The organism is Gelidibacter salicanalis, assembly GCF_016469035.1.
GTDB lineage: Bacteria > Bacteroidota > Bacteroidia > Flavobacteriales > Flavobacteriaceae > Gelidibacter > Gelidibacter salicanalis_A.
The window spans coordinates 1-57671 of record NZ_JAEHJZ010000028.1; the positions used below are offsets into that span (position 1 = coordinate 1).

Below are 57671 nucleotides of genomic sequence, written 5' to 3' on the forward strand. Positions count from 1 at the left end.
CTTTTTATTTCGACGCAGAGCGTCGGGGAATAAAACCAAAGGATCCCGCTAAAAAGCGGGATTAGTTCAACTAACAATTTTTAATTCATTGCTTCGCAACTTTTAAAAATTGAGTTTCACTAATTTAACCGCTCAACATTAAACATTGACATTTTAAATAAAAAACAAATCGCTACAATGCATCTTTACGACAAACAGCACATAAAAATCTATAACTCCTTATCAGGAGAAAAAGAACTATTTACACCTATTAGTGAGGGTTACGTTGGCATGTATGTCTGCGGACCAACAGTCTATAGCAATGTGCATTTAGGAAATGTGCGCACATTTTTATCTTTTGATGTCATTTTTAGATATCTCAAACATTTAGGATATAAAGTGCGGTTTGTAAGAAACATAACAGATGCAGGACATCTTGAAAATGATGCTGACGAAGGTGAAGACCGTATTGCAAAAAAAGCGCGTTTAGAGGAAATTGAACCCATGGAAGTTGTTCAGCGCTATACGGTGGACTTTCACAACATCCTAAATAAATTCAATTTTTTACCGCCCAGTATTGAGCCTACAGCCACAGGACATATTATAGAACAGATTGAAATAATCAAAAACATTCTAAATAAAGGATTGGCTTATGAGGTGAATGGTTCTGTATATTTTGATGTTTTAAAATATAATGAAACCAAGCCTTACGGAATTTTGAGCAAGCGTAATGTTGAAGATTTGATGCATAATTCTCGTGAGCTTGATGGTCAATCAGACAAAAAAAACCCACAGGATTTTGCACTTTGGAAGAAAGCTGAACCACGGCATATTATGCGCTGGCCTTCACCTTGGAGTGACGGTTTTCCTGGTTGGCATTTGGAATGTACAGCCATGAGCACCAAATATCTGGGTGAACAATTTGACATCCATGGTGGTGGCATGGATTTAAAATTCCCACATCATGAGTGCGAAATCGCACAGGCGGAAGCTAGTAATGGTAAACCACCCGTAAACTATTGGATGCACGCCAATATGCTGATCATGAACGGTAAAAAAATGGCAAAATCTACGGGAAATTTCATTTTACCTACTGAGATTTTTTCTGGAGACAATCCACACATTACCAAATCATTTTCGCCAAGTGTAGCTCGTTTTTTTATGCTCCAAGCGCATTACAGAAGTATTTTAGATTTCACCAACAACGGTCTTCTAGCCAGTGAGAAAGGATTTTTCAGATTGATGGACGCTATTACTGCTCTAGAGGATTTAAAGCCCGCTACTACCTCAACGTTTGACATCAAAGCTTGGCAACAGAAATGTTATGACGCCATGAATGACGACTTTAATTCGCCAATACTCATCGCTAATTTATTTGAGGCCGTAAAATATATCAATCAAATAAAAGAAGGAACGGCTACCATTACACAAGATGATTTGGACCTCCTAAAATCCACAGTGCATACGTTCACTTTTGACATTTTAGGGCTGGTTAATGTGAATGAGTCTGAAAATGGAGCAGAAAAACTTTCTGGCGCCGTCGAATTATTGATTCAATTGAGACAGCAAGCAAGAGCCAATAAAGACTTTGCCATGTCTGATAAAATTCGTGATGAATTGGCTGCAGCAGGCATTCAGTTAAATGACGGTAAAGAAGGCACCACATTTATGACCAACTAAAACGTGGCGATAATATAAGTAGGATACATAACTCAGTTTAGAGTTTTAACTTTTCTGCAGATCACAGGAAAATTCAATATAAAAACATTGAAGAAGATTTTAACATACCCGTTTTTATTGCTGATTAAGGTCTATCAAACTTTTATCTCACCCTTAACCCCATCAAGTTGTAGGTATCAGCCAACCTGTTCGCAATATTCGAAAGTGGCTTTAGAAAAACACGGACTTTTTAAAGGCGGCTGGTTGGCTACGAAGCGTATTTTTAGTTGCAATCCTTGGGGCGGAAGTGGTTATGATCCTGTACCAGAAAAGCACAAACATTAAGTTTCGAATTATTTCGTAGCTGTTATAATCTCTACCTATCAATATAAGCTTTGAAGTTAGATTCTTCATCGCATCAAAAACACTACCCTCTTTACTAAAGCTTTTGTAAATTTTAAGAGCATTCATGCTTATTACTTTTCAAAATATTATATTTACCCTTCTAATTAAATTATACAGCATGCACGCACTTAAAATTGTCTGGGACCCGACCAAAGGCATCGATATTCTTGGTTTTACATTGCACTTTTATAGTATGATGTGGATTGTAGCTTTTATATTAGGTTTCTTTATAATGAAACGTATTTACAAGCAGGAAAACCAATCTGAAGAATCTTTAGACTCTTTATTTATATATTCCGTTATCGGGATTATGTTAGGTGCACGATTGGGGCATGTTATCTTCTACCAACGCGAATTGTTTAGTGAAGATTTTTTCAGCATATTTTTGCCTGTCAAGTTTAAAGGTGGTTTCGAATTTACCGGCTTTCAAGGTTTAGCGAGTCATGGCGCCGCAATTGGGATGATCATCTCCATGTACCTCTATAACAAAAAAGTATTGCACAAATCAGTTCTCTGGATCTTAGACCGCGTAGTGGTTCCTGTAGCTGCAGGTGCTGTTTTTGTCAGGTTGGGTAACTTTATCAATTCTGAAATTGTTGGTAAACCAACAGGCACAGATTTTGGGGTAGTTTTTGCCCAAAATGGAGAAGCCTTCCCGAGACATCCAGCACAACTTTATGAAGCCTTCTGCTATATTTTTGTATTTATAGCGCTATGGTACTTCTACTGGAAAACGAAAAAAAGCGAGCAACAGGGCTTCCTATTCGGACTGTTTCTAGTGCTACTTTGGGCCATTAGATTTTTTGTGGAATTCGTTAAAGAACCACAAAGTGAACATGAATATATTGCGACCTCGGCACTCAACACCGGTCAGATGTTAAGTATCCCTTTTATACTGATTGGTTTGTATTTTATGTTTATATATAAATCCAAAAAACCGCTCGCCTAATGACATTACGTGCATTTAAAACGGTAGCAATGCTTACTTTAGGTGCTTGCTGCGTTCAGTTTCAGAGTTGTAAAGAAGAGCAAAAAACGATTGAACCAGTCGTTATAGAATTCAAAAAAGAAGGCGAACTAGTGCTTAAAAAAGCTAACGATAGCATTGTTAAACACTTAGATATTGAAATTGCGGATGATGATTACCAAACCCAAACAGGTTTGATGTATCGCGATCAAATGGATCAAAACCACGGAATGCTCTTTGTGTTCCCTGAAGCAGATTACCACTCTTTCTATATGAAGAATACCAAAATTGCTTTAGACATTATCTATATCGATGCTGATAAGAACATCGTAAGTTTTCAAAAAAATGCACAACCTTTCAGTGAAGCTTCCTTACCGTCTAACGTTCCTGCCAAATATGTTCTCGAAATCAATGCTGGCCTAGCAGATGAATGGCAATTGGAGATTGGCGATAAAATAGAGTACCAAAGGGTGAATTGAAGTTGAAGGTGAAGTTAAAAATAAGAGTCATTCCTTTAATGTATAATGTAGAGCGTAAATAACTTTTCCAAAACAAGGATACTTTCCCTTAGAGGCTTGTGTTAGAATGCGTGACCTTCTTTACATATGCTTAGGCTCTATTCCACAGAAACATTCACTTCTTTTTATAACCAGACTTGCCAATAAAGCTCAAGGTCATTGCATGAATGTGGCCATCTCAAATTGTCCGTTATAGCAGTATAGTTTCATAGAAAATTACCCAAATGACCTACATATCTGATTCAGTATAATCGCACAAAAAAAAGCCACTCTAAAAGTGGCTTTTTCTATAACTAACATACTACATGTTATATTTTTGAATGTTCATCAATGCTTTCTCCTTTATCTTTTAAAGTGTCATACATTAATGGGGTTGCTACAAAGATTGAAGAATAGGTACCTACTACGATACCAACAATAATTGCGAACAACAATCCTCTTAATGAATCAGCACCCAACAAGAACATTGCCAACAATACAACCAAAGTTGTTAAAGACGTATTCAAGGTTCTACTGATGGTACTGTTGATTGCAAAGTTGATATTCTTACCACCTTTAAAACCGCCACGTTCTAAAATGGTTTCTCTAATTCTATCAAAGATAATCACCGTATCATTCAAAGAGTAACCAATTACCGTTAAGATGGCTGCAATGAATGCTTGGTCAATCTCCATGGAGAACGGCATAAAGGAATAGGTAAATGAGAAGATGCCCAATACAATAATCACATCATGGAATACCGCCGCAACTGCACCCAATGAGAACTGCCATCTCTTGAAACGTAATAAAATATACAGGAAAACTACTACTAACGATCCTAAAACAGCCCATAAAGACTCTCTTTTAATATCATCTGCAATGGTTGGACTCACTTTACTTGAGAACATCTTACCAATTTTCTTCTCGTCAGAACCTACTTTAAATTCGTCGTAAGTAATTCCTTTTGGAAGGTATGGTCTTAAGGTTTCAAAAAGTTCTGCTTGTACACGTTCATCAGCTTCAGCAGTATTTTCATCTACCAAATATTTTGTAGAAATTTTTAGTTGATGGGAGCTACCAATTGTTTTCACCTCCGCACTACCAAAGGCTTCTAAAACATCTGCTTTAACTTCTTCTGGATTTACGTCTTGTGCAAAACGTACTTGATAGGTTCTTCCTCCAACAAAATCAATACCCTGATCTAATCCATTAGTAAATAAAGAGAACAAACTTAAGATAATAGCTACCGTAGAAATGATATACGCTACTTTTCTTTTGTTGATGAAATCAATCTTCATATTTTGGAAAAGCCCTTTAGTAGCCGACGTTGTAAACGTCAAACCTTTTCCTTTAGCAACGTACCAGTCTACCAGCAATCTTGTGATGAATATTGCGGTAAATAATGAGGTCACAATACCAATGATTAAGGTTGTTGCGAATCCTTTAATAGGACCTGTACCAAACACAAATAAGATGATTGCCGTTAATAAGGTGGTAATGTTCGCATCTAAGATTGAAGACAAGGCATTACTAAATCCATCTTTAATAGCTTCTGCTTGACCTTTTCCTTTGGCCAACTCTTCCTTAATACGTTCAAAAATAAGCACGTTCGCATCTACTGACATACCAATGGTCAATACGATACCCGCTAAACCAGGAAGCGTTAATACAGCTCCCAATCCGGAAAGCACCCCAAAGATCAATAAGATGTTCAACAATAAGGCAATATCAGCAAATAAGCCTCCTTTACCATAATACATGATCATCCAAACCAATACTAATGACAATGCAATCAAGAATGAGGTAGTACCACTTTCAATAGCTTCTTGACCTAAAGAGGCACCAACTTCATCTGCCTGAACAATGGCTGCTTTTGCAGGAAGTTTACCAGCTCTTAGCACGTTGGCCAAGTCAATAGCTTCATTCAATGTAAAAGATCCAGAAATCTCTGAATTTCCACCTGAAATTGCACCTGTCGTAACTCCAGGAGCAGAATATACAATATCATCAAGTAAAATAGCAATTTGACTTTGTTGCGCATAGGCTCTTCCAGTCATTTCTTCCCAAATCTTCGCCCCTTTACTGTTCATTTGCATGCTTACAGAAGGTTGATTTCTTTGGGTATATTGTTGACTCGCGTCGGTAATAACCGCTCCACTTAATTCAGGTGTGTTTTCTCTATTGCCTTTTACTGCATATAAATCAACAAACTCACTGTTTTTAGCTTGAATGCCCCACGCAAATTTTACGTAGCGTTGTTCTGCCGGTAATAGAGAACGCACTTCTGGCATGTTTAAGTAAGACATGATTTTGTCTTTGTCATTCGCTTCAAATGTTGCCACAACCGGGCCACCAGAACCGTACCCTCTTAATAAATCTAAGATTGGGTTTTCTCCAACTTCCGTAGAGTCTGTTGACGTGACACCTGTTAATTCTGCAATTTTACTATCAGCATCGTCAATTGTATCTGTTACAATTTCAGAAGCAGCTACTTCGCTTTGAGCATTTTTATTAACTAATGGCTTTAAAGTTTCGTTGGCCTGTGCCAAGAACGGAAGAAATTCTTCACCTTTATACACATCCCAAAACTCTAATTGCGCTGTACTTTGTAATAAGTTTTTAATACGCTCGATATCTTTAGCTCCTGGAAGCTCTACAAGAATACGTCCCGTATTGCCCAATCGTTGAATGTTTGGAGATGTTACCCCAAATTTGTCTATACGCTTACGCAGTACTTCAAATGCAGAAATGATAGACTCATCAACTTTTTGCTCAATGATTGGCTGAACGTCCTGATCAGACATATCAAAAGTGATCTCTTCACTCAACGTTCTGTTGGCAAAAATATCAGGAGAAGCCAATTTTTGATTGCCTTTTATTTTATCAAAAGCGATAAAAAAGTCCTCAACATATGAGTTTTGACTATTTTTCTGAAGTTCAGAAGCGTCATCTAAAGCCTTGTTGAAGACAGGATCTTTACTGTTGTTGGAAAGGCCCTTTAAAATATCTTTTACAGAAATTTCAAGAATAACGTTAATACCACCTTTAAGGTCAAGACCCAAATTCATGGCTTTATCCTTTACCTCATTGTAGGTAAAACTAGCAATTCCAATATCAAACACTTTCTGATTTGACAAGGAGTCTAAATATCTCGTTTCATCTTCAGCCCTTTTTGTTGGGTCGTCAGATTTGAGCGCTGCGATTTGTTCAGCACGATCTTCAATTTGGTTAGCTTTGAATGTAAATGATAATTGGTAAATACTCACCAACCCAAATAACACAGCAAACAGCTTTACTAATCCTTTGTTTTGCATTACTTTATTTTTTTTAAGTCAAATTTTTTGAACGCGCAAATATAGAATTTACGGCCGATTTGACAATTGTTTTTTATGAATATGTACGATTTGTGCAGTGTTTACAAAGCCCTACTAAACGCTGACTTTTTGTATGATGGAAACACTGTTGAAGAAACTATAGAATAGAAGTAGAATATCGTACGAGATAACTTCTAGCCCTTACGACATGGGGCCTGCCCTGACTTCAGGGATTTTATGTAAGTTATTATCTTTCTTTATAGCGATGTAACATTGAATGGCAGCCTTAATTCTTAGAATTGGTGCATTTTCATCGCTATAGCTATCCTCAGAAGGAATATAAAAATTAGGATTTAAAAATCGGTATTGTCCTGACTTAAGCTCAACAGCACTCTTACCTCCCAGATTAGATACAGCATGTTGACCATCCTGAATTTCATATACATCTAGATTATACGCTATGGATTGATTATTGGAAGGCAACTTTAGAGGTTGTTTGCTCTTTTCGTCTGAGACAAGACCTAAAGCCAGATCCTTTTGTTTAGAAAGAATTTCTTTAATATGCGCCACATTGGCGCTACTGTAATAACTGATGACCATTTTACCATCTTCCTGGTCACTCACATGAATATTGGCCACACCAATGCGCTGCAATTGCTCTTCAACAATAGCAATAGTTTGCTGCACATCTATTGAAGAAATATCGGCATTGCTAAACTGCAATACAATTTCTTGATTTGCAACTGTTGCGTGCTGTTGTCCTACTATGCTCCCTAACACAGCTAGAAAAATCACTGCTGCACTAAGGTACCATTTGGAATGTATCTGTATATTTTGAATAGGTTTCAACAGTTATATTTTGTGTCCATTTGAAGATTTCATTGTGGAATTTTGCAGTGGACTTTCAAGCGGCAAATATATAAAAAAAAATCCCGATAGCTACCGGGAGTATTTCTACAATTTATAAGTTTTATTGTTTTATTTACAAAGGTTTACATTCCGATAAGGTTATCAGTTTTTGTATACCCTTCAGGTGGGGTCATATTGAATTTTTCATCCGCTACATTTTCTGCTTTCACCTCGGTAACTTCAGTAACCAAATCCATTTTAAAGCCTTGCTGTTCTAAAGCCAAAGACATGTACATAGGAAACCCTTTAAAATCATCTCCAAACGCCGTTGTTTGTTGTGAAATGGCGTGTAATTTATCAGTTGCATAGATGGCTCCCTTAACATCAGCACCGTCTTTTTTCATGGTCACATTGTATTTTACACACTCGTAACCAAGAATCGTTTTAGTTTCGTTGGTTTTCTCAATGCTCACATTTTCAAGATCTGCTTCAGAAGGTGTCATATCAGTCTCCATAAATTTCTTGCCAATCATAGCGTTGTCCATCAACATCAATGATTTTTTGGTAGCATTATCACCAATAAAAACGGTTGTCCCCGTCATTGGGTTACTTGTTTCAGAACGGGTTTTATCATTCTTAAAATATGTGGTGGTCATCATATCACCCAACATGGCCAACTGCGCATTCATTTGCTCATTGTCGCTGGACATGGTTTGTTTTGAAATGACAATTCCCTCATTAATTTGTTCCTGAGCAAACATCGTTAGACTGAAGCTTAAGGTTAATATAAATAGTAATTTTTTCATAGTTTATTTATTTTTGATTTGATGCGGCAATATATTAATTTCTTCAACATCTTTATGAGATGTGTTTTAAAACCTTAAATGCCTAAGCAACTTTACTGATGGTTCTCGCAGAAACGAAATCCTTCAGCGCATCACTTAGGCACTTATACCCTTAAGTATGTTGATTACTTATAATAAATCATTGGTTTTACGAACACCTTCAGCACTTTCTTGCATGTGCGCTTTTTCAGCATCATTCAACTCAATTTCTACAATTTTTTCTATTCCGTTACGACCTAAAATTACTGGCGCACCAATACAGATGTCATTCAATCCATATTCTCCTTCCAATAATACAGAACAAGGGAACATTTTCTTTTGATCGCAAGCAATGGCCTGCACCAATCCGCTTACCGCTGCACCTGGAGCATACCATGCTGAAGTACCTAATAATTTGGTAAGTGTAGCACCACCAACTTTGGTATCTTCCATAACTTGGCTTAATCTGTCTTCAGTTAAAAATTCAGTTACAGGAACACTGTTGCGGGTTGCCAATCGCGTTAAAGGCACCATTCCGGTGTCACTATGTCCGCCAATAACCATACCGTCAACATCACTAATTGGAGCTTCTAAAGCTTCTGCCAGTCTGTATTTGAAACGTGCCGAATCTAGAGCACCTCCCATACCGATAATTCTGTGTTTTGGAAGACCTGTTGATTTATGAACCAAATACGTCATGGTATCCATAGGATTACTCACAACAATAATGATGGTATCTGGAGAATTCTTGATCAAATTGGAAGATACATCCTTAACAATACCCGCATTGATACCAATCAATTCTTCACGAGTCATTCCTGGTTTACGAGGAATCCCAGAAGTTATCACACAAATATCACTATCTGCAGTTTTAGAATAATCGCTAGTCACTCCTGTTATTTTGGTATCAAAACCGTTTAAAGAAGCAGTTTGCATTAAGTCCATTGCTTTACCTTCGGCAAAACCTTCTTTAATGTCCAATAAAACAACTTCGCTTGCAAAATTTTTAATTGCGATATATTCCGCGCAGCTTGCCCCAACGGCTCCTGCTCCAACTACTGTAACTTTCATGTGTTTAGGTTTAAAATATTAAAATTAAATGTTTCACAAATTTAACATTTTTAAACTATAATATATTTAAGATTGTCTTAAAAGAGAAAAATAATTGCTTTTGTTTTATTATATGAGATCCTTAAAAAACATCGATAAATCGGAGATTTTTTTCCCGCCTTCCGTATAATTTTACAGACGGTTAACCAGTGAATTTTATAACCACCGGTACTCTAACAATTTAAGGAAAGTCTTTTGGTCGTTTACAAAAAATTTAAATCAAATGCGATTTAAATTCTTGGTTAAACAGCTGATCCTATGATGTAATGTTAAAATGAAAAATTAAGACCCAAGGATGCACTGTCAAATTCTGCAAGAGTATAATCTGCGTTTAGACCAAAGAACCCCAACTTGAGATTGGCACCCACAGTTGTCCTGATTCCTGAAACATTTTGTTTTATACTAAATGGATCAATGATTTCTTCAGAAAACAAAATACCGTTTGATACTCTATAGGTTCCTAATAAGCTGGTGGTGGATTCCCCGTTCAGATACCCCAACCCTCCGTAAAAATTGATGATGTTTAATTTCGTTGACACAATAAGTTCTGCCAGAAAAGTATTGACTTCTGTTTTTACTGATTGATTTTCACCCTCAACTATTCCTTCCTTAGTAAAGTCATATTTGCCATTTAAATGGGTATATGCAACCAAGCCAGAAATGGCTATTGGCAAAATTTTTTCCGTTGGCAACCAAGATGTAAATTCCTGTTGAAGTCCTACCCCATACAGGCCTATCTCTGCCTCATCAGTTTTTGTTTTTGGAAAAAAACGAGCTTTTATCTGTGTGCCCTCAAATGGTGAGAAACTACCTTGTAAAAATGCCGTTGGAATTAAATTAATATTTGTAGAACCTACACCCGTTGGCAGGGTTAGCTCTGCTTCTTGATTTCCAAAAATAGGATCATCATATCTTACTATTACAGTGATATCGGGATTATTATGCCCTAAGGCTGTAGCTACATTTTTGGACGAGCTATTATCCTCAAATCGAATATTTTCGTAATCCCCAATATCCATTGCAAAGGTTTTATGTTTGTCTTTTATAAAAGACACATTGGCAATTAATGAGAGTTCAAATCCATACCGTCTTGGCGATTTCCCATTGTTAAACCAACCGTTATTGATACCATAAGCTAGTCCACCAGAAGCTGGCGCAATATAACTTGAAGTGAATTTTTTAGCATCGCTGATCCCTGCAGCCAATAAGTCGTCAATATTCTCTTGTGCGTAATTACTATTATAAATACTGATAGTCAAAAGGATAAAAAGAATTTTTTTCATTATTTAAGTTTTATGAATATATATAAACGAAAAAACATCCTTAAAAATTTTAAGGATGTTCTTTTTTTTACGACATGTCGTTTTTTGATACGCACTCATATGCAAGCAAGGCAAGCCTATTATTCATAGAATGAATTTTATTTAAGCATCAATGTTCGCATATATGGCGTTCTTCTCGATAAATTCTCTACGTGGTGGCACTTCATCACCCATCAACATTGAGAACACACGGTCAGCTTCTGCGCCATTGTCAATTTGAATTTGACGCAAAGTGCGGAAATCAGGATTCATGGTGGTATCCCAAAGTTGCTCTGCATTCATCTCTCCAAGACCTTTGTAACGTTGAATTCCAACACTACCGCCAAACTGTTCAGCTATGCTATCACGTTCTTTATCACTCCAAGCGTATTCTTTTTTCTGTCCTTTTTTGACCAAATATAATGGTGGAGTGGCAATATAAATATGACCATTTTCAATCAATTCTTTCATATATCTGAAGAAGAACGTCAAAATTAAGGTCGCAATATGACTACCATCAATATCCGCATCACACATAATCACTACTTTATGGTAACGTAATTTTGAAAGGTTTAAGGCTTTACTATCTTCTTCTGTTCCAATAGTAACCCCTAAAGCTGTATAGATATTTTTAATCTCTTCGTTTTCAAAAACACGATGCGACATTGCTTTTTCAACATTCAGAATTTTACCACGTAGGGGTAAAATAGCTTGAAATGCTCTATCACGACCTTGTTTGGCAGTTCCACCTGCAGAATCGCCCTCAACTAAAAACACTTCACATTTTGCAGGATCCTGTTCTGAACAATCACTCAATTTTCCAGGTAAGCCTCCAATACTCATGACGGTTTTACGCTGCACCATTTCACGAGCTTTTTGGGCCGCATGGCGCGCTTGAGCGGCTAGAATAACTTTCTGAACTATTATTTTAGCGTCTTCTGGATGTTCCTCCAAGTAATCCGTAAGCATTTCAGACACCGCTTGACTTACAGATGCCGAAACCTCTCGATTTCCTAATTTCGTTTTAGTCTGACCTTCAAATTGTGGTTCTTGAACCTTTACTGAAATAATTGCCGTTAATCCTTCACGGAAGTCATCACCAGCAATTTCGAATTTTAATTTATCCAACATTCCTGATTCATCAGCATACTTTTTAAGGGTATGTGTTAAACCACGTCTAAATCCGGACAAATGCGTTCCACCTTCATGTGTATTAATGTTGTTCACATAAGAATGCAGGTTTTCAGCATAACTCGTATTGTAAATCATTGCTACTTCAACAGGAACACCATTTTTTTCGCCTTCAAAATTAATGACTTCTTTTATTAACGGTTCGCGGTTACTATCTAAAAATTTGATAAACTCTTTAAGGCCTTCTTCTGAATGAAAGGTTTCGCCCTCAAAGGAACCGTCCTCTTTATTAGAACGCTTATCAATTAAGTGGATTGTTATGCCTTTATTGAGGTAAGCCAACTCACGCATTCTGCTGGCCAAGGTATCATAACTGTACTCTAAGGTGTGGGTAAAGATGGTTGGATCTGGTTTAAAAGTTACAACCGTTCCTCTTTTATCAGTCTCACCAACCTTCTTAACAGGATACATGGGTTTCCCTTTCTCGTATTCTTGTTCCCAGACTTCTCCTTTTCTGTAGACGGTTGCTGTTAAATGCTCAGATAATGCGTTCACACAACTGACCCCCACACCATGCAGTCCACCGGAAACTTTGTAAGAATCCTTATCGAATTTTCCACCAGCTCCAATTTTGGTCATTACGACCTCTAGTGCTGAAACACCTTCTTTTTTATGTAAATCAATTGGAATACCTCGACCATCATCTTCAGTGGTAATTGAATTATCTTCATTGATTGTAACACTGATATTATTACAATGTCCTGCCAAAGCTTCGTCAATAGAGTTATCGACCACCTCATACACCAAATGGTGCAAACCTCTGGTACCAGTATCTCCAATATACATGGACGGACGCATACGCACGTGCTCCATACCCTCAAGGGCCTGAATACTGTCTGCAGAATAATTATCCTTATTAAACTCTTCTTTCATATATAATTGTCTATTATTTATATTTAATTTTTACGATGTCATCCAATTTATTGCGAATGGTCACGATCAAAAAACGTACCTTTGAGTAAGTTTTTGTTGACTTCATTTCATAAAAAAAATGATACTCGCGCATCATTTTTGGATACTCACAAAGATAGCAAAAAGTGACGCCATTTGAAAGTATTTTATGCATTAACTCTTGAAATTATCAACATTTGTTAATTACTCAAAAGTGTCTTAAATAACCTCAAAAATGGCTGTAAATAGATTCTAAGATATTTTAACATCTTCTGAAAATTAGAAAAACCTCTAAATCTCGCAGAAGCTCGATTTAGAGGTTTTCAAATTTGAGAAATTTCTTTATTTAGGCTTTCACATAAGCATCAGAATGCACTTTGGCAACTGCCCTTCCACTTGGGTCATTCATGTTTTTAAAACTCTCATCCCACTCTAAGGCAATTTTGGTGCTACAGGCTACCGAAGCTTCTTGCGGCACACACAAGGCAGCTGCATCACTTGGGAAGTGTTCAGCAAAAATGGATCTGTAGAAAAACTCTTCTTTACTTGTTGGAGTTTGCAACGGAAACTTATATTTAGCGTTTGCCAATTGCTCATCCGTCACCTCATTGTCCACCATTAGTTTTAGCGTATCAATCCAGCTATAGCCTACACCATCACTAAACTGCTCCTTTTGCCTCCAGGCAACGCTCGCCGGGAGCATGTCTTCAAAAGCTTTACGTACCACCCATTTTTCCATACGTTCACCATTAATCATCTTATCTTGTGGGTTGATACGCATGGCAACATCCATAAATTCTTTGTCTAAAAACGGTACGCGACCTTCAATACCCCAAGCTGCAAGACTTTTATTGGCACGTAAACAATCGTACATATGAAGTTTGCTTAATTTTCTAACGGTCTCCTCATGGAATTCCTTGGCGTTTGGCGCTTTGTGGAAATAGAGATATCCTCCAAATAATTCGTCGGCGCCTTCTCCAGACAACACCATTTTAATTCCCATAGATTTGATGACACGCGCCATCAGATACATTGGCGTGCTAGCGCGGATAGTGGTAACGTCATAGGTTTCCAGATTGTAAATGACATCTTTCAGAGCATCCAACCCTTCTTGAATGGTAAATTTAATTTCATGGTGCACGGTCCCAATATGGTCTGCAACTTTTCGGGCAGCAGCCAAATCTGGAGAACCTTCCAATCCTACAGAAAAACTATGCAATTGCGGATACCAGGCCGCCTGAGTATCACCAGATTCAATGCGCTTCTCAGCATACTTCTTTGCGATGGCTGACGTTACTGACGAATCCAATCCGCCAGAAAGTAATACACCGTATGGCACATCACTCATTAGTTGACGGTGCACGGCGGCTTCTAAAGCTTCTTTAATTGCTCTAATGCTCGTTGCATTTTCTTTTACAGCATCATATTCAGTCCATTCACGTTTGTACCATTGCACGAACTTTCCGTCCTTACTGCTCAAATAATGTCCTGGAGGGAATAATTCAATGGTTGTACAATAACCTTCCAAAGCTTTTAATTCTGAAGCCACATAGAACGTTCCGTTTTGGTCCCATCCTATATAAAGGGGAATGATTCCCATATGGTCACGAGCAATGAAGTACTCATCTTTTTCTACGTCATAGATGGCAAAGCCAAAAATTCCGTTCATTTCATCTATAAAATCGACGCCTTTTTCTTGATATAAAGCCAAAATAACCTCACAATCGCTTTCAGTTTTAAAGGTATAGTCCGGAAACTGTTTTCTCAATTCTCTGTGGTTATATATTTCGCCATTGGCTGCCAGAATAAAACGCTGATCTTCACTCACCAAAGGTTGTTTACCAGAAGCTGGATCTACAATAGCCAAACGCTCATGCGCCATAATAGCTTTATCATTATTATAGATGCCACTCCAATCTGGTCCGCGGTGACGGATAATTTTTGACATTTCCAACAATTGAGGTCTTAAATCCTCAGCTTTCTCTTTTAAATCAAAGGCACATACAATTCCACACATGATTTTATCTTTTGTTAAATGTTTAATTTGTTATAATAGTTAGGCAAATATGCGTTTATCATTCTAATAATAAAACAAACAAGATAATAATGGTTACAAATTAAAACCATAAAACCATAATAGAAGCTAATATAAAAGTATAAGCTTTAAAAACTGTATTGCTGTTAATAATCATGAAGTTTAAACATACATCTCAGAATTATATTCATTTTTAATCATGAGTGTCCGGTAAAACAAGTAAAAAGTTTACAAAGCCTATTAAAGTAGGACCTGGTAAGAGATATTAAAAATGGTCCCTTGCTTTTTGAAACCAATTTCACTTAGAGTGATTGGGCAAATTTAATTTAGAATAACGATTGTTCATCAGTTAGTTATAATCAAATCTCTGTTCCCCGCCTGACGGCAAGGGCAGGTTTATTCTATAAGCGCAGCGATCTTAATTCTTTATCGGACAATAATGATTTTTAATATTATTAATCTTAAATTTAACCGTTACAAAAAAATAAACTTCTATGAAAACAATTATCAAAACAGTAGTATTGACCTTGGCATTAGTATTCTCATATAATGCCCATGCACAAAAATTCCCTGACTTAGACAAGAGTCCAATGGACGCGGCAACCTATCCTGGCAGCTATAAAATTTCTGAAAAAGATGTAAAGGTTGTGTATAGTCGGCCTCAGTTAAACGGACGCGACGTGGCTAAATTAGTACCTCACAATGAAGTCTGGAGAACGGGCGCCAATGAGGCTACAGAAATTACCTTTTATAAGCCTGTAACATTTGGAGACACCAAAGTAAAACCAGGCACGTATACCTTATTCACCATTCCTGGTGAAAAAGAGTGGACTGTTATCTTAAGTTCTGACATCAACGTTTGGGGAGCATACACTTACAAACAAGACCATGATGTGGCGCGTATGAAAGCGACTGCATCTCAAAGTAAAGATATTTTAGAAGCGTTCTCTATTGTTTTTGATGAATCAGAATCTGGCGCTGTTATGCATATGGGCTGGGGCACCACAAGAGTGAAGGTTCCAATCTCTTTTTAAGTCTAGCAATGATCATAACAAAAAAAAGAGTCTAGAAAAAAATCTAGACTCTTTTTTTATGGAATATTTAAATATTTATGGGTTTGTAAGGAGACTTTCCATTTAGGGTTAGCCATCACATAATCCACAATCTCAGGAACCACTTTATCACGTTTGCTCCATTCTGGTTGCAGATATAAGATACAATCCTTATTCACTTTAGCCGCCTGTTCTTCAGCAAATCTAAAATCGTCCTTATTATATACAATCACCTTTAATTCATTGGCTTTTTCATAAACCAATTCTGTAGGTAATTTCATTTTTTTAGGAGACAAACAAATCCAATCCCAAGTACCGGTAAGCTCGTAAGCTCCTGACGTTTCAATATGGACTTGCAAACCTTTCTCCTTTAATTTGGAAGTTAACGGATCCATATTCCACATTAATGGTTCACCACCAGTAATTACAATCGTGTTACTATATTTTACAGCATTTTCAACAATAGCATCTGCCATGGTTGGCGGATGCAATTCTGCCACCCAACTTTCTTTCACATCACACCAATGACATCCTACATCACAACCACCAATTCTTATAAAATAAGCAGCGGTGCCTTTATGGAATCCCTCCCCTTGAATGGTGTAAAACTCCTCCATCAATGGTAGCAAGAGACCTTGGGCAATCAATTCTTGTTTTTCACTTTTCGTCATAGCGTGCAAAGATACTTCATAATCTTAGAAATTGAAAGCCAGGGAATAGAAGTTTTTATTTAGCAGCAATTACCTCAATTTCTATACTGGCATTGAGCGCCAGTCCGCTAGCGGCAAAGGTAGTTCGCGCAGGTTTGTTAGGAAAATAGGTTTTATAAATCTCATTAAATGCCGCAAAATCGTCAATATCCCGTAATATAACAGTACATTTAATAACCTTATCTAATGACGAATTGTGGTGTCCTAGAACAGCCTTAATATTTTCAATACATTGTTTGGTTTCTTCTGTAATACCACCTTCAACCAACATGCGAGTGCTGTGGTCAATTCCCACTTGACCACTTAAAAACAAAAGACCATTATACGCAACCACATCACTAAACGGTGCCTCTAATTTTTTGGGTTCATGTGAGGTATAAAACACAACTTTATTTACAGCCTGGGTGCAACTCAATGTAAACATCGTGATAAAAACAACGGTGCTAAGACATTTAAGTTTCATTTCTTATGTTTTATACTTGAATAAAATTACACTATTTTTATACAAAATTTCAAATTAATGAGTAAAAAGGACGACTTTCTAAAACATATTCAAGAGGGAAATACCACTAAAGGGGATTTTATCACGTTAGGTTCTGCTATGTTAGATGGGGAAACCATTACCAATGCATTTGTAAATGTGCCTTTAAAAACATTAAACAGACACGGACTTATTGCAGGTGCTACTGGAACCGGAAAAACAAAAACATTACAAGTTCTGGCCGAAAACCTCTCTGACAAAGGAATTCCTGTGTTATTAATGGACATCAAAGGCGATTTGAGCGGATTGGCACAACCGAGTCCTGGGCACGCTAAAATAGATGAACGTCACGCCAAGATCGGACTGCCATTTGAGCCAAAGGCGTTTCCTGTTGAAATTTTAACCTTGTCTGAACAGGATGGGGTGCGTTTAAGGGCCACGGTAAGCGAATTTGGCCCCGTACTATTGTCTCGTATTCTCGATTTATCTGAAACACAGTCCGGTATTGTTGCGGTAATTTTCAAATACTGCGATGACCATAAAATGCCGCTTTTAGATCTTAAGGATTTTAAAAAAATTTTACAATACGCTACCCAAGAAGGCAAGGAAGAATTTGAATCCTCTTATGGACGCATTTCAACTGCTTCCACGGGAGCCATACTCAGGAAAATAATTGAACTGGAACAACAAGGTGCCGATTTATTTTTTGGAGAAACCTCTTTTGAAGTTGACGATTTATTAAGGATTGACGAAAACGGCAGAGGCTATATCAATATCATCCGTTTGACAGACATACAGGACCGCCCTAAATTATTCTCGACCTTTATGTTAAGCCTTTTGGCGGAAATATATTCGACCTTTCCAGAACAAGGCGATACGGGAAGACCCGAACTTGTTTTATTTATTGACGAAGCCCATTTGATTTTCAACGAAGCTTCAAAAGCCCTTCTCAACCAAATTGAGAGTATTGTTAAGTTGATCAGAAGTAAAGGGGTCGGTATTTATTTTGTTACCCAGAATCCTACCGATGTACCGGAGGCCGTACTAAGTCAATTAGGTTTGAAAGTACAACACGCCTTAAGAGCATTTACTGCAAAAGACAGAAAAGCCATTAAGCTGACCGCTCAAAATTATCCTGACACCGATTATTACGACACGGCGAGTATTTTAACCTCATTAGGAACCGGTGAGGCTCTGGTGAGCGCCTTAGATGAAAAAGGTCGTCCTACGCCTTTAGCCGCCACTATGATGCGAGCGCCGATGAGTCAAATGGATATTTTAGACACTAACGAATTGTCTTCCCTATTATCTAAGTCGAAATTGGTTAAAAAATACAATGAAACTATTGATCGAGACAGCGCCTATGAAATGCTGAACCGCAAAATTGAAATGGCAGAAGCTGATGATGCGAAGGAGAAAGCGAAACAGGAGTTGGAAGATTTAAAGAAAGCACAATCCAAACAAAGAACCACAACTACACGCCGCAGTACCGCAATGAATCCGATTGTAAAAGTACTGACCAGTGCCACATTTATCAGAAGTGTTTTTGGCATCCTATCCAAAGTCATGAAAAATAAACGTTAACCCAATTAATTTTCTATTTAAAATTCTGCCCATGCAGACCCCTAAAACATTAAAAAATGCACAAATCCATTATTTGTATTGCTCTATTGTCAATTTTATTAACCAGTTGTGGACAAGATCAAGATCCATTTTCAATCCAAAAACAAAACATCGGCAGTTTGACTGATTCAACCCAAATTAAAGATTTAAAACGCATCTTTGAAAATGACTCCATTGTAAACTACATTGGTAGCGATGAATTTACAAGAGGCATCAATACCATAGATATTTATGACAGCAAAGGTAGTGCCCTACTGAGTATGTCTCCGAATAAAAGAGCTGATTCTACTGCTATTTTCAGCAGTGTGCGCATCTTAGACCCACGCTTTAAAACTGAAGAAGGGATTTCAACGGCCAGCACATTCAAAGACATTCAAGATGCCTATGAAATTTCGAAAATAGATAATCTTATCAACTCTATTGTAGTCAGTGTTGACGACATTAATGCCGCCTTTACGATAGATAAACAAGAATTGCCGTCTAATCTACGTTTCGATAGAAATTTAAACATAGAAGCTTCTCAAATACCGGACAACGCTAAAATAAAATATTTTTTCATCCACTGGAATTAAACCACTAACACGACCTGATGAGTTCATTTTTCTCTAAATTACTAATTACGATTGCTCGAAGAAAACTTGAGTCAAAAAATTCATCCACCACAATAAGCAACAAACAAGTCCTTCCTTTAGCGCGTCGGATCAAAATTGAAATCGCCCACGGCATTAAGGATTATATCTATGTTCTCATTGGCGTATTTTCAGCAGGTTTTGGTCTGAAAGGATTTTTATTGCCAAATCGGTTTATCGATGGAGGCGCTACAGGGATTTCCCTACTTTTGGAAAATATCACCCAAATTGATTTGAGTTATTTGTTAATCTTGGTCAATCTGCCTTTCTTAATTCTTGCAGCAAAAACATTCAACGTTAAGTTCGCACTAAGAAGCATTATATCCATTGCCATATTGGCACTGGTAGTACATTACGTAGAATATCCCACCATTACCGAAGACCCTTTATTAATTGCAGTTTTTGGAGGTTTCTTTTTAGGATTGGGAATAGGATTGGCAATGCGAGGCGGCAGTGTTATTGATGGCACCGAAGTTTTGGCAATTTGGCTGAGCAAAAAACTCTCCATCACCATTGGAGACGTTCTTCTATTAATCAATATCATTATCTTTTCATTTGGAGCGTATGTGTTATCCATTGAAATTGCTCTTTACGCGATTCTAACCTATCTTTCTGCAGCAAAAACGGTTGACTTTGTGGTAGACGGAGTTGAAGAATATGTTGGCGTAACCATCATCTCAAACAAACATGAGGAGCTTCGAAAAATGATTGTTGAAGAATTAAGACGTGCATGTACCATTTATGTTGGCAAGGGCGGATACGGTGGTCAGGAAGAAGCCTACAACAAAGACATTATTTATACAGTAGTCACCAGGCTCGAACTAGCGAAACTTCACACTGAAATAGATAAAATTGATGCGAATGCGTTTATCATCATGGGGCTTGTAAAAGATATCAAAGGCGGGATGATTAAAAGGAAACCTATGAAATAATTCAGCTGACGGAAGATGGAGGATTGGTGATTGATGAAAAACATGCAAATTGAAGACGGAAGACCGATGACCGAAGACGGAAGAACGATGTACGTCAAGTGTAAACTGAAGACTGAAGACTGAGGACTGAAAACTGCCAACTAAAAATGCGAACCTTATAAAATTGAAAATGTATGTCAAATAAACCTTATACCATTCAAACGGCACCTTTTGTGGTTCCTACTACAGATGGAAAGATTATAAAAGAGCATTTTGGAAGAGCTTCAGATGGTAACTCGCAACTGAGTATTGCCCATATGATTGCACCAGCGGGTTGGAGTGAGCCTTTTCAAACACCAGAGTTTGATGAGTATACTTTCATTATAAGAGGTAAAAAACAATTTATTATTGACAGCGAGATGGTAATTTTATCTGCCGGCGAATCCATAAAAATACAAAAAAACACTCGCGTTCAATATTCCAACCCATATACTGAACCTTGCCATTATCTTGCAATTTGCCTTCCTGCATTTTCAATGGACCTCGTCAATAGAGAAGACTAATTCATATGGCAATGCTTAAGAAGGAAATTCTCATCAAATTAATCGGAAACTATTACAATGCGCTGAGCTATGTATCAAAACCTTATGCAGCAGATAAAGCGTTGTATTTATTCATGAAACCACGCGCTGGAAAACTAAATGAGGAACAGTCTGATTTTTTAAATACTGCATTTCAAGAAGAACTGAAGTACCAAGATGACCACATTATGACCTACCGATGGCCAGGGCCAGGACAAACCATTTTACTGACCCATGGCTGGGAAAGCAATTCGGCGCGTTGGAAAAGGTTAAGTATAGAGTTGAAGAAAAAAGGATACAATGTCATTGCCCTTGACGCTCCCGGGCATGGAAAATCAGGAAGCAAAATATTTAACGCCATTTTATATGCTGAATTTATTAATATTGTAGCAAAGCGTTTTTCTCCAGATATCATTATTGGCCATTCTGTGGGCGGCATGGCGTCAGCGCTTTTTCAACATAAGTACCAATTTGTCAACTTGAAAAAAATAATTCTATTGGGAGCACCATCTGAATTTCAGGATGTCATGAAGCGTTATACAGACATGTTAGGCTATAACCACCGCATTGTTTCCCAATTGCAGCACACCATTCATCAACGTTTTGGGAGTCCGGCAGACAGCTTTTCAACGTCCCGATTTCTCGAAACTATTGAATCTGAAGGATTGATCATTCACGATCAAGATGATCATATCATTCCTTACAATGATGCCTTACTTCTCAAAAACAGTTTTAAGAACAGCCAGCTCATTACTACAAAAGGTTTGGGACATTCTTTAAACGACGCAACGGTTGCGGATTATATTTACGCTTTTATTGGTGCTTAAAACCATTATATTTGTGGCATGGAAGAAAATCTAAAACGTATCAATAAATTTTTAAGTGAAGTTGGGTATTGCTCACGTCGTGAAGCGGACAGACTCATTGAGGCAGGACGTGTTACCATTAACGGGAAAGTTCCTGAAATGGGTACGAAAATTTCAGAAAATGACGTTGTTCATGTTGATGGCAAACCTATAAAAGACACCAAAGAAGGATTTGTCTATTTAGCCTTTAACAAGCCTATAGGCATTGTGTGTACTACTGACACTCGAGTAGAGAAGGACAATATTATTGATTACATAAAATATCCAAAACGCATCTTCCCTATTGGCCGTTTAGACAAACCAAGTGAGGGCTTAATTTTAATGACTGATGATGGCGATATTGTCAATAAAATTTTAAGAGCCAGCAATAACCACGAAAAGGAATATATTGTAACGGTTGATAAACCAATCTCCCAAACGTTTATTGAGCGCATGTCTAATGGGGTACCTATTTTGGATACGGTGAGCAAAAAGTGTAAAGTTGAGAAATTGAGTACTTATGAATTCAGAATTATTTTGACTCAAGGATTGAACAGACAAATTCGAAGAATGTGTGAATATTTGGATTATGAAGTTGAAGCTTTACAGCGCATTCGGATCATGAATATAAAGTTAGATATGCCCGTTGGTACGTATCGCGAATTGACTGAAAATGAGTTTAAAAATTTAAACTTGCTTTTAGAGGACTCTTCAAAAAGCATTCAGGAACCATATTCTCCAACCCATAGAAAAAGAAAATAAACCACCATGGATTGGAAATCCATAGTTTTAAACAAAAGAATGAAATTCTTTTCTGAAAATAGTTTGTCATTCCGAATGAGGTACGAAGAGAAATCATATTATTATAAGATTTCTCGTCACTCGTTCCTCGCTCTGTCGAAATGACAACATTCTCTTAAATGTTTATATAAACTAAAGTAACTGCACTGAATCCCGATAGCTATCGGGAGCAGGGTTTTAACCTTTAACTAGATAATAAATATTTTTTGTAGTTTTACGTTCTTTATTTTCTTTAAGTTTAACAAAATCGACAATTAATTAGTATTAAAATTAAACCAAACAAACCTTAAAAAATAACTTTTATGATTAAAATCTTAGCATTAATCTTGACCATTGGCGGCATGATCGCCTTAATTTTAGGCGTATTGGGAATCTTCGGAAATAACTTTACGCAATTGAACGCTTGGGCACTCGCCATACTTGGAGGCGTATTCTTTATAGCAGGAGTCTCCATGTTGAAATATAGAAAAGACGAACCCGCAGCATAAATAATGACTTCAAAACTATCACCATTTCATATTGCTATTCCTGTTCACAATCTTGAGGAATGCAGAATGTTTTACCGAGACACTTTAAATTGTGAAGAAGGCAGAAGTTCAGACCATTGGGTAGACTTTAATTTTTTTGGTCACCAATTGGTTATCCATTATAAAGCACAATCTGCTGAAGATACCCACACCAACACTGTTGATGGTAAAAGCGTACCGGTGCCACACTATGGCGTAGTCTTGCCCTGGAACGCATTTCACGATTTTGCAAAAAGTTTATCAAACAAAGGTGTAAGCTTCTTTATTGAACCCTATATCCGTTTTGAAGGTCAGGTAGGAGAACAAGCGACGATGTTTTTCAAAGATCCAGCAGGAAACGCTTTAGAATTTAAAGCGTTTAAGGATATGACGCAATTATTTGCCAAATAATCTTCAGTAACTGAAAGCATCAGAATAGACCTAAAACTTTTTTTTGGGTCTATTTTTTTGTTTTAGAACGTCTTTGTACTAGATAAAATGGTAAGTAGATGATTAAGAAATACGGAATTAGAATAAGCTGCACGACAATGATATACAGCGGCCATTCTCCAAAATAATCTAATAAAGATGCAGACTTCGGTTTTTCATTCAAATAAAAGTAATTGGCGTTCAAAAGATAATTAGTCACAACCATCAGCACTACATAAACCTGAAGCGCAAAAATAGATTTAAAGATACTTTTGAAATTAGGTGCCATCTTGAACACCAACGTGGCGTAGAATATAATTGTCAAAAGTCCTAAATGCACTGCCCAATATCTGAAGTAATTGAAGGTCGGAAAACCAGTAGCTATATCTGGTGTAATAATGGCCTGAACTGTGCCTGCAATAATCCAAAACACCAAAATTTCATACATCCAGTACTTTCGGAAATGCGTAAATACAGGCATTAAAATTGCCAAAAGACTGCACAAATACAAGGGCAAATCGTTCTGGATATTATAAGTTCCCAAACTATATTGATGCAGGTGAAAACTAATAACCGTCAAAGACATCCCAACGGCCAAAACATGGATTAAGAACTCCTGCTGTTGTTTGTTCAGCTTCTGTCTGGCATAAACTATCAAACCGCTTCCAAGTAGGAGCCCAATAAGCACCGGCATCCAGTGCTCGACGCTTCCAATAACAACCCTTTCAAGAACCAAGGGCACCATAGAAAGCATTAAAGTGATCATAAGCTGAGAGACTTATTTCATTTGACGTTCTCTCGCCAATAGTGTATTTTTAAGTAACATGGCAATGGTCATTGGTCCTACACCACCAGGAACAGGCGTAATAAAACTCGCCTTTTTACTGACGTTTTCAAAATCGACATCGCCCGTTATGCGGTATCCTTTTTCTGTAGAATCATCTGGTACTCTCGTGATCCCCACATCAATAATCACCACATCATCTTTAACCATTTCAGCCTTTAAAAAATTCGGAACGCCCAATGCAGAAATAATAATATCTGCTTGGGAAGTGATTTGGGTGATGTTTTTAGTGTGACTATGCGTTAAGGTTACAGTTGAGTTTCCCGGAAAGCCTTTTCTACCCATCAAAATACTCATCGGGCGTCCAACAATATGACTACGGCCAATAACAACCGTATGTTTTCCTTGCGTATCTACACCGTATCTATCCAACAATTCCAAGATCCCAAAAGGTGTTGCTGGAATAAAAGTGGACATATCTAATGCCATCCTTCCAAAATTCATCGGATGAAAACCGTCTACATCTTTATCAGGATTGACTGCCAAGAGGACTTTTTGAGTGTCAATTTGTTTTGGCAATGGCAATTGTATGATAAAACCATCGATATCAGGGTTGTTATTCAATTCGTGAATTTTATCCAACAATTCTACTTCACTTGTAGTGTTGGATAAACGGACCATAGTAGAGTCAAATCCAACCCGTTCACAAGCACGGACTTTACTGGCTACATAAGTCAAACTGGCGCCATCATTTCCTACTATAATGGCAGCAAGATGAGGCACTTTTTCGCCATTGGCCTTCATTTTCTTTACTTCTTCAGCAATTTCATTTTTAATGTCGTTGCTTACTTTTTTCCCGTCTAGTAGAACCATTCTTGTATTTTATTATTATCCACGGCTACACGAACTAACTATCCGCAGAGACGCACATTTCTATTTATTATTATTTCTATTATGACAGACGCTTTACTGAAGACCGCCACCTGAGAACTGCCAACTGAGAACTGCCAACTGATAACTATTTCATATTTTTCATAGCCTGCATCATGGCCTTTCCTTTGCCACCTTGCATCATCTTCATCATCTTGCTCATTTGGTCAAATTGTTTTAAAAGCTGATTCACTTCTTGTACGGAAGTCCCTGAACCTTTTCCAATACGTTTTTTTCTAGTGGCATTAATAACCGATGGATTGGTTCTTTCCAATGGCGTCATCGAATGGATAATTGCTTCAATGCCTTTAAAGGCATCATCATCAATATCAATATCTTTCATCATTTTTCCAGCACCAGGAATCATACCCATAAGGTCTTTCATGTTCCCCATCTTTTTGATCTGCTGAATTTGGGTCAGGAAATCGTCAAAACCAAATTGATTTTTAGCGATTTTCTTCTGAAGTTTACGGGCTTCCTCTTCATCAAACTGCTCTTGAGCACGTTCAACAAGAGACACCACATCTCCCATCCCCAAAATACGATCAGCCATACGGGATGGATAGAACACGTCTATAGCTTCCATTTTCTCACCTGTACCAATAAACTTGATCGGTTTATTGACTACAGATTTAATTGAAATAGCGGCACCACCACGAGTATCACCATCTAATTTGGTAAGAATAACACCGTCAAAATTTAAGATGTCATTAAAGGCTTTTGCAGTGTTAACCGCATCCTGCCCCGTCATGGCATCAACAACAAATAATGTTTCTTGTGGCTGAATGGCTTCATGAATATTAGCAATCTCTTTCATCATGGCCTCATCAATAGCCAAACGACCCGCGGTATCAATAATTACCACATTGTGTCCATTGGCTTTAGCGTGGGCAATACCGGCTTTTGCAATAGCTACAGGATCATTATTTCCTTTATCACTATATACCTCAACGTTAATCTGATCTCCTACAACATGTAATTGATCAACCGCAGCAGGACGGTACACATCACAGGCTACCAATAAAGGTTTTTTGGTTTTTTTATTTTTAAGGTAGTTCGCCAGTTTTCCAGAAAAGGTTGTTTTACCCGACCCTTGTAAACCAGACATCAAAATTACACTTGGGTTACCTGAAAGGTTAAGACCTTCAGCGTCACCACCCATAAGCTCCGTCAGTTCATCCTTGACCAACTTTACCATCAATTGTCCTGGCTGTAATGATGTCAATACATCTTGACCCAACGCTTTCTCCTTTACCGTGTTGGTAAATTCCTTGGCAATTTTAAAGTTAACATCGGCATCCAGCAATGCTCTACGCACCTCTTTTAAGGTTTCAGCAACATTGACTTCAGTAATGCTTCCATGTCCTTTTAAGACGTGTAAGGCTTTATCTAACTTTTCACTTAAATTATTAAACATAGGGTTTCAGTGTTCAGTTTGCAGTTATAAAAACCGCAAAAATTAAATTTTGAGTTGCAAATTTACAATTTTGATGTCTATTTATAAAACCTAAGGGCTGAATAAATTACATACGTTCAGGAACGTCAATACCTAATAAACCAAAGGCCTTTTTAATTGTCACGGCAACTTTACGAGACAACGCTACTCTGAAGGCTTTTTCGTTTTCATTTTCAGCACCTAAAATAGAGACATTTTGATAAAAAGAGTTGAATTCCTTTACCAAATCATACGTATAGTTTGCCACTAACGCTGGGCTATGATTTTCTGCCGCATTTTGTATCACTTCTGGGAATAACAAGAGTTGTTTGATCAATTCCTTTTCCTTTTGATGAAGCTCAATTGATTTTAAATCTAAAGATGCGTTAGCATCGGCTTTTCTTAGGATGGATTGAATTCTGGCGTAGGTATATTGAATAAACGGACCCGTATTTCCTTGAAAATCGATGGATTCTTTTGGATCAAAAAGAATGCGTTTTTTAGGATCGACTTTTAAAATGTAATATTTTAAAGCCCCAAGTCCGATAGCTTTGTAAAGTTCTGACTTTTCTTCAGAAGAATAGCCTTCCAATTTACCCAACTCTACTGAAATTTCTGCAGCCGTTTGTGCCATTTCAACAATCAAATCGTCAGCATCAACAACAGTCCCTTCCCTACTCTTCATTTTGCCTGAAGGCAAATCGACCATTCCATAACTTAAATGGAATAAGTTTTTAGCCCATTCAAAACCGAGTTTCTTGATGATTAAAAACAACACCTGAAAGTGGTATTCCTGTTCGTTACCAACAGTATAAACCATTCCGCCAACATCCGGAAAATCCTTCACACGTTGGATAGCGGTTCCAATATCTTGGGTCATATACACCGCAGTGCCATCAGAACGTAGGACAATTTTCTCATCCAAACCATCTTCTGTTAAATCACACCACACTGAACCATCTTCTTTTTTAAAAAACACACCTGATTTCAACCCTTCTGCCACAAATTCCTTTCCTAAAAGATAGGTTTGACTTTCGTAATACAAATTATCAAAATCGACGCCTAAGTTTTTATATGTTTCTTCAAAACCTTTGTAAACCCAAGCATTCATTGTTTCCCAGAGCGCCACCGTTTCTGCATCGCCAGCTTCCCATTTTTGGAGCATTTCTTGGGCTTCAATTAAAATAGGCGCTTCTTTTTTAGCTTCGTCTTCAGTTTTACCTTGAGCGATTAAGTCTTGAATTTCTTTCTTATATTCCTTATCAAATTTAACGTAATAATTGCCTACTAACTTATCCCCTTTTAACCCAAAGGACTCTGGGGTTTCTTCATTTCCAAAGCGTTTCCACGCCAACATACTTTTACAAATATGGATACCACGATCATTAATGATCTGGGTTTTATAGACTTTTTTGCCAGAAGCTTTCAGTATTTCGGCAACACTGTAACCTAATAAGTTGTTTCTGATGTGCCCTAAATGCAAAGGTTTATTGGTGTTTGGCGAAGAGTACTCTACCATAACGGCTTTATCTTCTGGCTGAGCGGCTACACATCCAAAGTTGTCATTATCTTTAATTGTTTCAAAAATCTCAAGATAATGCACAGGATCAATTTCTATATTTAGAAATCCTTTAACCACGTTAAAAGACTTGACTATTTCAAGTTTTCTCAAGAGATATTGACCAATTTGCTCGCCAATTTGTACAGGATTCCCTTTTACTACGCGCAACATTGGAAAAATAACCACCGTCACATCGCCCACAAATTCTTTTCGGGTAGATTGTAATTCTACCGACTCTAAATTGGCGTCAAAAATATCATTTACTACTTTCTTTACCTGATGTATTATGGTTTCCTGAAGGTTCATCTCATGTTAAATTTAAGTGTGCAAAGATAGGATTTTAATTAAAATTTTTAGGAGGTAAAACGGTATAATTGTGAATGGCTATAAGATGATAAATGTAACCAGACACCCCTAAACTTCCGTTCAATAGGAATTGAACGTTCTTATCAATAAAAGTGAATTTTTATAGGAAACCAAAAGTGGATCCAACTCTAATCCGTTCTATTGATTTTAAACACGCTAATCAACCATCTCAACACAACTTATGAGTCTTGCTCATTTATGGATGAAAGTGTCGTTTTTCTAGGATATTTACCATTCATCGGAGAACTTGTTTTCTCCTTAAAAGCTTGTAGTCACTTTAACTAATAAATTGGCAGTAAGACCTAAAAATTAGCTTTTTGAAACCCTTTTATCCATTTTTGGTGAAGCTATTAATCAAGGTCCCAAAAAACGTTGATAAATCTAAAAAGAATCCTTAACAGCATTGTTATTGTATTTTGTGAACGTGCCTCACCTCTCCCTCAAGGCAAGCTCAACTCACATCAACATTACAATTTATAACTAATTGCAAAAAAATGAAACGGTTAATCGCGTTGGCTGCCTTTTTTGCTGTCTTTTATGGTCATTCCCAAACCAGAGAGATTGATAGTCTCGCTATACAATTAGCTTATCAAAAGCAAAATTCTTCCAAAGTAGATACGTCCATCCACCTCATCAAAGCGCTATACAAAGCTGAAGAGTATCAAAAGGCACTCCTGTATATTTCTGAGACCGAGCAGCTGTCTCTATCTACAAACTATCCTAAAGGTGTGGCAGAGGCCAATTACTTTAAGGCGCTTATCTATGCCAAAAAAAATGATTACTTCAACGCCATTGACCATTTTAATAAATCAAAAAAAATATATCAACAACTTAAAGATACGCTAGGTATTGCCAAAGTAAGCAATAGTATTGGACTTGTAGAAATCAAAAGAGGGAATTACAGTACCGGATTGGTAAATTCACTATCGGCCATTCGGATATTTGAAGAGCGCAATCTTTATGAAGACCTTAGCTTGGCTTATAATAATTTGGCAGAAGCCTATTACAATACCAATCAAGTTGATAAGGCACTTGAATTTAATTTGAAGGCACTTCGCGTAAGCGAGCGACTGCAGGATAGTACTGGCATTAAAATGTCGACAAAAAATATCGCGGAATTATATTCTAAGCGCAAAGAACACCGAAAGGCGATTGATTATTATGAAGATGTGTTAGCTATGATCAATCTGCAAACCGATCAGTCCCTAAAAGGAGAAGTTTTACCACGCATTGGAGAAGAATATTTAAACATTAAGGCGTATGACAAGGCTTCGGAATATTTGGCAGAAGGCTTAAAGTACAATAGGGCCATTAATGATTCCGAAGGAATTTTACGAGCCTTAAACTCTATCGGGTCTTTGAATCTTAAACAAAACAAAACCCGACTTGCAGAACGCCAAATATATGAAGCGCATGAATTGGCAAAAAGTGCAAAAAACCAAGAGGAGCTTTTAAAAAACTACAAACTCTTAATGACTTTGGACTCTTCAAAAGGGAGATTTCAAAACGCTTTCCGTTGGCAAAGAGAGTATTTTAACCTTAAACAATATTTGGAACTCGAGAACCAACCCCAAATTCCTATAAATACAGATTCAATTGAAGAATCTTTGAGTACTGAAGCTGAAAATGAAGCGCTTTATATGCCATCGGGCGATAAGGGTTCGAACAATACAAAACAGGTAAAAAATTTACAACTCCTTTCTTATGCTTTGATTGTTGGTTTTTTGGGGGTGTTGACCTTTTTACTATTGATTTACTTAAAAAGAAAAAATACAATTAAATACACCCGAGAACTTGAAGAAAAAAATGCGCAAATTCAGCTTCAAAACGATGCTATTTTAGAACAGACACATCATCTAGAAGAAATAAACAAAGTTAAAGACCGACTATTTTCTATCGTTTCCCATGACTTAAAAGACTCCATTTCCTCCATCAAAGGATTTCTAGACTTATTAAATGAAGACAGTATCAGTAGAGAAGAATTTAATGAATTGATTCCTGAATTGAGTGAAAATGCCAATAATGCATCCTTATTACTCTTCAACCTATTAAATTGGTCTAAATCTCAAATGCAAAGCTTACAACCCAAACCTGAGCTTTTTAATATTCAAGATATCTTTCACAGCAAGCTCAATTTGGTAGATCAAAAAGTGGAGCAAAAACGCATTGTGGTTATAGATGAATCTCAAGAAGATTTTATTTATGCGGATAAGAGTATGGTAGAAATTATCATACAAAACCTCCTTACCAACGCTGTAAAATTCAGTCGTGTGGGCGACATTATTACAGTTTCCAATAGAGATGTTGGCGGGAAATCCCTGATTTGTGTGGAAGATACCGGTGTGGGCATTTCAAAAGAGAACCTCTCTAAACTGTTTCAGAATAATAATTTCACCACCGTAGGGACTCAAAATGAAAAAGGCACTGGCTTAGGTTTGACCATCTGCAAAGAATTGGTTGAACTTAATAATGGGCGTATTTGGGTAGAAAGCACTCCCAATGTAGGCACGAAATTTTATGTAGAACTCCCTAAGGTTAAAGTGGAGAACTAAGCCAAAAAAGGTAGAAGTGGGCCACTACAGACTTTAAAACTTGTTATGCTTTTGGCAAAAAGACTTCCGCCATCATACAGCGTGCACTTCCACCTCCACAGGTCTCTATAGTTTCCAAATCGCTTGACAGGATATCGCAATACGAGGACAGCTTTTCAAGTTGTGCTGTTGATAAACTATCGTGCGCCGCTTTACTCATGACTAAATAACATTTTCCTTCCGCCCCACTTACTTGCAACATATTGCCTGCAAAATGGTGCATTTGTTTCTCTGTTATCGCAATAATCTCTTTGCCATCCTCTTTAAGATGCTTCAACACACTTTTGCGTTCCTTCTTATCGTCAATACTATCTGAACATATCACTGCAAAAGTCTCACCAAGACACATCATCACATTGGTATGGTAAATTGGCAAACGTTGGTCGTCCACAGTTTGATAGGCCGTAAAGATGATTGGGTGGTAATCAAAATCCTCACAAAACTCTATAAACAGGTCTTCATCTGCTCTGGCTGATAACGCGCAATACGCTTTTCGGTTAACACGGTCCAAGACAATACTTCCGGTGCCTTCTAGAAAAAGCTGATCTTCTTCGGCACTTGTATAATCAATGATATTTTTAATTTCGAAACCTTCTTTTTCCAACCGTAAAAACAAATCTTCGCGACGTTCTTTTCTACGGTTTTCCGCAAACATTGGATACAACCCCAAATCTCCGTTTTCATGAAAACTAACCCAGTTATTTGGGAAAATTGAATCTGGAGTGTCATTCAATTTATCATCCTCTTCCACAATTACATTAACACCTACAGCCCTCAGATTATCAACAAACGCATCAAATTCGGCTTGTGCTTTTTTGTTGATTTCAGAATTTTTTATATCTAAATCTTCCTGAAAATAATTATTGACCGCCGTTTGTTCGTTCATCCTAAAATTTACGGGACGAATCATTAAGATTGTATTTGTGGTTTGTTGCATATTGAAGTTGATTTTATGCTTCCAAAATTAGTTTAAATTGACTAATTTTGGAAGCATATGTGCTTTTAATTCAGGACAAATATAGTAGACATTTTCAATCATTAATTCCTAAAAAATTGCCTCGTTATTTTGGCCTAAACAGTATTTAAAACGGATGCGACCTGTATAGTGGTAAACCGTATAGAACTTAATGTCAAAACTTGATTGATGGTTTCTAATGTGATTGTTCTAGCATTAATTGACAATTAATTGTAATTGAAACCAATTCTTAATGAAAACCACTTTTTTTTCCTTTTAATAGGACTCTTTGTAGTTGCCCAAACCAAAAATCCATCACAAGATTTTCTGACGGTTTTTGAAAAAAGTAACGGACTTGAAACAGGCACCTATCAACAAGTCATTACGTATTACAAATTACTGGCAAACACCAATCCAGAAATTCAATTGGACAGTTTGGGCATGACAGATTCTGGTAAACCTTTGCACATGGTCACCTATAATCCAGATGGGATCTTCGACTTTGAAATGATCAGGAACACAAAACAAATCATGCTGATCAATAACGGGATCCACCCCGGAGAACCGGATGGTATTGACGCAACCATGCTATTATTCAGAGATTTGGCACAAGGAAAAATGGACAGTCCAAAGCATACGGTGCTGGTAACAATTCCCATATATAACGTGGGTGGAAGTTTAAACAGGAATACCACCACGCGCACCAATCAAGATGGGCCAAAAGAATATGGTTTTAGAGGCAACGCTAGAAATTACGATTTGAATAGAGATTTTATTAAAGCCGACACTAAAAATGCACGTGCTTTTACGCAAATCTATCACTTGGTGCAACCGGCGGTTTTTATTGATAATCACGTGAGTAATGGCGCCGACTATCAATACACCATAACCCATCTATTTACACAACACAATAAATTGGGTGGCGCGTTGGGACGCTATCTTCATACCGAAATGATGCCGACTCTAGAGCAAAACCTAGCGGACAAAAATTGGGACATTACCCCGTATGTCAATCTCTTTAATGAAGTGCCTGAAGCAGGCTTTAGTCAGTTTAATGATTCGCCGCGCTATTCTACAGGCTATACGGCCTTGTTCAATACCTTAGGGATGATGGTAGAAACCCATATGCTCAAAGCCTACAAGCCCCGGGTTGAAGGCACTTACGAATTGATGAAAAGCATGATGGACATTATAGAGAGAGACCATCAAAAAATTAATGATTTGCGCGCGCATGCCATCAAAGAATTACAAGCCATCAAAACCTATCCATTAGCGTGGGCTGTAGACACAACCAAAGCTTCTACGCTGCAATTTAAGGGCTATGAAGGCAAGATGATCCCTAGTGCTATTACCGGAAGTAACCGACTACACTATGATCGGAATAAACCATTTACCAAAGAAGTAGCGTATCAAAATTATTTTAAGCCAACTATTCAAGTCACCATACCAAAAGCTTATATCATTCCTCAAGGCTGGTGGTCTGTTATTGACCTTTTAAAATTAAACCAAGTTGAGATGAGAGTTCTTGAAAAGGACAGCATGATTAGAGTTGAAAGCTATAAAATAAACAGCTACCAAACTCGGAGTGAAGCTTATGAAGGACATTATCAACATTACGATACAAAAATTGTTGCCGTCAATCGTGATATAAGGTTTAAAAAGGGCGATTATTATATTTTAACCAATCAAAAAGCCTTTAGATATTTGATGGAAACTTTAGAACCGGAGGCGCCCGATTCGTTTTTTAATTGGAATTTCTTTGACACGATTCTGCAGCAAAAAGAAGGTTTTTCACCTTATGTCTGGGAAGATATGGCTGCCGAATTATTAATGAATAATGCAGATTTAAAAGGGACTTTTGAAGCCAAAAAGAAAGCAGAACCAGATTTCTCAAAAAATTGGTATGCCCAATTGGATTGGCTACATAAGCAGAGTTCCAATTATGAAACGGCGCATTTGCAGTATCCTGTTTATCGGATTAAGTGAGGTTGTGTTTTGAGCACATTTCAATTTTCATATTTTTCAATATAGAGTAGGGATCCTTGCTCCTTTCCTATTGGTCATATTATTGCAGGAGATATAAGGATCAGCTTGAGACTCCAGCAAAAATAAGCGTCTAATTAAGGTCTTTCAAAGATATTACTTTTAAGATGTGGTTTTTTGGTTGAGTTACGTGCCAAGATAAAATAACCAATCAATGCTGAAGACAAGGACCCGATGAGAATACCTATTTTGGCAGAGTCGAGATATTCAGGCCTAGTAGCAAAAGCGAGACTTGCAATAAAAATGGACATTGTAAAGCCTACACCAGCAATAAAGGAAACTCCTATTATATGACGCCCATTTATTCCTGTAGGAATTGCAATCCAGCGCATTCTTTTTGCTAAAAATATTAAAGAGGTAATTCCAACGCTCTTTCCTACAACTAAACAGATGATTATTGTAATAATAAGCGATTGCTCTAACGAAATTTCTGTATTCAATACTACTCCAGCGTTGGCTAGAGCGAAAAGAGGAATTATAAAATAGGCTACCCAATTGTGCAAGCGGTGTTCCAAATGCTGTAATGGCGATTGGTATTTTGCTGTCCAATCTTCAAGGTTGTCGATTTCCTGAATTTGTATTTCAGAAAGCACGGGACTTAATTTTTCTGGATTGCTTTTGATATTATCTGAAATAGCATTTAGTGAGGTCACAAAAGTTGTCGTATTTATGTTTTGTCTTAACGGAACTGAAAATGCCAATAAGACTCCTGCAATTGTAGGATGTAGTCCGCTCTTCAAAAATAAAAACCACACCATAGCACCTACTACAATTAATACAAACTTTGAATAAACACCCTTATAGGCAAGAAAATAAAGCATAGCCAAAAGCCCTAGAGCGAGGACAAGCATTAGTATTTGTATGCTACCACTGTAAAAAACGGCAATGATAAGGACAGCGGCCATATCATCAATAATAGCGAAGGCCGTTAGAAAAATTTTGAGGGCCATCGGGACTTTATCGCCAAGTAATTTTAGAATTGCCAATGCAAAGGCTATATCTGTAGCCATCGCTATGCCCCAGCCCTTGGCAGTTTCAGGATTTTGGTTAATGATTATAAACAATACGACTGGCAAAATCATACCACCTAAAGCACCAACGAGTGGGAAAACCAGTTTTTTGGTGGTGTTCAGCTCGCCAATCAAAAACTCACGCTTTATTTCCAAACCAATCACAAAAAAGAAGATGGCCATGAGTAAGTCATTAATCCATAACAGCAAAGGTTTGTAAAGTTCAAACCCTGTAAAGCTAAATCCTACTTTACTATTCCAAAGCGAAACATAGCTGTCAGAAAATGGTGAATTTGCCCAAATTAGCGCAATAATAGTAGCAACAATTAATAATATGCCGCTAAAACTTTCAATTTTAGTGAATTTCTGAAAAGGTGTTAGGATTTTTTTGACTAACATGGCTTGAGTTTAAAAAATTAAAAAAGGTACTGTGATGTTTGAAAATGTTTTTTTTGAGATGAGAAAGACTCATATTTCTGTTAAATTCAAGCTTAAAATCTTAATAAGGAATAGAAATAAATCAAAGAAGTAAAAGTTTTCAATGTATTTTGTTTGATGTCTTTACATTTTAAGAATTGAAAAATAAACCACTATGGATTTGAAACCCATAGTTTTAAACAAAAGAATGAAATTCTTTTCTGAAAATAGTTTGTCATTCCGAATGAGGCACGAAGAGGAATCTCAATATTATAAGATTTCTCGTCACTCGTTCCTCGCTCTGTCGAAATGACAAAATATCCTTAAAAATTTATAGAAACTAAAGTAACTGCAATGGATCCCGATAGCTATCGGGAGCAGGGTTTTTACCTTTAACTAGATAATAAAAGAGCGGTCAACTTGATTCAAAACTGATATGGAAGATGCACTGATCGTTTTGACCGCTCAATAATCTATTCATTCAAAAAGACAACCTTTCCAGTTGAAAGATCATAGTTGGCACCTACAATTTTTATTTCTCCATTTTCAACCATTTCTGCCAACACAGGACTTTGGACAAGGGTTTCTTCTAAGTTTAGCAGTATATTTTTCTCTATTACCGCATCTACAAAAACTGCGTTTTTAGAAGTTCTCTGAGAAGCTTCAGTTGGCTCCTCAACCGCCGCTACGGCAGGTTGAATTTTTTGTAACAAAGAGGTTAGGTTACCAAGTTCAGCTTTATCAATAGCGCCCTTAACGGCACCACAGTTTTCGTGGCCCATAATAACCACCAGCTTAGCTCCTGCAATTTTCGTTGCAAATTCCATACTTCCCAATTGGTCAGTATTTACAAAATTTCCGGCAACACGACCAACAAATATATCGCCAATGCCTTGATCAAACACATCTTCCACAGGCACGCGGCTATCCACACAACTAAGAATAATGGCTTTAGGGTATTGCCCTGTTTTTGTTTTTCTTACCTGCTCACTGTGATCTCGATTTGTAGCGCGCTGGTTAATAAAACGCTCGTTGCCCGCTTTTAAATCGTCTATGACCATTTGTGGGGTGAGTTTTTCTTGATCTTCCTTAGTCATGACATGGGTCACTACTTCTTGTTCTTCCAAGGAGTTCTGAACGGTCGTCGATTCTTCAATTGTATTGGGATCTTCCTTGCATGAGAAGAGCATGGTGGTGCCACCTAAAATTAGTACTGCAAGCGATAATGTAATTTTATTTGTTTTCATGTTGTGTTTTTTTAAATATATGTTCAATATTTTGCTACAAATATATAAATACTTTTTTAAATANNTATTTAAAAAAGTATTTATATCAGATAACTATGTCAACCTTTCATTTATAATTGTTTAGCTTTGTACCTTTAAGATTCAATTATGTCAGTAGAAATTAAAATATCCTTAAACGATGGCATCTATTTAAAAGATCCACAAGACTCTCCATTGGGGCGAAATATCTTAAAGCATAGTATTCTACTTATTGATAAAGTAGGTTTTGAGGCTTTCAATTTCAAAAAATTGGCACTTGAAATGGGCTCCACCGAAGCTTCAGTTTATCGTTATTTTGAAAACAAGCACGCATTGCTCCTCTATCTGGTTGCTTGGTACTGGGGATGGGTATCCTATCTTATCAAAATAAATACAATGAATATTGACAATCCACAAAAGAAACTTGAAATTATCATACATTCTTTTGTTTCTGCATCTGTAGACAACCCGAGTACGGAATATATTGATGAGAACAAACTACACAATATTATCATTGCCGAGGGCACCAAGGCGTACAGAACCAAAGAAGTAGATAGGGAAAATGGAAAAGGTTTTTTTAAGAATTACCAGCAGCTCATTACAACTGTAGCCGACGTGATTTTGGAAATCAATCCAAAATTTGAATATCCCTACGCACTAGCTAGTAGTTTATTTGAAATGTCAAATGATCATCTCTACTTTGCCAAACATTTACCAAAGCTTACAGATATTAAAGAAGAACAAAATAAATACTCTGGTGTGGAACACATGCTCTATTATTTCTCGAATAAATTATTAAGTTAAACAGTGTAGTTCAGCAACTCTGATTGACACACTTACAATAAACTTTAAATTTTAAGTTATACCAATATCTTAATATTGGCATAAGAATTGTCCATCGCATTTTTAATTTGCTTCGGATTGAGCCATTCTACTTTTGTAATACCTTCATCTTCCTGAGGCTCCATACACCCGTTGTAAGCAGTTTTCATTTCAAACCAATAAGTGATTTTTAATTGATGTCTGCCATTGCGCTTAAAAATATGATAGGTGGTTTCTAAAGGGGCGATAATTTTTAATCCGTTGACTTTTGTCTCTTCTTCCACCTCACGTAATGCGGTTTCTTCAATACTCTCGTTCCCTTCTATTTTACCTTTTGGTAAATCCCACTTATCATTTCTGTAAATAAAGAGCACTTCGCCTTTATCATTAAAAACTTTCCCACCACCCGCAATTACATTGGGCAATAATTTAAGAAATGATTTCAAAAGTTTATCCTCACTTTTACCAATCAATCGAACACCTTCTATATCAGAAATATTGAGTTCTTTGATGACTTTTCCAATATTTACGGTACTCAAAAGATAGTTTTTGAAATCTTTCTCTTTTCTGACTTTTGTCGTGAGAATAATAGGCTTGTCATTAACAAAAACTTTATACATGTTTTCCTTCGTCAAAATATTGAATTTGTAAAAATATAATTTTTTGAATGACAGCAGCAATTTTGAAAATAATTTTTTCAGTAATTTTTTCAGTAATTTTTTGAATTTAAAATCTATAAATTTGTTTAATTTTGCATCATGATTTTCAATAAACAAACCGCTAAAAAAACCGCAGAGCTGCTATTGCAGATTCACGCGATAAAACTTCAGCCAAGTCAACCGTTTACCTGGGCTTCTGGCTGGAAATCTCCAATATATTGTGACAATCGTATTGTCCTTTCCTATCCGCCCATTCGCAATTACGTGCGCGAAACTATGGCAAAACATATTGAGCAACACTATGGCAAACCAGATGTTATAGCAGGTGTGGCCACAGGCGCCATAGGTATAGGTGTTTTGGTAGCGGAATATTTAGGACTGCCGTTTGTGTACGTGAGACCAGAAGCTAAAGGCCATGGGCGCCAAAACCAAATTGAGGGCTATATCGAAAAAGGACAGAACGTAGTGGTGGTCGAAGATTTGATCAGCACAGGAAACAGCAGCCTTAATGCCGTTAAAGCTCTTCAAGAAGCTGGCGTTAATGTTAAAGGTATGATTGCGATCTTCTCTTACGGATTTGGAGTGGCGATTAACAACTTTAAGGAAGCGAACGTTACTTTGCACACACTGAGCAACTACGAATGTCTTTTAGATCAAGCATTAGACACTAAGTACATTACTACTAAAGAACAAGAAGTTTTAGCAGCATGGAACGCTAGTCCTAGTGAATGGAATGCTCTTTGAGATATAACCATTTCAAATTAGTGTATATTCTTTTTTTGATGTCCACTAAAATTTAATCATTAAAAAAAACAACATACTATAATGAATTTACAATCACCTAAAGTAACCGTTGAGAAAAACCCACAGGAAGTTTTCGATTTCTTGTCAGACGTAAAAAATTTTGAACAATTAATGCCTGAGAACATCAGTAAATTTGAAGTTTTGGGTGAGGATAAGTTTTTATTTGCCCTTAAGGGAATGCCGGAAATTGTATTGAAGAAAAAAGATGCTGTGGCACCTCATAAGATTGTATTGGGAGCCGCTGGTGGAAAATTAGATTTCTCTTTAACTGGCGATATTCGAGAAACTGGGGATGATCAAAGTGAAGTGAAGCTGACTTTTGAAGGCGATTTTAACGCTATGATGGGCATGATGATTAAAGGCCCTATATCTAAATTTATTGAAACTTTAGTGGGCAATATGCCAAAAGCAATTAACTAATACATCAGCACGACTTCTTTAAAATCAAAACTTTTAATGATATTGCCCTCTACTCGTACTAAGAGTTGACCATTATCTGATATTCCAATAATGTATCCAGAAAACACTGAACCTTCAGCATTTTTAAATGTTGAAGGTTTATTTTTTCTAAACAACTGCGATTCGTATTTGGCTTTTAAGACCTTGAATTGTTTAGTCTTCAAATAATTAAAGTGAATTTCAATCTGTTTTAAAACAGCATCCAACACTTCATCCAAATTATAAACTTGACCTGAAAGCAATAATAAGGATGTTGCTGACGGTAATCCCGTAAAATCCGTCTGGTTCACATTTAATCCAATCCCAATTACAGACCCCGTAATGACATTCAATTTAATGACATTTTCAATTAAAATACCGGCAATCTTTTTATTGTCTGACAAAATGTCGTTAGGCCATTTCACTTTTATATCCTTCATTCCTAAGCTGTTTAAGCCATCATAAACGGCTAATGACACGGCCATACTGATATAAAAATGTTGGGTAAGCTGTAAAAACGATACATCCTTAAACACACTAAAGGTAAGGTTCTTAGCCTCCTGAGAGTCCCAAACCGTCCCCATTTGACCTCTACCCTGGGTTTGTAATTTAGCCACTACTGCTAAGCCGTCTTCAGCACCCCCTGCCACACTTAGCTTTTTTAAGTAAGTGTTGGTCGAATCAATGGCATCAAGTTTGATAATACGCATGTGCAAGCTTTGGATAAATTATAATTTTCTTATGAGATTTTAAGGCTTAAAACAACTAAAATTATAATAACTTTGCACAAATTTAATTCAAATTAATGGCGAAAGAAAATAATAACTCAGATGAACTGATTACCACCATCATAGCTGGTATAGAAGACATCAAAGGAAACGATATAAAAATTCTCGATCTACGGGAGATTGAAAATACAGTTTGTGACTACTTCATTATTTGTGATGGAAACTCAAACACACAAGTTAACGCCATTGTTAATGCCGTCCAAAAGAAAGTCAGTAAGGCACTTAAAGATCATCCTTGGCATGTTGAAGGAAGTGAAAATGCGGAATGGGTTTTAATGGATTACGTCAATGTAGTAGTGCATGTATTTCAGAAGCATATTAGACAATACTATGATATTGAAAGCCTCTGGGGGGACGCTAAAACAACCGTTATAGAAACTAGTTACTAAAAAAAGATTAATGTCAAAAGAAAATAAAAATTTAAACAAAAAACCAAAGTTAAGTCCTTACTGGATTTATGGTTTGGTGATTGCTGCTTTTTTTGCGGTACAAGTATTCTCAGGAGGTTTTGGCGGACAGGATGCAAAAAGCACCACCCCTTCTCAGTTTTTTGATTATTTGCAAAGAGGCGATGTTGCCAAAGTTGAAATAGTCAATAACAGAGAAGCCAAGGTTTATTTGACGGAAGAAGCATTAAACACTGATACCCATAAGGGTACCAAACCAAACAATATACTTCCCACGGTAACACCTGGCCCTAACTATAGGTTTGAATTTGGTGATTTGGCACTTTTTCAAGAAGAAGTCAGAACTATTATTAGTGAAAACAACCTGAGCAACACAGAAGTTACTTTTGAGACCGAACAAAATGTTTGGGGAGATTTCCTATTAGGTCTGTTACCATTTGTACTGATTATTGGTGTTTGGATTTTTATAATGAAACGTATGTCATCAGGCGGCGGCGGCGGTGCTGGCGGACAGATTTTCAATATTGGAAAGTCAAAAGCAAAGTTGTTTGATGAAAACACTGATGTAAAGACGTCTTTTAAAGATGTTGCCGGATTGGAAGGTGCGAAAGAAGAAGTACAAGAAATTGTAGACTTTTTAAAAACTCCTGAAAAATATACATCTTTAGGTGGTAAGATCCCTAAAGGAGCACTTTTAGTAGGACCTCCAGGCACTGGTAAAACATTATTGGCGAAAGCAGTAGCAGGAGAAGCGAAAGTACCGTTCTTCTCATTGTCTGGTTCTGATTTTGTGGAAATGTTTGTAGGGGTAGGAGCTTCTAGAGTTAGAGATTTATTTAAGCAAGCCAAAGAGAAATCGCCTTCTATCATTTTTATTGATGAGATTGACGCTATTGGTCGTGCTAGAGGTAAAAATGCGATGTCAGGTTCTAATGATGAACGTGAAAACACTTTGAATCAGTTATTAACTGAGATGGATGGCTTTGGAACCAACACTAACGTGATTGTTATTGCGGCAACCAATAGAGCTGATATATTAGATAAAGCACTTATGCGTGCGGGCCGTTTTGACAGACAGATTTTTGTTGACCTTCCGGATATTGTAGAACGTAAAGAAATTTTTGAGGTCCATTTAAGACCGATTAAGAAAGCTGAAGATCTAGACATTGATTTTCTTGCCAGACAAACACCTGGATTCTCTGGGGCAGATATTGCCAACGTTTGTAACGAAGCGGCTTTAATTGCGGCTCGTAAAGGTAAAAAAGCTGTAAATAAGCAAGATTTCTTAGATGCCGTAGATAGAATTATAGGCGGTCTTGAGAAGAAAAATAAAATCATTACTGTTGACGAAAAACGCGCAGTGGCTTTTCATGAAGCTGGACACGCAACCATTAGTTGGATGCTGGAACATGCAGCACCTTTGGTAAAAGTGACTATCGTACCTCGAGGACGCTCTTTAGGTGCCGCTTGGTACTTACCAGAAGAACGCCTTATTGTAAGAACAGAGCAAATGCTTGACGAAATGTGCGCCGCTCTTGGTGGTCGTGCTGCCGAGAAGGTGATCTTTGATAAAATTTCTACCGGTGCTTTGAGCGATTTGGAAAAAGTTACAAAACAAGCTCGTGCCATGGTTACGGTTTACGGATTGAGTGAAAAAGTGGGGAATTTAACCTACTACGATTCTTCAGGACAATCTGAATATGGTTTCACTAAACCTTATAGTGAGCAAACTGCTGAATTGATTGATAAGGAGATTTCTGCGATCATTGAAGAACAATATGCACGTGCCATCAAAATCCTTGAAGAGAATAAGGATAAATTGACAGAATTAGCTGAAGAGTTACTTGAAAAAGAAGTTATTTTTAAAGATAATTTAGAACGCATTTTTGGAACGCGACCTTTTGAAAAGGATGTGTTAGAACGTAAAAGAATCCAAAATGAATCAACGGTTATCTCTGAAGAAATCAAGGTTCCCGTTGAGGACATCAAAAATGATAAGCCTATAAATTAAATCCAGTATTTCAAATACATATAAAAAACTTAAATTAATCAAATGTTAATTTAAGTTTTTTTATATTTGAGGTAATCATTATTAAAACTAGGGAAAAACCTAGGTTTATAGCACCTACTACATGAGTCTATTTCGTAAAATTTTCGGCTTGAAAAACACGCCAGAAGATAGCATAAAAAGCGAAGAGAGAGGCAGATATATGCCTGAAATCAAGCTACCTATAGACGAAAAATTTACCATAAATTTTAAGGCTAATGGTGGGAAATTTCTGTATTGTGAAAATATGGAAGAAATCTACAAGACCTTAAAACAGATTATTCAAGAAAATAATTGGGAAGACAAGAACGTTTTTTTACTCGATTCAAGACTAAAAGAACTTTTTAAGGATTTTGGGCTTCAGGATTCTAAAAAACCATCAGAAAGCGAGTATTTTCTGTCTACTTGCGAATATCTCATCGCAGAAGATGGCTCTCTATTGATCTCATCCAACCAGATTGCCGAAAAGAGGCTAAGAGATTTACCTGCCAACTTTGTCATCTACGCTACTACAAGTCAATTTGTTGAAAATATCGGAGAAGGCTTAAGAGGTATCAAGAATAACAACAAAGACAGAATTCCTACCAACATCACTACTATCAAACATTTCAAGACTTTAGAAGATAAAGACTTTCTTACTTATGGAAGTAGCTCAAAAAACCTATATTTGTTGCTACTCGAAGATCTATAATGAAACCTTTTACTTTATTCTATGTTCAGAAGTCTATTACAATTCTGCCATCTGTTATTAAACCAACTTAAGATTCACAGATGAAAGAACTTAGCACAAGAGCCATTTCTGGCGCTATCTATATCTCATTGCTTATACTATCCATCTACTGGCAATATGCCCTGGTGGTTCTCTTTTTTCTTTTTGGCCTTATTTGTATGGCTGAGTTTAAAAAATTAATCCAGCTAGAAAGCAAAGCCCCGTACATTGTTTTTACAATAATGTACCTTGGTTTTAGTATTTGGGCGCTGATTCCTGAAACAGATACTGGTTTTAATGAAGCCATCCAAATTTTACAAACCATTACCATATTTGTGCAGCTATTTTTAATCAAGGATTTGTTTTCAGAAAAAACAATCCCTCTGTTTGAATCAAAACGCTTTATTCTCACAACATTCTATCTAACAAGTGCGTTTATATTTTTGATCATGATTGCCAACAATGGCAAAGAATTTACGCCTATGTTATTATTAGGCTGTTTTGTCCTGATTTGGGTTAATGATACCGGAGCCTATATTGTAGGAAAGAATTTTGGCAAACAAAAGCTGTTTCCTAGTGTGTCTCCAAAGAAAACATTTGAAGGCTTCTTAGGGGGTCTATTTTTTGCCTGTTTAGCCAGTTATTTTATTTCCAGGCTTACGGGAGAATTAGATTTTACACACTGGCTTATATTGGCTATCATTGCCAGTGTTTTTGGCACTTTAGGCGACTTGATTGAATCAAAGTTCAAAAGGCAAGCTGGTGTAAAAGACAGCGGTGTCATCATGCCTGGGCATGGCGGCTTGTTAGATCGATTAGATAGTATTATTTTTGCAGCACCATTTTTATATTTATTTTTAAGATTGTTCCCCTATGTTTCATAAAGAAGGCCATAAAATAGTCATGATCTCTATTGCACTAGTTGTTATAGCCATTATGGGCATTGATTATTTTGTCTTGTTACCTTGGCTCAGAACCACTTTAATGCTTGTCGTTTTAGCATTTTTTATCATCATCCTTCAGTTTTTTAGAAACCCGAAGCGTATTGGCTCACTCCATGACCATCATGTCTTATCTCCGGTAGACGGAAAGGTTGTGGTAATTGAAGAAGTTTTTGAAAATGAATTTTTTAAAGACCAACGCATTCAGGTGTCTGTATTCATGTCTCCAATAAATGTCCATGTAACACGCTACCCTATCGGCGGGAAAGTGTTGTATAGCAAATACCATCCTGGAAAATATTTAGTAGCATGGCATCCTAAAGCCAGTGAAGAAAACGAACGTACCACCGTAGTTGTAGAAAATGAATTTTTTGGTCAAGTCTTATACCGTCAAATTGCTGGCGCCTTGGCAAAACGCATTGTCAATTATGCCAAAGTAGATACTGAAGTAGCTCAAGGAACAGATTCAGGTTTTATAAAATTTGGGTCTCGAGTAGATTTGTTTTTACCGCTAGATGCCGATATAAAAGTAGCACTTAATCAAAAAGTGAAAGGTGGAATGACTGTGATTGCCGAAACAAAATGACTCCCGACAACTTAGATATTGAATTCCATGAGGCTGTAGACCGCATCAATAGCTATACAGGAGCTTTCCCTGCTGATTTGTTGCTACGTCTTTATGCCTATTACAAAAAGGCTACCAATGACTACTCTGGCCCTAGGGGCAAGAAGCCCATCATCAATGCGTTTAAGACTAACGCTCTCTTTCAGATAAAAAGCGTGTCTCAAGATGAGGCCAAACGCATCTATATTGATTTGGTGAATAATTATTTCTTATACGGGAAATAAAAATCAATTTTTACTACAAGATTTTTGCATTCCACTATCTTCTTTATTTTATATCTTAGATGCTCGGAGCGACTAATTTCAACTTTGCTTGACACCTAAATTTGTAAAATAACTTTATGGATTATAAAACCCTCATCAGGAAGGATTACCTTTTAAAATTATTCATAAGTGTACTCTATTTTTTAACAGCTAAGAACGTCATGCCTGTGACGGTATATTTAGCGATCGCTATTATTATAAGTATTTATTCTTTTCCTGTTAAATTGTTTTTAGGCGATGCGTTCTTCAAAGATTGAAAAAAGAAAAACATTCTGACTTCCCCCTCCTATTTCATCACGAGTAACATCATTGCACTTACCGCACTTGTGTTTTTTCAAGATGATACTGGATTTATCCATACTACCCTTAGCATATACGTTTGATAGATTTCGGGCTTTTGATTTACTTTTATATGTCGGAAAATATCAGCTACAACTTTATGCTGTACTGCTGTGTACTTCTTTTAACGTCCGCTAAATTTGTTGTGTAACTAGAGACATCAGCAAACAAAAAAACTGAAACAAAAAAAATTTCCTTTCTATCCCAGCTTTTTCTAATTAGAAATCATCAGTGTTCGGTAAAACAGGTAAAAAGTTTGCAAACCCCCTTAAAGCATGATCTGGTTCGAGAACTTAAAAATGACACCTTGTTTTTGAAACTAATTTCACTTAGAGTGATCGGGCAAATTTAATTTAGAATAACGACTGTTTAGCAGTCAGTTACAATCAAGTCTTTGTTCTTTTCCCGATAGTTATCGGGACTATAAGCGCAGCGATCTTAATTCTTTATCGGACAATAATGATTAGAAATAATCACCCTAATCTCTTATCAAGGGCATTGTACTGCATCGCAATAAGCCCTCTTGTTTAGCTATTTCAGCATAAGGCACTTCTTCTACTGTAAAACCCTGATCACGAAGCCAAGTATTTAGACGTGTAAAATTCCGTTCCGAAATAACGATATCTTCTGATATAGAGAATATATTACTGTTCATATGATACATTTCCTCACGGGTAATGTGGAATAGATTTTCGTTTCCAAACAAATTAACCAAATACAAATAATCGCTTTCTTCCCTAAACCCACTCTTATAAATTATGCCCTTGTCTTTCCCTACGGGTTGGAAGCAACAATCTAAATGCAGGGCATTATCTCTTGGTTCAATTCTTGATTTCACCAAATCAAATTCCTTCACAATTTTATGGGGAAATAATTCCTTTAAATAATTTACCCCTTCAATATTAGTACGAGCCGTAATATAATCTTTATAATCACTGCCTTTGTAAGTACCAATAAAGATATGGTCATTCCAGAGCATGACGTCACCACCTTCCACATGAACTTCTTCTGGAGGCCGAATAATTTTATCAGGATCAATTTGATCAATTACATATTGGATGGCATCTAACTCTTGCTCTCTGTCCGGTAGAATATTGGCCTTGATAAAAAGGTCATCGATCACAAAAGCAATATCTCTGGCAAAAATTTGGTTGTAGTCATTAATCTGATCTGGGCGGTACACTTCAACGCCATGTTTTTTGAAAATTTCAGCCACAGCCTCCATTTCTTTTATCATATCTGCTTCTATGGGGTACGTCCCTGCTTTGATATGTTCTAAAGATTTTGGATCATAAGCTTCTCCTATTTCTGGGGTTGGGCCATTACTAACGGCTGTCCCTAAAACAACGGCCCTTAATCGGGAGGTTTCGTTTTTAATATTTAGTTTTAGCATCATCTATCGTATAAAAAAAGCTCCATCGTTACAATGAAGCTTTATGCATTAATAAACTTATTTTAACGCTTTTCAATCGTTTTAAAAGACCGTAATGTTTCACCAATATAAACTTGTCTCGGCCTTCCAATTGGCTCCTTATTTAATCTCATTTCACGCCATTGTGCAATCCAACCTGGTAAACGTCCTAACGCAAACATAACCGTAAACATATCTGTTGGGATGCCCATTGCTCTGTAGATGATTCCTGAATAGAAATCGACGTTAGGATATAACTTACGATCAACAAAGTAAGGATCTTGCAACGCTTCCTTTTCTAAGGCTTTAGCTATTTCTAGGATTTTATCCTCCACACCCAAATCGTTTAATACTTCATCAGCAGCTTTTTTGATAATTTTAGCTCTAGGGTCAAAATTTTTGTACACCCGGTGCCCAAAGCCCATCAAACGGAATGGATCTTCTTTATCTTTAGCTTTTGACATGTATTTATCAGTATCTCCACCATCGGCATTAATACCTTCCAACATTTCCAACACAGCTTGATTGGCACCACCGTGAAGTGGCCCCCAAAGTGCAGAAATACCTGTTGAAAGCGATGCAAATAATCCAACATGTGATGAACCTGCAATTCTTACTGTAGATGTAGAGCAGTTTTGCTCATGATCAGCATGTAAAATCAATAATTTATCCAAAGCATTTAATACAATTGGATTCATTTTATAATCTTCATTAGGCTGTTTGAACATCATTTTTAAAATATTCTCTACATAACCTAAATTCTTATCACCATAATCTAATGGCAAACCATTTTTCTTTCGGAATGTCCATGCTACTAATACTGGAAATTTACCTAATATTTTACAAATAGCTTTGTACATATCCTCTTCAGAATCTACATTAACTGAAGATGGATTGAACGCTGTTAAGGCACTGGTAAGTGATGCAATAACACCCATTGGATGTGCTGATTTAGGAAATGCATCTACTATTTTCCGGATATCTTCATCTACAACAGATTGTGCTTTGATATCTGAATGGAATTTAGCCAATTGCGCCTTAGTAGGCAATTCACCAAAAATAAGTAAGAACGCTACTTCAAGAAAATCTGCCTTTTCAGCCAATTCTTCAATGGAGTAACCGCGGTATCTTAAGATTCCTTTTTCACCGTCTAAAAATGTAATGGCACTTTGGCAAGAACCCGTGTTTTTGTAACCCGGATCTAATGTAATAACACTATCTGTAGTACTTCTTAGCGTGCTGATATCAATGGCGACTTCGTTTTCAGTGCCTACAATCAGTGGGAATTTGTATGTTTTACCGTCTATTTCTAATGTAGCTTTGTCTGACATATATATTTATAAGTTTGTTTTGAATTTTGTATCTGATAAGATAGTCACGAATTTACGAAATATATCAGGATTTAGAAAGTAACTTAACAAGCATTTTAACAATTGTAATATTTATAAAAAGTATGTAATAACATGCTAAAGAGGGACAAATTGATAAGGATTTATTAATTTTGTGTTCCACAATTGTTACAAAGTACGTCCTCCTTTTCTCAAGGTGGATCAATACCTTATGTATTCAGAACGAGCTTATACTATGCGATTCTTAAATATCTTATTCATGTTGTTTAGTTATACTTGCGCACAAGCACAAGTCATCAATGTTGAGACGATGAGAAGAAAGACAGATTCTGCAAAATGGACTGGAGCTGTGAGTTTGGATGCAAGTTTAATTAAGAACAAAAACAGTATCTTTAAAATTGCTAACAAAGCTGATATTCAGTACAATAATAAAAAGGAGTTATGGCTTTTTGTCAATGATTTAAAGTTTGAAAAAGCAGCGGGAGAATCCTTTGTCAACAAAGGCACCCAGCATTTACGCTACAATCATAAAGTTACAGAAACCATAAAAATGGAAGGTTTTGTGCAAGCACAATACGATGCGATTTCAGAAATAGATTTTAGGGGATTGATTGGTGTAGGACCACGATTCAAGTTGACGTCTAACGAGGAGTATCGTTTTTACTTGGGCACTTTAATCATGTATGAATATGAACAGGCTTCAGAAGTTGAAGATCATAGAATTCATAAAGACATCCGCGGAAGCACTTATTTTTCTTTTAGTATGTATCCTAATGAAACTATTGGCATCATCAGCACGAGTTATTACCAACCACGATTGGATGCTTTAAAAGATTATAGACTGTCGAGCACCACGAGCATTCTGTTCAAGATTTGGGAGAATCTTGCCTTCAAAACAACTTTTACTTACAATTTTGATGCATATCCAGTGGTTACCATACCAAAAGCCCAATACGAGTTAACGAATGGGCTTTTATTTACGTTTTAAAACTTAAGTTTTAGTTTAGTTTAAAGGCATTGGTTTGTGGAAAATAGGCCACATTCTCCAATTCTTCCTCAATACGCAACAATTGATTGTATTTGGCCATACGATCACTACGTGATGCAGAACCTGTTTTAATTTGTCCACAGTTTAAAGCTACAGCTAAATCAGCAATAGTATTGTCCTCAGTTTCACCTGAACGATGAGACATTACTGAGGTGTAACCTGCATTGTGCGCCATATTAACCGCGGCAATAGTTTCGGTCAAGGTGCCTATTTGGTTAACTTTTATCAATATAGAGTTGGCAATACCTTCTTTAATCCCACGTGACAAACGCTCCACATTGGTTACAAATAAATCGTCACCCACTAATTGCACTTCAGTTCCAATTTTTTCGGTCAAATATTTCCAACCTTCCCAGTCATTTTCATCCATCCCATCTTCAATGGAAATAATTGGATATTTAGAGGCTAATTCTGCCAAGTAATCGGCTTGCTCTGTACTTGTTCTTACTTTCCCAGTAGCGCCTTCAAATTTGGTGTAATCATATTTACCATCCACATAAAATTCTGCGGCAGCGCAATCTAAAGCAATCATCACATCGTCACCCAACGTGTAACCTGCTTTATCAACCGCTTTTTTAATAGTATCCAATGCGTCTTCAGTGCCACCTGCCAAATTGGGTGCAAAGCCACCTTCATCTCCAACTGCAGTGCTTAAACCTCTGTCGTGCAATACCCTTTTAAGGTTATGGAAAATTTCAGTCCCCATTTGCATGGCGTGTGTAAAGTTTTTTGCCTTAACCGGCATGATCATAAATTCCTGAAATGCGATAGGCGCATCCGAATGTGAACCACCGTTAATAATATTCATCATTGGCACAGGAAGTGTGTTGGCAGAAACACCACCCACATATCTGTATAATGGCATGCCCAGCTCTCCTGCTGCTGCTTTTGCAACAGCTAAAGACACTCCTAAAATGGCATTAGCACCTAATTTTGATTTGTTTTTGGTACCGTCCAGATCAATCATCATTTGGTCAATCTTATTTTGTTCAAATACAGAAGTTCCTAAAAGTTCCTGAGCTATTTTAGTGTTGACGTTTTCAACGGCCTTGAGCACACCTTTGCCCATATACGCTTTTCCACCATCCCTAAGCTCTACTGCTTCATGTTCTCCTGTAGAGGCGCCTGAAGGTACCGCAGCGCGTCCCATGATTCCGTTTTCTGTTACTACATCCACCTCAATTGTTGGATTGCCACGTGAATCAAAAATTTGTCTTGCATGAATGTTGATGATGATGCTCATTGTATTCTATTATTTAATGTTATTGTTTGTTTTAAATTGATAAGACACCGAAAACCCAAAGCTTTACCGTGCCGCCATCGTCTTGCTAATTTACGAAATAGTTCCCCCAAAAGTTCCAACACGCCTTGAGATTTCCATTTAAAATAAGCGATAATGATTGCGCTATAAGAAAACCTCATGAAATGTGATGTTTTTTTAAGGTTTTATCATTATTTATTTTTTATGTTTTCTATAAATTGATCAAATAGATAAGAGGCGTCATGTGGTCCTGGACTTGCTTCTGGATGGTATTGTACCGAAAAGCAATTTTTAGACTTCATACGCATCCCTGCTACAGTATGATCATTTAAATGAAGGTGTGTAATTTCAAAATCTGGGTGCTGCTCTGTTTCTTCTTTATTAATTGCAAAACCATGATTTTGGGAAGTAATTTCGCCCTTACCAGTCAATAGATTCTTTACTGGATGGTTGATACCTCTGTGCCCATTATGCATCTTGTAGGTTGAAATTCCGTTAGCCAACCCAATAACTTGATGACCAAGGCAAATACCGAATAACGGCAAATTACGATCGATTATTTCTTTAGCCAAAGAAATCGCACTTTCCAAAGGCTCTGGATCTCCAGGACCGTTTGAAAGGAAGAAGCCGTCTGGATTAAATGCATTCATTTCCTCAAAACTGGCATTGTATGGAAACACTTTGATGTAGGCGTCTCGTTTAGCAAAATTTCTGAGAATATTCTTTTTAATCCCTAGGTCTAGCGCTGCAATACGATAGGTTGCATTTTCATCGCCTACAAAATAAGGTTCCTTGGTACTGACTTTAGAGGCCAATTCCAATCCATTCATATCGGGGACTTCTGCCAACTGTTTTTTTAAACCTTCAATATTATCTACGTCTGTAGATATGACCGCATTCATAGCTCCATTTTCTCTAATATAGGTAACTAAGGCACGCGTATCAACATCTGAAATTGCTAAAAGATTATTCTTATCAAAAAAATCTTCGAGAGATCCTTCAGCTGCTGGTCTTGAATAGTTATAACTAAAATTCTTACAAATCAACCCTGCAATTTTTATCGCGTCTGATTCTACTTCTTCTGAATGTGTACCATAGTTACCAATATGTGCATTAGTAGCTACCATTAATTGCCCATAATAGGAAGGATCTGTAAAAATTTCTTGGTATCCAGTGGTACCGGTATTAAAACAAACTTCTCCAAAGGCTGAACCTTCTTTGCCCACTGATTTACCGTGGAAAATTGTGCCATCTGAAAGTAGAATAATGGCTTTTTGTCGTTTATTATATTTCATAATTCGAAAAGAGTTTGGCAAAATTGCATAAAAAAAAGGATAAACTAAAATGTTTATCCTTTTTATATTTATAAATGTACACCCATTTATTCTTCTTCCTCGTTGGTTGCTTTTTTATCAACAGCTGGAGCAGCGGCAGGCGCGACAGCAGCATCAGATTTTTTAGAACGACCTCTACGGGTTGTTTTCTTTTTAGGTTGCTTATCTACATTGTAAATTTCATTGAAATCTACTAATTCAATCATTGCCATATCAGCGTTATCACCTAAACGATTTCCTAATTTGATGATACGTGTGTATCCTCCTGGACGATCGCCAACTTTTGGTGCAACATCTCTGAACAATTCAGCTACCGCTTCTTTTTGTCTGATTCTGCCATACACAATACGTCTGTTGTGTGTAGTGTCTTCTTTAGACTTAGTAATCAATGGCTCAACAAATTGCTTTAAAGCTTTTGCTTTTGCAACAGTTGTGTTGATACGCTTGTGCTCAATTAAAGAACAAGCCATGTTTGCCAACATTGATTTTCTGTGTGCGGTTTTACGACCTAAATGGTTTACTTTTTTTCCGTGTCTCATGACATTTTTGTTTACATCATCTTGCTACAATATCCGTTCGTCGGAGAGCAAATTATGATGGGTTATTTATTAATTTTTGATTTAAGAATTACGATTTCTTTAATCTAAAATCGTAAATCAACAATCGTAAATCTACTAGTCTTTATCTAATTTATATTTACTTAAATCCATTCCGAAGTTCAAACCTTTAACATTGACTAGTTCTTCTAGCTCCGTTAATGATTTTTTACCGAAGTTTCTGAATTTCATTAAATCATTTTTGTTGAAAGATACTAAGTCTCCTAAAGTATCAACTTCTGCAGCTTTTAAACAGTTCAATGCACGTACAGAAAGATCCATATCAACCAATTTGGTTTTCAATAGCTGTCTCATATGAAGGGATTCTTCATCATAAGTTTCAGTTTGTGCAATTTCATCAGCTTCTAAAGTGATACGCTCATCAGAGAATAACATAAAGTGATGGATTAAAATTTTGGCCGCTTCAGTTAAGGCATCCTTAGGATTGATTGATCCGTCCGTTTGGATTTCAAAAACCAATTTCTCGTAATCTGTCTTTTGCTCAACACGGAAGTTTTCAATCCCGTATTTCACATTTTTTATTGGTGTATAAATTGAATCTGTAAAGATGGTTCCAATTGGTGCAGAAGCTTTTTTATTCTCTTCAGCAGGAACATAGCCTCTACCTTTTTCAATAGTCAACTCCATATTAATGCTTACTTTGGAATCTAAATTACAGATGACCAAATCTTTGTTAAGCACTTGAAAGCCTGAAATGAATTTCTGGAAATCACCAGCAGTAATTTGATCTTGTCCTGAAATGGAAATAGTAACAGTTTCGTTATCAATTTCGTCTATTTGACGCTTAAAGTTAACTTGCTTTAAGTTCAAAATTATTTCAGTAACATCTTCAACTACACCCGCAATTGTGGAAAACTCATGATCTACACCTTCAATTCTAACAGATGTAATAGCAAATCCTTCCAAAGAAGACAACAAAACCCTTCTTAAAGCATTACCTACAGTTAATCCATAGCCAGGTTCAAGAGGTCTAAACTCAAACTTCCCTTCAAAAGGAGTTGAATCGATCATGATGACTTTGTCGGGCTTTTGAAAATTTAAAATTGCCATATTATTCTTCGTTTTAATTGTTATTTAGTTGCGCGGTATATAAGTTTGAAGAAGACTAATAAACCCTTTGGCTAAACACCAATATGATTAATTTATTATTTAGAGTATAATTCAACGATAAATTGTTCGTTGATATTTTCTGGAATTTGAACTCTTTCAGGTACAGCAACAAAAGTTCCTTGTTTAGTTTCATTGTTCCATGTCATCCACTCATAAACAGTGCTAGAGTTAGATAATGAATTTTGAATAATATCAAGAGATTTAGATTTCTCTCTTACGGCAACAACATCGCCTGCTTTTAATTGGTAAGAAGGAATGTTTACGAATTCTCCGTTAACAGTGATGTGTCTGTGAGAAACCAATTGACGTGCTCCACTACGTGAAGGTGATAGGCCTAATCTGAAAACCACGTTATCTAAACGAGACTCACATAATTGTAGCAAAATTTCACCAGTAATACCACGTGCAGCAGTTGCTTTTTTAAACATGTTTCTGAATTGCTTTTCTAAAATACCGTAAGTATATTTAGCTTTTTGCTTTTCCATTAACTGGAGGGAGTATTCAGATTTTTTTCCACGACGCTTGTTTGCACCATGTTGACCAGGAGGATAGTTTCTTTTTTCGAAAGCTTTATCATCTCCGAAAATAGCTTCACCGAATTTTCGGGCTATTTTAGTTTTAGGACCAGTATATCTTGCCATTTCTTAAATTAATTTATGAGAGTGTCTATGAATTAAGGTCTTAAACTTATCCTTCGATAGACAGTGATCTCTCGTTAATACTTGTTTGTTATTTTTTTCAATTTGCAAATTTACACATAAAAAACTAATATCAACCATTTAAAACAGTTGATATTAGTTAGAGATACGTTATAAACTATACACGTCTACGTTTTGGAGGGCGACATCCATTATGTGGCAATGGGGTAACATCAATAATTTCTGTTACTTCAATACCTGCATTATGAATAGAACGGATAGCAGATTCTCTACCATTACCTGGTCCTTTTACATAAACTTTTACTTTCTTCAGTCCAGCTTCTCTTGCTACTGCTGCAGCATCTTCAGCGGCCATTTGGGCAGCGTATGGAGTATTCTTTTTAGAACCTCTAAAGCCCATCTTACCAGCTGATGACCAAGAAACGACATCACCTTTTTTGTTTGTCAAAGAAATAATGATGTTGTTGAATGAAGCGGCAATGTGTGCCTCTCCGTTTGCTTCAACAATAACCTTACGTTTTTTAACCTTTGTACTTGCCTTTGCCATATTTTTTTTTAGTTTTTAGTATTAGTTTATAGTCGCTAGAATCCTAAACCGTTAAATTTCAAACAGATTCTTTCCAACGTCTAAAGACTAAAGACTATTTTTTATTTAGTTGCCTTTTTCTTGTTAGCAACAGTTTTTCTTCTACCTTTTCTAGTTCTAGAGTTGTTCTTAGTGCGTTGACCTCTTAAAGGAAGTCCAGCTCTATGACGAATACCTCTGTAACATCCAATATCCATTAAACGCTTGATGTTTATTTGGATTTCTGAACGCAACTCACCTTCAATAGTAAAGACACCTACAGCTTCACGAATATTACTGATTTCGTCATCTGTCCAATCCTGAACTTTTGTGTTTTCATCAACTTTAGCTTGTGCTAAAATTTCTTTTGCTCTGCTTGCACCTATCCCGTAGATGTAAGTTAAAGAGATTACTCCTCTTTTCTGTTTTGGTATATCAACACCTGCAATTCTTGCCATAATTAACCTTGTCTTTGTTTGAATCTAGGATTCTTTTTGTTAATGACGTAAAGTCTTCCTTTTCGACGTACTAACTTACAATCAGCACTCCTTTTTTTAACTGATGCTCTTACTTTCATCTGTTCCTGTTATTTATTTTTAATTGTCAAATGGAACCTTCGGTTTCATCTGTTCCTGTTATTTGGTTTTTATTGGTCAGATGGAACTGTCGGTTTCATCTGTTCTATTTATTAATATCTATAAGTTATTCGAGCCTTAGACAAATCATAAGGGCTCATTTCTAATTTTACTTTGTCTCCTGGTAACAGTTTAATGTAGTGCATACGCATTTTACCAGAAATATGCGCTGTGACTATGTGTCCATTTTCTAATTCAACACGGAACATCGCATTGGATAATGCTTCTATAATCGATCCGTCCTGTTCTATTGATGCTTGTTTTGCCATAATAATATTAAGCTATTGCTTTTCTATTTTTGCCAGTTTTCATTAAGCCATCATAGTGTTTGTTCAACAAATATGAATTGACTTGTTGCATCGTATCAATTGCAACACCTACCATAATCAATAATGAGGTACCTCCAAAGAACAATGCCCAACCTTGCTGTACGCCCATCAATTTAACTACAACCGCTGGGAACACAGCAATCAACGCTAAAAATATAGACCCAGGTAAAGTTATTTGAGACATAATCTTGTCCAAGTACTCAGAGGTTTCAGTTCCTGGTCTAATACCCGGTATAAAACCACCACTACGTTTTAAATCATCTGCCATTTTATTTGTTGGTACAGTGATAGCGGTGTAGAAGTACGTAAAGATAATGATCAATAACGCAAATACAATGTTGTACCAAAGGCCGAAGATGTCGGAGAAGTTAGTTTGTAACCAAACGCCAACAGCACCTTCACCTAATCCTTTACCCACCAATGTTGGTACAAACATAATTGCCTGAGCAAAAATGATTGGCATAACACCAGAAGCATTTAATTTTAAAGGTAAAAACTGTCTTGATCCAAATACATTCTTTTCATAACCACCAGAAGCAGTACGGCGCGCATATTGCACAGCAATCTTACGAACACCCATGACCAACATAATTGATAGTAAAATGATAACGAACCAGATGACCAATTCAATAAGCACCATCATCAATCCGCCGTTACCACCACCTTCTAATCTAGAGGCGTAGTTTTGAACAAATGACGCGGGCATACGAGCAATGATACCTACCATAATCAATAAAGAAATACCGTTACCGATACCTTTATCAGTTATTTTTTCACCCAACCACATTGCAAATACAGTACCGGTTACCAAAATAATTACTGAAGACACGTAGAACATGGTTCCTGTACCCAATAAAAATGCCGATGAAGGAATACCTAATGCTGGTAAACTAGCCAAGTATCCTGGTGCTTGCACCAAACAGATCCCAATAGTTAACCAACGTGTGATTTGATTGATCTTTTTACGTCCGCTTTCCCCATCCTTCTGTAATTTTTGAAGGTAAGGAATGGCAATACCCATTAATTGAACGACAATTGAAGCCGAAATGTATGGCATGATACCTAAGGCAAATACCGAAGCATTCGCGAAAGCTCCACCTGTAAAAGCATTAAGAAGTCCTAGAAGACCTTGATCCGTATTACTGGCCAAAGCACCTAACTGACTTGCATCAATACCTGGTAAAACCACTTGTGCACCAAAACGATAAACTAAAAGAAGGCCAAGCGTAAGCATGATTCGATCTTTTAGTTCTGTTATTTTCCAAACATTTTTTAAAGTCTCTATAAATTTCATTCTCTAAAAGGTCTTATAAAGTTACAGCTTCTCCTCCGGCAGCTTCAATAGCAGCTTTTGCTGAAGCGGTAAATTTATGAGCAGTAACTTTTAATTTTGATTTCAATTCGCCACGACCTAAGATTTTAACAAGATCATTCTTGTTTACAACCCCTAGTTCTAATAACGTCACAAAATCAACAGTGTCTGTAATGATTTGACCATCTACCAATTGTTGTAGTTTATCAAGATTGACACCTTGATATTCTATACGATTGATATTTGTAAATC

At 36.8% G+C, this 57671-nt stretch carries 56 protein-coding genes (1 of these 56 running past the window's edge); 25 read left to right on the forward strand and 31 right to left on the reverse strand.

Translation table 11 applies throughout. The features are described from left to right. The first annotated feature begins 177 nt into the window (after nt 1-177). The 4 genes from cysS (at nt 178) to JEM65_RS11480 (ending at nt 3489) form a co-directional block, all read left to right on the forward strand. Nucleotides 178-1659, forward strand: a complete 1482-nt coding sequence (cysS, locus tag JEM65_RS11465) for a cysteine--tRNA ligase (protein WP_199599562.1) — start codon at nt 178-180, stop codon at nt 1657-1659. A gap of 87 nt (nt 1660-1746) precedes the next feature. Further along, the gene (gene yidD / locus JEM65_RS11470; RefSeq protein WP_199599564.1) at nt 1747-1983 is read left to right on the forward strand and encodes a membrane protein insertion efficiency factor YidD; all 237 of its coding nucleotides are present in this window, start codon (nt 1747-1749) and stop codon (nt 1981-1983) included. 178 nt (nt 1984-2161) lie between these two features. Beyond that, nucleotides 2162-2992, forward strand: a complete 831-nt coding sequence (lgt, locus tag JEM65_RS11475; RefSeq protein WP_199599566.1) for a prolipoprotein diacylglyceryl transferase — start codon at nt 2162-2164, stop codon at nt 2990-2992. After that, a complete protein-coding gene (locus JEM65_RS11480; protein ID WP_199599568.1) occupies nt 2992-3489 on the forward strand; it encodes a DUF192 domain-containing protein in 498 nt (165 codons plus the stop codon). The genes lgt and JEM65_RS11480 overlap by 1 nt, the downstream gene beginning before the upstream one ends. Nucleotides 3490-3836: 347 nt before the next feature. Here the strand turns inward: JEM65_RS11480 and secDF are convergent, their stop codons facing one another. From secDF to asnB, 7 genes are all read right to left on the reverse strand, one after another. Continuing rightward, complete coding sequence (secDF, locus tag JEM65_RS11485) at nt 3837-6821, reverse strand: protein translocase subunit SecDF (protein ID WP_199599576.1); 2985 nt, start codon at nt 6819-6821, stop codon at nt 3837-3839. A 201-nt stretch (nt 6822-7022) separates the two neighbouring features. Further along, a complete protein-coding gene (locus JEM65_RS11490; RefSeq protein WP_199599578.1) occupies nt 7023-7670 on the reverse strand; it encodes a hypothetical protein in 648 nt (215 codons plus the stop codon). A gap of 143 nt (nt 7671-7813) precedes the next feature. Further along, on the reverse strand, nt 7814-8476 hold the full coding sequence (locus tag JEM65_RS11495) for a DUF4412 domain-containing protein (protein ID WP_199599580.1): 663 nt from the start codon (nt 8474-8476) through the stop codon (nt 7814-7816). A 168-nt stretch (nt 8477-8644) separates the two neighbouring features. Next, complete coding sequence (mdh, locus tag JEM65_RS11500; RefSeq protein WP_199599582.1) at nt 8645-9565, reverse strand: malate dehydrogenase; 921 nt, start codon at nt 9563-9565, stop codon at nt 8645-8647. Between the two features lie 308 nt (nt 9566-9873). After that, a complete protein-coding gene (locus JEM65_RS11505; RefSeq protein WP_199599584.1) occupies nt 9874-10887 on the reverse strand; it encodes a DUF6588 family protein in 1014 nt (337 codons plus the stop codon). A 141-nt stretch (nt 10888-11028) separates the two neighbouring features. Further along, a complete protein-coding gene (gene gyrB, locus JEM65_RS11510) occupies nt 11029-12969 on the reverse strand; it encodes a DNA topoisomerase (ATP-hydrolyzing) subunit B (RefSeq protein ID WP_199599586.1) in 1941 nt (646 codons plus the stop codon). A 364-nt stretch (nt 12970-13333) separates the two neighbouring features. Then, nucleotides 13334-15004 (reverse strand): asparagine synthase B, encoded by a 1671-nt coding sequence (gene asnB, locus JEM65_RS11515; RefSeq protein WP_199599588.1) that lies wholly within the window; start codon nt 15002-15004, stop codon nt 13334-13336. Between the two features lie 512 nt (nt 15005-15516). Between asnB and JEM65_RS11520 the strand changes: the two genes are divergently transcribed. After that, a complete protein-coding gene (locus JEM65_RS11520; protein ID WP_199599590.1) occupies nt 15517-16056 on the forward strand; it encodes a DUF2911 domain-containing protein in 540 nt (179 codons plus the stop codon). Nucleotides 16057-16112: 56 nt separating this feature from the next. Here the strand turns inward: JEM65_RS11520 and JEM65_RS11525 are convergent, their stop codons facing one another. Further along, nucleotides 16113-16745 (reverse strand): 7-carboxy-7-deazaguanine synthase QueE, encoded by a 633-nt coding sequence (locus tag JEM65_RS11525; protein WP_199599591.1) that lies wholly within the window; start codon nt 16743-16745, stop codon nt 16113-16115. A gap of 55 nt (nt 16746-16800) precedes the next feature. Beyond that, on the reverse strand, nt 16801-17247 hold the full coding sequence (locus JEM65_RS11530; protein ID WP_199599593.1) for a RidA family protein: 447 nt from the start codon (nt 17245-17247) through the stop codon (nt 16801-16803). Between the two features lie 57 nt (nt 17248-17304). Between JEM65_RS11530 and JEM65_RS11535 the strand changes: the two genes are divergently transcribed. The 8 genes from JEM65_RS11535 to JEM65_RS11570 all read left to right on the forward strand — a co-directional run bounded on the left by JEM65_RS11535 (nt 17305) and on the right by JEM65_RS11570 (nt 23572). Beyond that, a complete protein-coding gene (locus JEM65_RS11535) occupies nt 17305-18849 on the forward strand; it encodes a helicase HerA-like domain-containing protein (RefSeq protein ID WP_199599595.1) in 1545 nt (514 codons plus the stop codon). 56 nt (nt 18850-18905) lie between these two features. Beyond that, nucleotides 18906-19460, forward strand: coding sequence for a hypothetical protein (locus JEM65_RS11540; protein ID WP_199599597.1), 555 nt, complete (start codon nt 18906-18908; stop codon nt 19458-19460). A gap of 17 nt (nt 19461-19477) precedes the next feature. Continuing rightward, nucleotides 19478-20449, forward strand: coding sequence for a YitT family protein (locus JEM65_RS11545; protein ID WP_199599599.1), 972 nt, complete (start codon nt 19478-19480; stop codon nt 20447-20449). 173 nt (nt 20450-20622) lie between these two features. Then, on the forward strand, nt 20623-20991 hold the full coding sequence (locus JEM65_RS11550) for a cupin domain-containing protein (protein ID WP_199599601.1): 369 nt from the start codon (nt 20623-20625) through the stop codon (nt 20989-20991). 11 nt (nt 20992-21002) lie between these two features. Beyond that, on the forward strand, nt 21003-21836 hold the full coding sequence (locus JEM65_RS11555) for an alpha/beta hydrolase (protein ID WP_199599603.1): 834 nt from the start codon (nt 21003-21005) through the stop codon (nt 21834-21836). A gap of 18 nt (nt 21837-21854) precedes the next feature. After that, nucleotides 21855-22616 carry a 23S rRNA pseudouridine(2604) synthase RluF gene (gene rluF, locus JEM65_RS11560; RefSeq protein ID WP_199599605.1) on the forward strand — a complete coding sequence of 254 codons (762 nt, stop codon included), beginning with the start codon at nt 21855-21857 and terminating at the stop codon, nt 22614-22616. Between the two features lie 341 nt (nt 22617-22957). Next, nucleotides 22958-23143 (forward strand): hypothetical protein, encoded by a 186-nt coding sequence (locus JEM65_RS11565; RefSeq protein WP_199599607.1) that lies wholly within the window; start codon nt 22958-22960, stop codon nt 23141-23143. 3 nt (nt 23144-23146) lie between these two features. Continuing rightward, nucleotides 23147-23572, forward strand: coding sequence for a VOC family protein (locus tag JEM65_RS11570; protein ID WP_199599609.1), 426 nt, complete (start codon nt 23147-23149; stop codon nt 23570-23572). Nucleotides 23573-23621: 49 nt separating this feature from the next. Here JEM65_RS11570 and JEM65_RS11575 read toward each other — a convergent pair whose 3' ends face one another. From JEM65_RS11575 to argS, 4 genes are all read right to left on the reverse strand, one after another. Continuing rightward, the gene (locus tag JEM65_RS11575) at nt 23622-24356 is read right to left on the reverse strand and encodes a YwaF family protein (protein WP_233530629.1); all 735 of its coding nucleotides are present in this window, start codon (nt 24354-24356) and stop codon (nt 23622-23624) included. A 12-nt stretch (nt 24357-24368) separates the two neighbouring features. Then, a complete protein-coding gene (locus JEM65_RS11580; RefSeq protein ID WP_199599611.1) occupies nt 24369-25247 on the reverse strand; it encodes a bifunctional 5,10-methylenetetrahydrofolate dehydrogenase/5,10-methenyltetrahydrofolate cyclohydrolase in 879 nt (292 codons plus the stop codon). 145 nt (nt 25248-25392) lie between these two features. Continuing rightward, complete coding sequence (gene ffh / locus JEM65_RS11585; RefSeq protein WP_199599613.1) at nt 25393-26721, reverse strand: signal recognition particle protein; 1329 nt, start codon at nt 26719-26721, stop codon at nt 25393-25395. Between the two features lie 106 nt (nt 26722-26827). Continuing rightward, on the reverse strand, nt 26828-28606 hold the full coding sequence (argS, locus tag JEM65_RS11590) for an arginine--tRNA ligase (RefSeq protein ID WP_199599615.1): 1779 nt from the start codon (nt 28604-28606) through the stop codon (nt 26828-26830). A 554-nt stretch (nt 28607-29160) separates the two neighbouring features. Here argS and JEM65_RS11595 point away from each other — a divergent pair. Continuing rightward, the gene (locus JEM65_RS11595; RefSeq protein WP_199599617.1) at nt 29161-31218 is read left to right on the forward strand and encodes a tetratricopeptide repeat-containing sensor histidine kinase; all 2058 of its coding nucleotides are present in this window, start codon (nt 29161-29163) and stop codon (nt 31216-31218) included. Nucleotides 31219-31261: 43 nt separating this feature from the next. On the opposite strand, the gene ctlX is transcribed toward JEM65_RS11595, so the two are convergent. Then, a complete protein-coding gene (ctlX, locus tag JEM65_RS11600; protein ID WP_199599619.1) occupies nt 31262-32194 on the reverse strand; it encodes a citrulline utilization hydrolase CtlX in 933 nt (310 codons plus the stop codon). A gap of 297 nt (nt 32195-32491) precedes the next feature. Here ctlX and JEM65_RS11605 point away from each other — a divergent pair, with 297 nt between their 5' ends. Continuing rightward, on the forward strand, nt 32492-34198 hold the full coding sequence (locus JEM65_RS11605) for a M14 family metallopeptidase (protein WP_199599747.1): 1707 nt from the start codon (nt 32492-32494) through the stop codon (nt 34196-34198). Between the two features lie 134 nt (nt 34199-34332). On the opposite strand, the gene nhaA is transcribed toward JEM65_RS11605, so the two are convergent. Then, nucleotides 34333-35664, reverse strand: coding sequence for a Na+/H+ antiporter NhaA (gene nhaA, locus JEM65_RS11610; protein ID WP_199599621.1), 1332 nt, complete (start codon nt 35662-35664; stop codon nt 34333-34335). A gap of 491 nt (nt 35665-36155) precedes the next feature. Continuing rightward, entirely contained in the window at nt 36156-36929 is a 774-nt protein-coding gene (locus JEM65_RS11615) for a carbonic anhydrase family protein (protein ID WP_199599623.1), read from the reverse strand. Between the two features lie 147 nt (nt 36930-37076). Here JEM65_RS11615 and JEM65_RS11620 point away from each other — a divergent pair, with 147 nt between their 5' ends. Beyond that, entirely contained in the window at nt 37077-37751 is a 675-nt protein-coding gene (locus JEM65_RS11620) for a TetR/AcrR family transcriptional regulator (protein WP_199599625.1), read from the forward strand. A gap of 56 nt (nt 37752-37807) precedes the next feature. Here JEM65_RS11620 and JEM65_RS11625 read toward each other — a convergent pair whose 3' ends face one another. Beyond that, nucleotides 37808-38389: an NUDIX hydrolase gene (locus JEM65_RS11625; protein ID WP_199599749.1), complete on the reverse strand. Its 582-nt coding sequence runs from the start codon at nt 38387-38389 to the stop codon at nt 37808-37810. Between the two features lie 138 nt (nt 38390-38527). Between JEM65_RS11625 and pyrE the strand changes: the two genes are divergently transcribed. Both pyrE and JEM65_RS11635 read left to right on the forward strand, forming a co-directional pair. Then, nucleotides 38528-39172: an orotate phosphoribosyltransferase gene (gene pyrE, locus JEM65_RS11630; RefSeq protein WP_199599627.1), complete on the forward strand. Its 645-nt coding sequence runs from the start codon at nt 38528-38530 to the stop codon at nt 39170-39172. An 81-nt stretch (nt 39173-39253) separates the two neighbouring features. Further along, nucleotides 39254-39652 carry an SRPBCC family protein gene (locus JEM65_RS11635; RefSeq protein WP_199599629.1) on the forward strand — a complete coding sequence of 133 codons (399 nt, stop codon included), beginning with the start codon at nt 39254-39256 and terminating at the stop codon, nt 39650-39652. Here the strand turns inward: JEM65_RS11635 and JEM65_RS11640 are convergent. Then, entirely contained in the window at nt 39649-40380 is a 732-nt protein-coding gene (locus tag JEM65_RS11640) for a biotin--[acetyl-CoA-carboxylase] ligase (RefSeq protein WP_199599631.1), read from the reverse strand. The genes JEM65_RS11635 and JEM65_RS11640 overlap by 4 nt on opposite strands. A 95-nt stretch (nt 40381-40475) precedes the next feature. Here JEM65_RS11640 and rsfS point away from each other — a divergent pair, with 95 nt between their 5' ends. From rsfS to JEM65_RS11670, 6 genes are all read left to right on the forward strand, one after another. After that, nucleotides 40476-40847: a ribosome silencing factor gene (rsfS, locus tag JEM65_RS11645; RefSeq protein ID WP_199599636.1), complete on the forward strand. Its 372-nt coding sequence runs from the start codon at nt 40476-40478 to the stop codon at nt 40845-40847. Between the two features lie 10 nt (nt 40848-40857). Next, entirely contained in the window at nt 40858-42876 is a 2019-nt protein-coding gene (gene ftsH / locus JEM65_RS11650; RefSeq protein WP_199599643.1) for an ATP-dependent zinc metalloprotease FtsH, read from the forward strand. Between the two features lie 121 nt (nt 42877-42997). Then, nucleotides 42998-43603 (forward strand): LUD domain-containing protein, encoded by a 606-nt coding sequence (locus JEM65_RS11655; protein WP_199599645.1) that lies wholly within the window; start codon nt 42998-43000, stop codon nt 43601-43603. A gap of 80 nt (nt 43604-43683) precedes the next feature. Continuing rightward, nucleotides 43684-44505, forward strand: a complete 822-nt coding sequence (locus tag JEM65_RS11660) for a phosphatidate cytidylyltransferase (RefSeq protein WP_199599647.1) — start codon at nt 43684-43686, stop codon at nt 44503-44505. Then, complete coding sequence (locus JEM65_RS11665) at nt 44495-45148, forward strand: phosphatidylserine decarboxylase family protein (RefSeq protein ID WP_199599649.1); 654 nt, start codon at nt 44495-44497, stop codon at nt 45146-45148. Before JEM65_RS11660 ends, JEM65_RS11665 begins: the two co-directional genes overlap by 11 nt. Continuing rightward, nucleotides 45145-45411, forward strand: coding sequence for an acyl-CoA-binding protein (locus JEM65_RS11670; RefSeq protein WP_199599651.1), 267 nt, complete (start codon nt 45145-45147; stop codon nt 45409-45411). Before JEM65_RS11665 ends, JEM65_RS11670 begins: the two co-directional genes overlap by 4 nt. 856 nt (nt 45412-46267) lie before the next feature. Here JEM65_RS11670 and JEM65_RS11675 read toward each other — a convergent pair. Together JEM65_RS11675 and JEM65_RS11680 are read right to left on the reverse strand one after the other, a co-directional pair. Continuing rightward, entirely contained in the window at nt 46268-47182 is a 915-nt protein-coding gene (locus JEM65_RS11675) for a dimethylarginine dimethylaminohydrolase family protein (RefSeq protein ID WP_199599751.1), read from the reverse strand. Nucleotides 47183-47244: 62 nt separating this feature from the next. Then, a complete protein-coding gene (locus tag JEM65_RS11680; protein ID WP_199599659.1) occupies nt 47245-48531 on the reverse strand; it encodes a citrate synthase in 1287 nt (428 codons plus the stop codon). Nucleotides 48532-48808: 277 nt separating this feature from the next. Here JEM65_RS11680 and JEM65_RS11685 point away from each other — a divergent pair, with 277 nt between their 5' ends. Continuing rightward, nucleotides 48809-49537, forward strand: coding sequence for a DUF481 domain-containing protein (locus JEM65_RS11685; RefSeq protein ID WP_199599661.1), 729 nt, complete (start codon nt 48809-48811; stop codon nt 49535-49537). Nucleotides 49538-49547: 10 nt separating this feature from the next. Here JEM65_RS11685 and eno read toward each other — a convergent pair whose 3' ends face one another. The 11 genes from eno to rplO form a co-directional block, all read right to left on the reverse strand. Next, complete coding sequence (gene eno / locus JEM65_RS11690) at nt 49548-50840, reverse strand: phosphopyruvate hydratase (protein ID WP_199599663.1); 1293 nt, start codon at nt 50838-50840, stop codon at nt 49548-49550. 209 nt (nt 50841-51049) lie between these two features. After that, nucleotides 51050-52153, reverse strand: coding sequence for a glutamine-hydrolyzing carbamoyl-phosphate synthase small subunit (carA, locus tag JEM65_RS11695; RefSeq protein WP_199599671.1), 1104 nt, complete (start codon nt 52151-52153; stop codon nt 51050-51052). An 86-nt stretch (nt 52154-52239) separates the two neighbouring features. Next, on the reverse strand, nt 52240-52731 hold the full coding sequence (gene rplQ / locus JEM65_RS11700; protein ID WP_199599673.1) for a 50S ribosomal protein L17: 492 nt from the start codon (nt 52729-52731) through the stop codon (nt 52240-52242). Nucleotides 52732-52866: 135 nt separating this feature from the next. After that, complete coding sequence (locus JEM65_RS11705; RefSeq protein WP_146893520.1) at nt 52867-53859, reverse strand: DNA-directed RNA polymerase subunit alpha; 993 nt, start codon at nt 53857-53859, stop codon at nt 52867-52869. Nucleotides 53860-53954: 95 nt separating this feature from the next. Then, a complete protein-coding gene (rpsD, locus tag JEM65_RS11710; RefSeq protein WP_199599682.1) occupies nt 53955-54560 on the reverse strand; it encodes a 30S ribosomal protein S4 in 606 nt (201 codons plus the stop codon). A gap of 175 nt (nt 54561-54735) precedes the next feature. Next, nucleotides 54736-55125, reverse strand: a complete 390-nt coding sequence (gene rpsK, locus JEM65_RS11715; protein ID WP_133758890.1) for a 30S ribosomal protein S11 — start codon at nt 55123-55125, stop codon at nt 54736-54738. A 101-nt stretch (nt 55126-55226) separates the two neighbouring features. Further along, complete coding sequence (gene rpsM, locus JEM65_RS11720) at nt 55227-55601, reverse strand: 30S ribosomal protein S13 (RefSeq protein ID WP_199599690.1); 375 nt, start codon at nt 55599-55601, stop codon at nt 55227-55229. Between the two features lie 2 nt (nt 55602-55603). Next, nucleotides 55604-55720: a type B 50S ribosomal protein L36 gene (gene ykgO / locus JEM65_RS11725; protein ID WP_008269159.1), complete on the reverse strand. Its 117-nt coding sequence runs from the start codon at nt 55718-55720 to the stop codon at nt 55604-55606. A 111-nt stretch (nt 55721-55831) separates the two neighbouring features. After that, nucleotides 55832-56047 carry a translation initiation factor IF-1 gene (infA, locus tag JEM65_RS11730; RefSeq protein WP_146893516.1) on the reverse strand — a complete coding sequence of 72 codons (216 nt, stop codon included), beginning with the start codon at nt 56045-56047 and terminating at the stop codon, nt 55832-55834. A 7-nt stretch (nt 56048-56054) separates the two neighbouring features. Beyond that, a complete protein-coding gene (gene secY / locus JEM65_RS11735; protein ID WP_199599692.1) occupies nt 56055-57401 on the reverse strand; it encodes a preprotein translocase subunit SecY in 1347 nt (448 codons plus the stop codon). Between the two features lie 13 nt (nt 57402-57414). Next, nucleotides 57415-57671, reverse strand: the 3' portion of a protein-coding gene (gene rplO, locus JEM65_RS11740) for a 50S ribosomal protein L15 (RefSeq protein WP_199599694.1). The gene runs 196 nt beyond the window's last position; 257 of the gene's 453 nt are visible here — the last part of the coding sequence; its start codon lies beyond the right edge, outside the window; its stop codon occupies nt 57415-57417.

Excerpts from the sequence above, each read along its gene's own strand:
- rluF (WP_199599605.1), top strand. The coding sequence starts at position 21,855 with ATGGAAGAAAATCTAAAACGTATCAATAAATTTTTAAGTGAAGTTGGG.
- JEM65_RS11640 (WP_199599631.1), bottom strand. The coding sequence starts at position 40,380 with ATGCGTATTATCAAACTTGATGCCATTGATTCGACCAACACTTACTTA.
- rpsM (WP_199599690.1), bottom strand. The coding sequence starts at position 55,601 with ATGGCAAGAATTGCAGGTGTTGATATACCAAAACAGAAAAGAGGAGTA.
- ykgO (WP_008269159.1), bottom strand. The coding sequence starts at position 55,720 with ATGAAAGTAAGAGCATCAGTTAAAAAAAGGAGTGCTGATTGTAAGTTA.
- infA (WP_146893516.1), bottom strand. The coding sequence starts at position 56,047 with ATGGCAAAACAAGCATCAATAGAACAGGACGGATCGATTATAGAAGCA.
- JEM65_RS11530 (WP_199599593.1), bottom strand. The coding sequence starts at position 17,247 with ATGAAACTTAAATGTCTTAGCACCGTTGTTTTTATCACGATGTTTACA.
- JEM65_RS11595 (WP_199599617.1), top strand. The coding sequence starts at position 29,161 with ATGAAACGGTTAATCGCGTTGGCTGCCTTTTTTGCTGTCTTTTATGGT.
- JEM65_RS11520 (WP_199599590.1), top strand. The coding sequence starts at position 15,517 with ATGAAAACAATTATCAAAACAGTAGTATTGACCTTGGCATTAGTATTC.
- nhaA (WP_199599621.1), bottom strand. The coding sequence starts at position 35,664 with ATGTTAGTCAAAAAAATCCTAACACCTTTTCAGAAATTCACTAAAATT.
- ctlX (WP_199599619.1), bottom strand. The coding sequence starts at position 32,194 with ATGCAACAAACCACAAATACAATCTTAATGATTCGTCCCGTAAATTTT.
- JEM65_RS11505 (WP_199599584.1), bottom strand. The coding sequence starts at position 10,887 with ATGAAAAAAATTCTTTTTATCCTTTTGACTATCAGTATTTATAATAGT.
- pyrE (WP_199599627.1), top strand. The coding sequence starts at position 38,528 with ATGATTTTCAATAAACAAACCGCTAAAAAAACCGCAGAGCTGCTATTG.
- eno (WP_199599663.1), bottom strand. The coding sequence starts at position 50,840 with ATGAGCATCATCATCAACATTCATGCAAGACAAATTTTTGATTCACGT.
- JEM65_RS11620 (WP_199599625.1), top strand. The coding sequence starts at position 37,077 with ATGTCAGTAGAAATTAAAATATCCTTAAACGATGGCATCTATTTAAAA.
- carA (WP_199599671.1), bottom strand. The coding sequence starts at position 52,153 with ATGAAATATAATAAACGACAAAAAGCCATTATTCTACTTTCAGATGGC.
- JEM65_RS11580 (WP_199599611.1), bottom strand. The coding sequence starts at position 25,247 with ATGGTTCTACTAGACGGGAAAAAAGTAAGCAACGACATTAAAAATGAA.
- gyrB (WP_199599586.1), bottom strand. The coding sequence starts at position 12,969 with ATGAAAGAAGAGTTTAATAAGGATAATTATTCTGCAGACAGTATTCAG.
- JEM65_RS11615 (WP_199599623.1), bottom strand. The coding sequence starts at position 36,929 with ATGAAAACAAATAAAATTACATTATCGCTTGCAGTACTAATTTTAGGT.
- JEM65_RS11570 (WP_199599609.1), top strand. The coding sequence starts at position 23,147 with ATGACTTCAAAACTATCACCATTTCATATTGCTATTCCTGTTCACAAT.
- mdh (WP_199599582.1), bottom strand. The coding sequence starts at position 9,565 with ATGAAAGTTACAGTAGTTGGAGCAGGAGCCGTTGGGGCAAGCTGCGCG.
- argS (WP_199599615.1), bottom strand. The coding sequence starts at position 28,606 with ATGAACCTTCAGGAAACCATAATACATCAGGTAAAGAAAGTAGTAAAT.
- JEM65_RS11565 (WP_199599607.1), top strand. The coding sequence starts at position 22,958 with ATGATTAAAATCTTAGCATTAATCTTGACCATTGGCGGCATGATCGCC.
- rpsK (WP_133758890.1), bottom strand. The coding sequence starts at position 55,125 with ATGGCAAAGGCAAGTACAAAGGTTAAAAAACGTAAGGTTATTGTTGAA.
- JEM65_RS11635 (WP_199599629.1), top strand. The coding sequence starts at position 39,254 with ATGAATTTACAATCACCTAAAGTAACCGTTGAGAAAAACCCACAGGAA.
- JEM65_RS11575 (WP_233530629.1), bottom strand. The coding sequence starts at position 24,356 with ATGATCACTTTAATGCTTTCTATGGTGCCCTTGGTTCTTGAAAGGGTT.
- JEM65_RS11495 (WP_199599580.1), bottom strand. The coding sequence starts at position 8,476 with ATGAAAAAATTACTATTTATATTAACCTTAAGCTTCAGTCTAACGATG.
- secDF (WP_199599576.1), bottom strand. The coding sequence starts at position 6,821 with ATGCAAAACAAAGGATTAGTAAAGCTGTTTGCTGTGTTATTTGGGTTG.
- asnB (WP_199599588.1), bottom strand. The coding sequence starts at position 15,004 with ATGTGTGGAATTGTATGTGCCTTTGATTTAAAAGAGAAAGCTGAGGAT.
- JEM65_RS11680 (WP_199599659.1), bottom strand. The coding sequence starts at position 48,531 with ATGTCAGACAAAGCTACATTAGAAATAGACGGTAAAACATACAAATTC.
- rplQ (WP_199599673.1), bottom strand. The coding sequence starts at position 52,731 with ATGAGACACGGAAAAAAAGTAAACCATTTAGGTCGTAAAACCGCACAC.
- JEM65_RS11625 (WP_199599749.1), bottom strand. The coding sequence starts at position 38,389 with ATGTATAAAGTTTTTGTTAATGACAAGCCTATTATTCTCACGACAAAA.
- JEM65_RS11555 (WP_199599603.1), top strand. The coding sequence starts at position 21,003 with ATGCTTAAGAAGGAAATTCTCATCAAATTAATCGGAAACTATTACAAT.
- secY (WP_199599692.1), bottom strand. The coding sequence starts at position 57,401 with ATGAAATTTATAGAGACTTTAAAAAATGTTTGGAAAATAACAGAACTA.
- rsfS (WP_199599636.1), top strand. The coding sequence starts at position 40,476 with ATGGCGAAAGAAAATAATAACTCAGATGAACTGATTACCACCATCATA.
- lgt (WP_199599566.1), top strand. The coding sequence starts at position 2,162 with ATGCACGCACTTAAAATTGTCTGGGACCCGACCAAAGGCATCGATATT.
- JEM65_RS11685 (WP_199599661.1), top strand. The coding sequence starts at position 48,809 with ATGTTGTTTAGTTATACTTGCGCACAAGCACAAGTCATCAATGTTGAG.
- JEM65_RS11675 (WP_199599751.1), bottom strand. The coding sequence starts at position 47,182 with ATGCTAAAACTAAATATTAAAAACGAAACCTCCCGATTAAGGGCCGTT.
- rpsD (WP_199599682.1), bottom strand. The coding sequence starts at position 54,560 with ATGGCAAGATATACTGGTCCTAAAACTAAAATAGCCCGAAAATTCGGT.
- JEM65_RS11545 (WP_199599599.1), top strand. The coding sequence starts at position 19,478 with ATGAGTTCATTTTTCTCTAAATTACTAATTACGATTGCTCGAAGAAAA.
- JEM65_RS11705 (WP_146893520.1), bottom strand. The coding sequence starts at position 53,859 with ATGGCAATTTTAAATTTTCAAAAGCCCGACAAAGTCATCATGATCGAT.
- JEM65_RS11480 (WP_199599568.1), top strand. The coding sequence starts at position 2,992 with ATGACATTACGTGCATTTAAAACGGTAGCAATGCTTACTTTAGGTGCT.
- JEM65_RS11540 (WP_199599597.1), top strand. The coding sequence starts at position 18,906 with ATGCACAAATCCATTATTTGTATTGCTCTATTGTCAATTTTATTAACC.
- JEM65_RS11525 (WP_199599591.1), bottom strand. The coding sequence starts at position 16,745 with ATGACGAAAAGTGAAAAACAAGAATTGATTGCCCAAGGTCTCTTGCTA.
- JEM65_RS11665 (WP_199599649.1), top strand. The coding sequence starts at position 44,495 with ATGTTTCATAAAGAAGGCCATAAAATAGTCATGATCTCTATTGCACTA.
- JEM65_RS11670 (WP_199599651.1), top strand. The coding sequence starts at position 45,145 with ATGACTCCCGACAACTTAGATATTGAATTCCATGAGGCTGTAGACCGC.
- JEM65_RS11550 (WP_199599601.1), top strand. The coding sequence starts at position 20,623 with ATGTCAAATAAACCTTATACCATTCAAACGGCACCTTTTGTGGTTCCT.
- JEM65_RS11655 (WP_199599645.1), top strand. The coding sequence starts at position 42,998 with ATGAGTCTATTTCGTAAAATTTTCGGCTTGAAAAACACGCCAGAAGAT.
- ffh (WP_199599613.1), bottom strand. The coding sequence starts at position 26,721 with ATGTTTAATAATTTAAGTGAAAAGTTAGATAAAGCCTTACACGTCTTA.
- cysS (WP_199599562.1), top strand. The coding sequence starts at position 178 with ATGCATCTTTACGACAAACAGCACATAAAAATCTATAACTCCTTATCA.
- ftsH (WP_199599643.1), top strand. The coding sequence starts at position 40,858 with ATGTCAAAAGAAAATAAAAATTTAAACAAAAAACCAAAGTTAAGTCCT.
- JEM65_RS11660 (WP_199599647.1), top strand. The coding sequence starts at position 43,684 with ATGAAAGAACTTAGCACAAGAGCCATTTCTGGCGCTATCTATATCTCA.
- JEM65_RS11535 (WP_199599595.1), top strand. The coding sequence starts at position 17,305 with ATGAGTAAAAAGGACGACTTTCTAAAACATATTCAAGAGGGAAATACC.